A 41,831-nucleotide genomic window follows, 5' to 3' on the forward strand; every position below is an offset into this window, starting at 1 on the left:
GCCGTCCGCGCGGCCGGCGACCTCGACGCGATCCCCCTGGTCTCCAGTGTCCCGGGCGCCGGGCTGATCGCCAGGGCGGCCAGGCTCGTGGCGCGGGACCGGCACCACCGGCCGGAGGTTCCCCGGCTGGTGGCCCCGCGCACCACGTTCAACGGCCCGGTCAGCGCCGAGCGGCGCGTGTCGTTCGGCTCGGTCCCGCTCAAGGACGTCAAGAGCGTCGCCAAGGCCAACGGCATCAGCGTCAACGACGTCGTCATGACCCTGTGCGCCTCGGCCCTGCGCGCGTGGCTGGTGGAGCGGGACGCGCTGCCCGCGGAGCCGCTGGTCGCCGCCGTCCCCGTCGCGGTCCGTACGGGGGGCGCCCGGCAGCTCGTCGGCAACCAGATCTCGGCGATGGTCGCCCCCCTCCCCACGCACGTCGCCGGCGCCCGTGACCGGCTGCGTGAGACGGGGGCCGCGATGCGGGCGGCCAAGCGCCGGTTCGCCGAGGCGCCGGCCTCCTGGCCCGCGGACCTGTGCTCGCTGCTGCCCGCTCCGCTCACGAGCCTGGCGACGCCGGCGCTCTTCCGGCTGGCGTCGGTGGCGTTCCCGCCCATCAACATCATCATCAGCAACGTGCCCGGCCCGCAGTTCCCGTTGTACCTGTGCGGGGGGCGGGTGCTGTCGTACTACCCGCTGTCGGTGGTGTCCGACGTGAGCGGCGGCCTCAACATCACGTGCTTCTCGTACGACGGCATGCTGGACTTCGGCGTCGTCGCCTGCCCGGAGCGCGCGGACGACGTGTGGGGCATGCTCGACCATCTGCGCGCGGCGCTCGACGAGCTGCTGGCGCTCGACGCCTAGTGACCCCACGGCCCGGCACCGCACCGCGACCCGGCACCCCGCCCCGGGCCAGGCAGGGGCCGGGCCAGGGCCGGGTCAGGCCAGCGAATGGGCGATGAGCTCGGCCACGGCGTCCGGGTCGAGCTGGTGGCCGGTGAGCTGACAGAGCGTCTCCTGGTAGAGCAGGACGGCGGCGAACGTGGCCGCCGCCACCTCCAGCCGCGCCGCGTCGCCGCGCGCGCCCGGCAGCGCCAGCTCCAGCGCGAACCTGGCGCGCCGGATCAGCTCCCCGTTCAGGCGGCCGAGCCGCTCCCGTACGGAGCCGTGGGTGTCGGCCTCGCGGAACAGGATGCGCCGCATCGCCGGTGAGGCCCGCAGCGGCAGCCCGCGCGCCAGCCGGGACAGCGTGCCGGCCGGGTCGCCGGGGACCGCGTCGACGTCGCGCCCCTCCTCGACGATCGTCCGCTCGTCCACCAGCGCGACCAGCACGTCGATCTTGCGCGGGAAGTAATGGAAGACCAGTCCCTTCGGCACCTGGGCCAGCCGGGCGATGACGGAGGTCGGGGTGGCCTCGTAGCCGCCTCCGGCGAACAGCTCCTCCGCCGCGTCCAGGATGCGCTTGCGCGCGTCACCGCTCACCACAGCCGCACCTTAAGCCTCCGCCCGCTCGCCCCGCCATCCCGCCGGAGGGAGACCCTTGTCCTGATCGCCGAGGCCGCCGGGCACTGACCCGGGGCGGGGCGGCGGCGGGGGGCTGCCACCGGCCGCCGCGGAGGCGGACGGGATACTGGGGCGATGCGAGTGATAGGCGACACGGACCTGTCCGTTTTCCCGATATCCCTGGGCACCAACGTCTTCGGCTGGACCGCCGGCAAGGAGGACGCGTTCGCGGTCCTCGACGCCTACGTGGAGGGCGGCGGCAACTTCATCGACACCGCCGACGTCTACCCGTACTGGGCCACCGGCGAGCCGACCTCCGAGATCATGATCGGCGAGTGGCTGGAGGCGCGCGGCAACCGCGAGTCCGTCGTGCTGGCGACCAAGGTCGGCATGCTGGAGGGCGTCAAGGGTCTGGCCCCGGACACCATCCGGACCGCGGTCGAGGGGTCGCTGCGCCGGCTGCGCACCGACTACATCGACCTCTACTGGGCGCACGTGGACGACCGGGACACGCCGCTCGCCGAGACGCTCGGCGCGTTCGACGCGCTGGTCCGCGAGGGCAAGGTCCGGCACGTCGGCGCCTCCAACTACCAGGCCGACCGGCTGGCCGCGGCGCTGAAGGTGTCCGACGACGAGGGCCTGACCCGTTACGTGGCGCTCCAGCAGCAGTACAACCTGGTGGAGCGCGACTACGAGGGCGAGCTGCGTGACGTGGTGGCCCGGGAGGGGCTGTCCAGCACGCCGTGGTCGTCGCTGGCGCGCGGCTTCCTGACCGGCAAGTACCGCCCCGGGGTCACCGTCGACAGCCCCCGGGCGAAGGGGGCCGGCGAGTACCTGAGCACGGAGCGGGGGCCGCGCACCGTCGAGGCGCTCGTCCGGGTGGCCTCGGCGCGCGGGGTCGAGCCCGCGTCGGTGGCGCTGGCCTGGCTGGCCGCGCAGCCCACGGTCGCGGCGCCGATCGCCAGCGCCCGCAATGTGGCGCAGCTCCGGCCGCTGCTGGAGGCCGCCGCGCTCAAGCTGGACGCCGACGAGCTGCGCGTGCTGGACGAGGCCTCCCGTCCCTGAGCCGGCGACCCCGGCCGCGCCGAGCGCCCATGCGCGAACCGGCGGGCGGCGGCGCCGTCGTTATCTCATCTTGATCAAAAAGCATGATCATGTGATACTTGACGCGCCCCGTTGCCGAAGTCAGAGACAGCGCTTCTCAGCGCAGGATGCTCGAGCACGCAGCCGCAGATCAGGATCGACGTAGGGAACGCCCTCATGCCGCTTGCCACGGACCCCACCGTGTCCAAGCCACGAGTCCTTCCGTTCTACCGTGTGGTCCCGCGGCTCCTCAGGGACCCCGTCACCGAGCTGACCCGCATGGGCGTGGAAGCCGAGGGCGGGGTCGTCCGGCTCGACATCGGCCCGTTCCGGCCCTACCTGGTCTCCCATCCTGACCACGTCCGGCAGGTGCTGGAGACGCGGGCGGCCGGCTTCGCGCGCGAGGGCGTGTTCTGGCGCCCGCTGCCCGGCGGCGCCGGGCGGGGCGTCCTCGGGGACGGCGACGGCTGGGCGTCCGGCCGGGAGATCCTCCAGCCGCTGCTCACCGCCTCCGGGGTCGCGTCGCCGGCCGAGGACATCGCCGGCGTCGTCGCCGGGCGCGTCACCGCGCTGGACGAGGACGCGCGCGGCGGCCGGCTGGTCGACGCCGCTCACCTGATGGCCACGATCACCGACCACGTCCTCGTCAGGGTGCTGTTCGGCGGACACGTCCCGCCGCGGGCGGGCGAGCGGGAGGCGGGCGAGCGGCTGCTGCCGGATCTCGCCGTCTGCGCCACGGCCGCCGGGGTCCGCCTGCCGTTCCCGTTCGTGCCGTACGCGATGCGGGCGCCCGGCGACAGCACCTTCCTGGACGCCGCGCGCAGGATCGACGACGTCGTACGCCCGCTGATCGAGGATGCCCGCGCGGCGGAGCACCGGGGCGGCGACGCCCCCGGGCGGCCGGACGCGGTGGTCACGAGCCTGATCAGGGCCAGGATCAGCGAGGACGGCGCGGGCGGCGCGGACCTCCCGGGGCGGGTGCGCGACGACCTGGTCGGCGTCTACGGAGCCGCCGCCGAGACCACGGCGACCGCGCTGACCTGGCTGTGGACGTTGCTGCACGACCATCCCGAGGTGAACGCGCGGCTGCGTGACGAGATCGAGTGGGTCGTGGGCGACGGCCCGGTACGGCCCGGCCACGTCCAGGAGCTGACGTACCTCCGGATGGTGCTCCAGGAGCTGCTGCGCGTCCATCCGCCGGCGTGGATCATCCCGCGGCAGGCGGTGAGGGACACGGAGATCGGCGGCGTCCCGATCGCGGAGGGCTCGCAGGTGCTCGTCAGTCCGTACACGACGCACCGGCTGGAGGCGTTCTGGGAGCGGCCGGCGGAGTTCGACCCGGAGCGCTGGGCGCCCGAGCGCCACGAGCGGCGGCACCCCTACGCCTACGTCCCGTTCGGCGCGGGGTCGCACGGGTGCCCGGGGCAGGACCTGTTCCACCTGCAGGCGGCGCTCGTGGTGGCCGCGCTGGTCGGCAGGTACCAGCCGGAGCTGGCCAACCCGCAGCGCTTCACGCCCGTTCCGGGAGCCGTCGTACGGCCCAGGGAGGCGCCGCTGCTGCGGCTGCTCCCGGGCGGGCGGGACGAGGAGTCCCGGAACGGCGCCTGGCCGTCGGCCGTCCCGCTGCCCGCCATCGGCGGAGGGCCGGCGCACGACTGGACGTGGCCGATGGGCGGGGGCGCGTGAGCGCAGCCCGGCGGACGCCCGGGGGTCCGTGCCGGTGAGGCCGCGAAACCCGGCCTCTCGCAAGGAGAATTGACTAAAAGTCGCGACAAGAACGGATATGTTGGTTCAAATCACCTTGGTAACTTGAGCCATGATCAGGCCCTTGCTAAGGTCCCGAGGATGTCAGCGCTGGTATGCCACGGCATGTCCTGGTCGTCAGCCATTCACATGGACTTCGCAGGGTAGGTACTATGCGCCCCCGCAATTCACGTCTGCGGACCAAGGTCACGGCGTTGCTCCTTTCCCTGACGGCGCTGTGGGTCTTCGCGGCCTGGGTCACGCTGCGTGACGGGGTCAACCTGCTCTGGGTGTCGCAGATCGACACCAGCGTCATCGACCCGAGCCAGCCGCTGCTGGTGGAGCTGCAGCGCGAGCGCCGGATGACGATGATCCGGCTCGGCGACCCCTCCCCGCGCACCCGCCAGGACCTCAAGGCCCAGCGCGAGGCGGCCGACCGCGCGCGGACCACCTTCACGGCCGCCGCCCAGGAGTGGATCGTCGACTGGGCCCTGGACGACGAGGGCAGCACCCGCCTGAGCCAGACGTTCAAGCGCCTGGAGGGTCTCGACACCATCCGCCAGACCGTGGACGCCGGTCAGCTCACCCGCTCCCAGGCCGCCACCACGTACGACGAGATCATCGACTCCTTCTACAGCATGCACAGCCTCATCGGCACCGTGGACGACCAGACGATCGCCAAGGACATCCGCACGCTGGGGACGCTCAGCAAGGCCCGCGAGATGCTCTCCCGCGAGGACGCGCTGCTGGCCGGCGCGATCGCCGAGGGCCGGCTGACCGTCGAGGAGAAGACCAAGTTCACCGAGACGGTCGGCGCCTGGCACATCATGACCGAGCAGGCCGCCATCGACCTGCCCGCCAACGAGCGGCCCGCGTACGATGCCCTCACGATCAGCAACGGCATCGTCCGCCTGCACAACCTGGAGACCCTGGTCGCCGAGTACGGCGGGGGCCGCGAGGGCATCCCGTTCGGCGCCGACCAGTGGGCCTCGGCCACGGAGCGCGGGCTGGCCGAGTTCAACGCGTTCGTCGTCGGCGCCGGTGACCGGCTGGTGGAGCGCACCACGCCCGTCAGCATCGGCGTCATCATCCGGCTGGCGCTGGCCGGCGGCCTGGGCCTCATCGCGGTCATCGCGTCGATCGCCCTGTCGATCTCCACCACCCGGCAGCTCCTCGCCCAGCTGCAGAAGCTGCGCGACGCGGCGCACGAGCTGGCCGACGAGCGGCTGCCCGCCGTCGTGGACCGGATCGGCCGCGGCGAGAGCGTCAACGTGGACGTCGAGGCCCCGGCCCTGCGGTTCGGCGACGACGAGGTCGGGCAGGTGGGCCAGGCGTTCAACTCGGTGCAGCAGACCGCGCTGCGGGTCGCCGCCGAGCAGGCCGAGCTGCGCCGCAGCATCCGCGACATCCTGCTCAGCCTGGCGCGCCGCACGCAGGGCCTGGTCCACCGGCAGCTCACCGTCCTCGACGTGATGGAGCGCCGCGAGGCCGACCCGGAGGAGCTGAAGGAGCTCTTCCGGCTGGACCACCTGGCGATCCGCATGCGGCGCAACGCCGAGAACCTCATCGTCCTGTCCGGCTCCTCCCCCGCCCGCACGTGGCGGCGCTCGGTGCCGATGGTGGACGTGGTCCGCGGCGCGCTGGCCGAGGTCGAGGACTACACCCGCGTCACCATCACCCCGATGGGCGACGTGGTGCTCGTCGGCCGGGCCGTCGGCGACGTCATCCACCTGCTCGCCGAGGTGATCGAGAACGCGGTGTCGTTCTCGCCGCCGTACACGACGGTGCAGGTCAGCGGGCAGCTCGTGGCCAACGGTTACGTGATCGAGGTCGAGGACCGCGGCCTGGGCATGAAGCCGGAGGACCTGGCCGCCGCCAACGAGCGCATCGCCGAGCCGCCCGAGTTCCGCATCACCGGCACCGCCCGGCTCGGCCTGTACGTGGTCAGCCGTCTCGCGGAGCGTCACGGCATCCAGGTGGTGCTGAAGGCGTCCCCGTACGGCGGGACGACGGTCGTGGTCCTGCTGCCGCAGGAGCTCGTCCAGATGGACGACGCGCCGAAGCCGCACGAGGACCTGCCGACGTCGCTGCCGCGCAGGCAGACGGGCCTGGCGACCGCGCCGAGGCCGGTGAACGGGGAGAACGTCCGCACGCTGAAGGTGGCCTCGAACCGCAGGGCGCTGGCGCTGGAGCCGGACGAGCTGACAGACCTCCCCGAGCCGAGAGAGCCGGCCGATCTCGGCCGTCCACGCAGGGTTCCGAGCCATCGGAGGCCGGAGATGGAGCAGCCGCACAGAGAGCCGGCCCGTAGAGAGCCGGCCCACGGAGAGCCGGCCCGCGGAGAGCCGGCGGGGACGGCGCCGGAGCCCTCGGCGGTGGAGCGGCCCGCGGCGGCGTTCACGCCCGGCGGTCTGCCGCTGCGGGTGCCCCAGGCCAGCCTGGCGCCCGCCCTGAAGGAGGAGCCGCCGCCCGTGGGGGCGGCGGCCGAGGAAGACGATGACGAGCGCTCCCCGGAGGAGATCCGGGCGATGATGGGATCGCTGCAGTCGGGCACCCGGCTGGGCAGGACCGACGCGGCCCGGCTCATGGGCGAGCGGCGACCGGGAGGCGACGCGTGACACCGAGTTCCGGCACGGATCTCAACTGGCTTCTCGACGATCTGATCGGGCGCATCCCCGAGGCCCGGCACGCCATCGTGCTCTCCTCCGACGGGCTGCTGATGGCCTCCTCGGCGGGGCTGGAGCGGACCGACGGCGAGCATCTGTCCGCGGTGGCGTCCGGGCTGCAGAGCCTGGCCAAGGGCGTCTCCGAGCGGGTGGAGGGCGGCCCGATCAGGCAGACGGTGGTCGAGTGGAGGTCGCAGTTCCTCATCGTGACCAACGCGGGCGAGCGGGCCTGCCTGGCGGTCCTGTGCGCGCAGAACGCCGACATCGGCCTCGTGGCGTACGAGATGGCGATGCTGGTGGCGCGGGTCGGCCAGTACCTGACCTCGGCGGCGCGCACCGGCGAGGCCGTCGCCGGGAGCGAACGGTGATGACGACCGGGGACCCGGGAGAGGAGCACTGGGTCGACCCGGAGATCATCCGTCCCTACGTCGTCACGCGAGGGCGCACCCGGCCCGCGCACGGCCGGTTCGACCTCATCTCGATGGCGCTGGCGGTGGGCCCGCCGCCGGGCCCGGACGCGGGACTCGACCCGGAGCATCTCCGGATTCTCCAGCTCTGCCGCGAACCCAAATCGGTGGCGGAGATCGCCGCTCACCTCAACCTGCCCGCGGGAACGATCCGCGTGCTGCTCGGCGACCTGTTCGACAGGGAGCTCGTCTCGGCCCAGGAACCGCAATCCGAGGTGGACATGCGTGACATGAGGATGTACAGGGCGGTGCTCGATGGTCTTCGGTCGCTCTGAGCGCCCGCGCCTGCCCACGGCGATCAAGATTCTGATCGCCGGGGGCTTCGGTGCCGGCAAGACGACGATGGTCGGCGCGGTCTCGGAGACCAGGCCGCTGCGGACCGAGGAGGTCCTCACCGACCGGGGCGTCGGCGTCGACGACATCTCCTCGGTGGAGGCCAAGCGGACCACGACCGTGGCCATGGACTTCGGCCGCATCACGCTGTCCAACGACTACGTCCTGTACCTGTTCGGCACGCCCGGTCAGGAGCGGTTCTGGTTCGTCTGGGACGAGCTGGCCGAGGGGTCGCTGGGCGCGGTGATCCTGGCCGACACCCGGCGCCTGGCCGACTGCTTCCCCTCGGTCGACTACTTCGAGCGGCGGGGCACGCCGTTCGTGGTGGCGGTCAACTGCTTCGACGGGTCGCCGACGTTCGAGCTGGACGAGGTGCGGATGGCGTTGCAGCTCGACCCGGCGATCCCGATCGTGATGTGCGACGCGCGCAAGCGCGACTCCAGCCGGGAGGTGCTCATCACGCTGGTGAAGCACTCGGCCCGGCTGCGCGCCGAGCCCGTCAGCACGTAACGTCGCCCGTACGCGCGAGGAGGGCCCGGCCGGGTGGCCGGGCCCTCCTGCCGTGCCGGGAGGCGCGTCAGTGCTGGCTGGCCTTCTCGGCGCCGACGCCGGTGAGCGAGCGGACCTCGATCTCGGCGTACTTGCCCTCGTTGCGCTCCTTGCTGAGCACGGTTCCCAGCCACCCGCACAGGAAGCCGAGCGGGATGGAGACGATGCCGGGGTTGCTGAGCGGGAACCAGGCGAAGTCGGCGTCCTTGAACAGCGCGGTCGGCGACCCGGACACCACCGGCGAGAAGATCACCAGGATGAGCGCGGACACCAGGCCGCCGTAGATGGCGCTGACCGCGCCGGCCGTGTTGAACCTCTTCCAGAACAGGCTGTAGAGGATGGCCGGCAGGTTGCCGGAGGCGGCGACGGCGAAGGCCAGCGCCACCAGGAACGCGACGTTCTGCCCCTGCGCCAGGATGCCGAGGCCGATCGAGACGGCGCCGATGACGAACGCGGAGATGCGGGCCACCAGCACCTCCTCCCGGTCGGTGACGTTGCCGCGCTTGAAGACGTGCGCGTACAGGTCGTGGGCGAAGCTGGAGGAGGAGGCGAGCGTGAGGCCCGCGACGACGGCGAGGATCGTGGCGAAGGCGACGGCGCCGATGAGCGCCAGCAGGATGGTGCCGCCCACGTCGCCGAGGAACGTCTCACCGATGGCCTTGGCGAGCAGCGGCGCCGCCGTGTTGCCCGCCTTGTCGGCGGCCGCGATGGCCTTGCCTCCGACCAGGGCGGCGGCGCCGAAGCCGAGGACGAGCGTGAGCAGGTAGAACACGCCGATGATGCCGATGCCCCACAGGACGGACTTGCGGGCGTCCTTGGCGGTCGGCACGGTGTAGAAGCGGATGAGGATGTGCGGCAGACCGGCCGTGCCGAGGACGAGCGCGAGGCCGAGGCTGATCAGGTCGATCTTGCCGGCCAGGCCCTGCGCCTCGGTGCCGTACTTCAGGCCGGGGATGAGGAAGCTGTCGCCCTTGCCGCTCTGCGTGGCGGCGTCGCCGAGCAGCGACGACAGGTTGAAGCCGTAGTGGGCGAGGACGAGGATCGTGATCAGGGCGGCGCCGGTCATGAGCAGGACGGCCTTGACGATCTGCACCCAGGTGGTGCCCTTCATGCCGCCGAAGACGACGTACACGATCATGAGGGCGCCGACGCCGACGATCGTCCACGCCTTGCCGGACGGCGAGGTGATGCCGAGCAGCAGGCCGACGAGGGCGCCCGCGCCGACCATCTGGGCCAGCAGGTAGAAGATGCTGACCGTGATCGTGGAGACGCCGGCGGCGGTGCGGACCGGGCGCGGGCTCATGCGGAAGGCCAGCACGTCGGCCATGGTGAACTTGCCGGAGTTGCGCATCAGCTCGGCGACGAGCAGCAGCGCGACCAGCCAGGCCACGAGGAAGCCGATGGAGTACAGGAACCCGTCGTAGCCGGACAGGGCGATGATGCCGGCGATGCCGAGGAACGAGGCGGCCGACATGTAGTCGCCGCCGATGGCCAGGCCGTTCTGGGCGCCGCTGAAGGACCGGCCGCCGGCGTAGTAGTCGGCGGCCGTCTTGGTCTGGCGGCTGGCCCAGAACGTGATCCCCAGCGTCAGCGCGACGAAGAGGAGGAAGAGCGTGGTCGCGAGGGTCGTCGAACTCACAGGGCCTTCTCCTCGACCTCGTTGCGGAGCTTATCGGCGATGGGGTCGAGCTTCTTCTCGGCGTGCCGCGCGTACGCCCAGGCGATCCAGAACGTCGACACGAACTGGAGCAGGCCGAAGACCAGGGCGACGTTCACGTTGCCGAACAGCTTGATGCCCATGAAGTCACGGGCGAAGCCGGACAGGATGACGTAGAGCAGGTACCACGTCAGGAACGCGACCGTCATCGGGAACGTCCAGCGGCGGAAGCGCCGCTTCAGGTCCTGGAACTCGGTGCTCTCCTGGACCTGCTCATAAACGGATGCGTCATGTTCTTGAGTCGTCACGAGACCTCCACTGTGATGCGGATCACGCCCAACGTAGGAGCGCAACCTATCCGTAGTGGAGGCCTCACAGGGGGTCGTTCGGCGAGCCGCCACGGCATTGAGGCCAACCGTGCGGCGCTTGCGATGAAAGGTCCCATTCGCGCGACGAACGGTCGGCCCCGCCGGCGTCGGTCAGGGCGGTGTCCAGGGGGCCTGCCCGGCCGGCGGCCGGCACGTCGCGCGCCTCCGGGACGCGCGCGCTCATCGGGCCGGCCCTTCCAGCGAGAGGGCGAACAGGTGGAGCTGCGGGCGGGTGAGCGCCGGCAGCGTGAGCGAGCGCAGCTCCTTGGCCGGGTCCAGCTCCGCCCGCGTCTCGAACAGGCCGACCTTGAGCGTGTTGGAGCCGCTGCGGCCGTGCCGGTGGGTGCAGCGCAGCACCTCGGTGGTCGGCGAGGCCCCCGCGCCGCCCCAGTCGGGCATCGTGAACGGCACCTGGGCGGTGGAGCCGTCGGCGTAGGTGGCGGTCAGCGTGCCCGTGAGCGCCCCGGAGGTGGCCGCGCCCAGCAGCCGCGCCCTGGTGTACCTACCGGCCGGCACGGCGATGGTCTGGCCCTGCCCGGTCACGTTGTTCCTGGCGCCGTCGCCGTACGCGGGGAAGGTGAAGGTCAGGCCCTCGTGGACGAGCGGGCCGGCGGGCGGCAGCTCCTCGGCCGGGTAGGTGTAGCCGGAGCCGTCGGCGTCGCCGTCGGTCATGGCCTCGTGGGAGGACACCGCGTCGTTGTCGAAGTGCGCCGACAGGCTCACCGGGGTGGTCGGTCCCGGCGGGGGGATCGGCGGCAGGCCCCACGGGTCGGCGGGCTTGGCCGTCGCCACGGGCGCGACGACCACGTCCGGCCGCGCGCCGGTGTGGACCAGGACCTCCCGGCCCTTGGGCAGGGTGATCTCCACGACGCCGCCGCCCAGGTCCTTGACCGTGGCCGCGGCGCCGTCCTCCAGCACCGCGGTGATCTTGCCGGTCAGGCCGTGCCTGAGCCGCAACGGCTCGCCGGCCAGGCTCCTGACCCGGATGAAGCGGGTCACGCCGGCCCGCCGTACGGCGGAGACGAGGAACGCGCCCTGGGTGCGGAAGTCGTGCAGCGTGACGTCCTGCCAGGCGGCCGGGACGGCCGGGAAGACCCGGACGACGCCGCCCCAGCTCTGGCAGAGCATGTCGTGGATCGACTGGGCGGCCGACAGCGGCGTCTCGATGACCGGGCCGCCCTCGGCGTAGTGGGTGTTGGCGCGGCAGGGGAAGCGGCTGGCCGGGTCGAAGAACTTGTCCAGGTACGACAGGGCGGTGTCGCCGCGGCCCATCATCGCGTACAGGGAGGCGGCTCCGGTGTAGCTGTAGCCGCGGTGCGCGCCGGTGAGCGACTGCCAGCGGACGACCGACTTCTCGATGATCTCCCGATGCTCCGGCTGGTCCCAGTTGACCTGGTACAGCGGGTACACCATGAGCAGGTGCGAGTAGTGGCGGTGGGACTGGTCGTACGGGGTCTCGGCGCCGATCATGAAGCCGTTGGCGTCCGCCGGGTAGTCCACCAGGGTGTCGAGCACCTCCTGCCAGCGGGCCTTGAGCGGGTCGTCCACGCGCAGGCGCGCGGCCGAGTCGAGCAGCGTCCGGCACCCCCAGCGGATGAGCGCCAGGTCGTAGTTGGTGTCGCGCGGCGGCGTGACGGGGTACTCCGGCGACAGCGTGCTCGGCAGGTGCAGCTTCCCGTCGGCGCCGGGGGCCAGGAAGTGCAGGTAGTAGTTGACGGCCCGGCGCAGCAGCGGGAAGACCGTGTCCCGCAGCAGCCCGTCGTCCATGGTGTGCCGGTAGGACAGCCAGACGTTGTGCAACGCCCAGGTGAGGTCGCCGACCTCGGCGCCGGAGCCGGGAGTGCCGACGCCGCGGGTGGCGAACATGTCGGAGCTGCGGCCCACGCCCGCGGAGTCGGCCCGGTAGGCGGCGGGGACGTTGGCGACGAGCTGGTCCCGGTTGCGGTCCAGGGTGGAGGTGAGCGAGTCGAGCTCCAGGTGGTTGGAGCCGTGGATGAGCCAGTACTCCAGCTGCACGTTGAGGTTCCACCACACGGCGGGCCACGGGGTCGGCTCCAGCCAGGGGCCGGTCGTCGCCATGACGGGCCCGCCGGCGCGGCTGGCCGAGGCCGTCTTGTAGAGCTGGATCCAGTAGAAGCTCTGCAGCCGCTCGTCGGGCAGGGAGATGAAGCTCTTGCCGTAGAAGTCGTGCCACCAGTCGCGGTGCCGCTGCCTGAGCGTGCCGTACGGCTCGGCGCCCTTGATCCGGGCCACGGCGGTGGCCTGGGCGTCGGCGGCGGGGAAGCTGTGGGCGACGGTCAGCATGAGCGTGTCGCCGCGCACCCGGTAGGCGGTCGCGGTCTGGCCGCCGCCGGTCAGCGGCTGGATCACCTGCGCGATGCCGCCGGAGGACGCCGTGGTCCAGGCGGGGTTGGGGGTGTAGCCGGACGGCGGGGCCTCACTGGCGCCGCGGGGGCTGGCGGCCTCCTCGGGGTGGAAGGTCCAGCGCACCTGCTCGCCGCCGGCGGCCGCGGCCCTGGCCACGAGGATCTCGTCCCGGATGAACGCCGAGCAGGTCAGCGTGCCCTTGTCGGTGGTGACGGTGCCGGTGAACTCGGCGTTCCAGAGGTCGAGCCGCCAGTCCACCGCGGTGATCGCGCCGAGGGGGTCGAGGGTGAGGTGGCCGACGGGCAGCCGGCAGGTGCCCCAGCCGCTGCCGAACTCGGGCCGGTGGTCCTGAACGCGGCCGTGCTGGACGGTGAAGCGGATCTTGTTCTGGCCGGGCTCCTGGTAGATCATGCTGCCCAGCAGCCCGTCCCCGAGGAACGGGCCCTCGTGCCAGGCCTTGGGCATCCGGCCCCACCGCAGGTCCTGGTCCTTCATGAAGTCCTGCCAGGTGATCCGTTGCTGGAGCCGCCAGGCGGGAGCGGCCGCCCCGCCGGCGGACGCTCCGGTGGCGGACGTGCCCGCCCGGGCGGGGCCGGCGGTGGCGGCGGTGGTGAGCAGGGCGAGGGCGAGGGCGAGGCCGCCCGCGGAGCCGATGACAGCTCGGCGCGAGGCCATACCTCCGAGGACTTCCGGCGTTAAGGGCGAATTTTCGGACATGAAAGGCTCCAGCGCAGGGATTGGGGGGCGAGACCGCTGATGAATGAGAAGATCCATCCGATGTCTGCCTCTGTCAAGCCCCCCTCACCCCTTGACTGCGCCCGCGGTGAGCCCCTCCACGATGTAGCGCCTGATGGCGGCGAAGAGCACCAGGGTCGGGATCACCGACACCACGGTCGCCGCGGCCATGGAGCCCCAGTCGATGTCGTACTGGGTGATGAAGGAGTTCATCGCCACCGGGATCGTCTTGGCGTCCTCGCTGTCGATGAACGTGATCGCCAGGAACAGCTCGTTCCAGCACTGCACGAACGCGAAGATGAACGTCGCCGCGATGCCCGGCAGCATCACCGGGATCACCACGCGGACCATCGCCGCGAGCCGGGAGGCCCCGTCCACCTGCGCCGCCTCCTCCAGCGCCACCGGGATCCGCTCGTAGAACCCCCGCATGATGATCGTGGAGAACGGCACCAGCATCGCCACGTACACGAGCATGAGCCCGGCGAGATGGTTGAGCAGGTCGAGGTCGGACATCAGCAGGTACAGCGGCCCGAGCGCGATGAACAGCGGGATCATCTGCGTGACCAGGAACGCCAGCATCAGCGCGCCCCTGCCGGGGAAGGAGAAGCGCGCCAGCGTGTAGCCGCCGAGCACCCCGATCACGGTGACGGCCGCCGCCGCGACCAGCGAGACGAGCAGGCTGTTGAGCAGGTACGCGCCGAAGTCGGCGAACGAGAACAGGTCCGCGTAGTGCTCGAAGGTCACCTCGCCCGGCCAGTACCTCAGCGGCATCGAGAAGATCTCCGCCTTGGGCTTGAGCGAGGTGACGGCGATCCAGTACAGCGGGAACAGCGTGATCACCAGCCAGACCGCGAGCACGGCCCCCTTGGCCGGGCGTCTCATCGGGACCTCTCGAATCGGGTGGCGTTCAGGTAGAAGACGCTGAAGGCGAGCAGCAGGCCCAGGATGAGCATCCCGACCGCGCCGGCCCGGCCGTAGTCGCCGCCGATGACCTGCTGGATGAGGAACGTCGTGATGATGTCGGTGCTCCCCGCCGGCCCGCCGCCGGTCATGGCGTAGATGAGGTCGGGGAAGTTGAGGATCCAGATGATCCGCAGCAGCACGATCAGGGCCAGCGTCGGGCGGATGTGCGGCAGCGTCACGTGCCAGAACTGCCGCAGCCGGGAGGCGCCGTCCACCGACGCCGCCTCGTACAGCTCCGCCGGCACCGACTGGAGCGCCGCCATGATCATGATGGCGAAGAACGTCACGCCGTACCAGACGTTGGCCACGATCACCGAGGTCATCGCCCAGCCCGGCGAGGCCAGGAACCCGATCCGCCCGTCGATGATCCCCGCTTTCAGCAGCAGGTCGTTGACCACGCCGAACTGCCCGTTGAACATCCACCGCCACAGCAGCCCGATGAGGAAGCCCGACATGGCCCACGGGAAGAACACCCACGCCTGGTAGAGGCCGCGGCCCCGGAAGTGCCGGCGCAGCAGCAGCGCCAGCCCGAACCCGAGGAAGAACTGGAAGAACAGCGACACCGCCACCCACGTGCCGGTGTTGCGCAGCGCGGTCCAGAACCGGTCCTCCGCCAGCACCGCCCGGAAGTTCTCCAGCCCGACGAACGGCGTCGAGGTCAGGTCGAACAGGTTGTAGCGCTGGAAGGCGATGACCGCGCCGCGGATCATCGGGTAGTACGTGAACACCAGCACGAACACCACGCCGGGCAGCAGGCACAGCGCGACGAACCTGGCCCTGCGCCCCGTGAACGCGGGACGGGCGACCTGGCTCACGAGACCTTCTTCGCCTGGTCCGCCCAGAACGCGTCCCAGGACGTGAGCACCTCGGCGACGGTCTTCCTGCCGGTGATCAGCGCCTGCACGTCACGGTCGGAGTCGGCGATGAACTGGCTCCAGCCCGGGTAGTCGACCGGCCGGACCGTGATGACCTGCTTCGGGTCCTGCTGCGCCTCCAGGTACGCCTTCCACGCGCCCTGCGAGAACTGCGGGTCGTTCTGCGCCTGCCGGGAGATCGGGATGAGCGAGTTGCCCTTGGCGAAGGCGATGCTCTGCTTGGCCTCCGACAGGTACTGCACCAGCTTGACCGCCTCCTTCTGGTGCTCGCTGAAGGCGGTGACGCCCCAGCCCGCGTAGCCGACCGGCTGGAAGGCGTAGCCGGACGGGCCCTTCGGGATCGGCGCCGTCGACCACGCCTTGACCCCGCTCTCCTCGACGGTCTTGATGACCTCGGGGTCCTGGATGAGCATGCCGGTGACGCCGGAGGTGAAGCCCTGCACCATCTCCGGGTAGCCCCAGGAGACCGAGTCGGGCGGCGACGCCTCCTTGAAGATCTTCACGTACAGGTCGAGGGCCTGCGCGGCCTCGGGCGTCGAGAAGATCGTCCGCTTGTCCTTGAGGTAGAAGGACTTCTGCGGATCGAGGGCCTCGCCGTTGTACGCGCTGATCATCTGGACCGCGTAGTCGGCGCCGCCCTTGCCGCCCCGGAAGGAGTAGCCGAACCGGTCGCCGGAGGTCATCTTCTTGCCCGCCTCGTACAGCTCCTGCCAGGTCTGCGGCGGCTGTGCCAGGCCCCAGTCGGTGCGGTAGAACAGCGTGCGCTGGTAGAAGCCGTACGGGATGAGGTACGCCTTGCCGCCGATCTCGACGGCCTTCTTCTGGGCCAGCTCGGTCAGGTCGGACCAGCCGGCCCACTGGGTGGTGGGCAGCTCGGCCAGCCAGCCGTTGTTGGAGAAGGACTTGGCCGTGTGGTCGCGGACCTCCAGCACGTCCAGGTCCTTCTTCGTCTGCAGGATCTGGGTGATCTTCTGGTCGGCGCTGTCCAGCGGGGGCGAGACGAGCTCCACCTCCACGCCCGGGTTCGCCTTCTCGAAGCCCTCGATCAGGGTCTTGAGCAGCTTGGTCCGTTCGGGGCTGGTCAGGCTCTCGATCATGCGTAGCTTGACCTCACCCGAGGACGAGCCGGAGCCGCAGCCGGCGAGGACGAGCGTCGCGGCCATCGCTGCTGCTGAGGCCGACAGAAGGGGGGTTCGCATAGGTGCCTCCGCACGAGTAAGACAGCACTGGGAGTCCGCCGTCGGGCCGGCGGCGGGGACCGCCGGCCGCACTGCCGGATGACACGGCAGACAGCGCTGTCAGTCACGCTAGGCGACCAACCCCCTCCAGCGCCAGACCCAGGTCCTTGATCAACGTGTCGGCCGGCTCCAGCCCCACCGACAGCCTGACGAGGCCGACGGGGATGCCCATGGTGGCCCGCACACTCTCCTCGGTGGACAGGGCGGGGGCGTTGACCAGGCTCTCGAAGCCGCCCCACGACACCCCGACGCGGAAGTGCCGCAGCAGGTCGATGAAGCCCGCCACCTCCTCCCGCGACTCCGTGTCGAGCTCCAGGCTGAACAGGCTGGAGAAGCCGGACATCTGGCCGGCGGCCAGCGCGTGACCCGGGTGGGAGGGCAGCCCCGGGTGGTTGACGCGCCGGACGGCCGGGTGCTCGTCCAGGAACTGCGCCACCGCCAGGCCGCGCTCCTGGTGGGCCGCCATCCGCACGGGCAGCGTGCGCAGCCCCTTGATCACCTTGGCCGCGTCGTGCGGCGACATGGCGGCGCCGTAGAGCTGGTACTCGGTCAGCGCGAGCGGCCGGATCAGCCGCGACGGACCGGCCACCACGCCGCCGACCAGGTCGCTGTGCCCGCCCACGTACTTCGACAGCGAGTGGACCACCAGGTCGACGCCCATGGTGAGCGGCTTCTGGAAGAGCGGGGTGGACCAGGTGTTGTCCATGACCGTGACCAGGCCGCGCTCCGCGGCCCACGCCGTGACGGCGGGGATGTCGAAGACCTCATACCGCATGTAGGAGGGCGACTCGAAGTACAGTAGACGCGTGCTCTCCCTGATAGCGCTGTCACAGCTGACGAGATCGTCGACGTGCGTATGCGTGACGCCGAACTTCTCGAGGTAACGCAGGAACTGGGTGGTCGGCCCGTAGACCGCGCCCAGCACCAGCACATGGTCGCCGGCCGACACCAGCGACGAGATCGTCGCCGAGATGGCGCCCATCCCGGAGGCGAAGCACTTGGCCCGCTCGGCCCGCTCCAGCGCCGCCAGCTTGCGCTGGACGAGGTCCACGGTCGGGTTCGTGCCGCGCCAGTAGACGTACCGCTCGTCCTCGTTCCTGATCGCCTCGCCGAGCTCACCGGCCGTGGCGAAGGTGAACACCGAGTTCTCGAACACCGGTGGGTTGACCGCGCCGAGCATCCACGGTTCGTCCTCGCCCAGCCGGCCACAGATCCATTCATCGTCCATGGGGGCACAGTATGACAGCGCGCCGCAAACCCACTATGGCCGACGTGGCCCGTCAGGCGGGTGTCAGCCTCAAGACCGTGTCGCGGGTGGTGAACCAGGAGCCGCACGTCAGCCCCGTCCTCCAGCGGAGGGTGCAGGAGGCGATCGGCGTGCTCGGCTTCCGCCGCAACGAGGCGGCCGCCCGGCTGGCCCGCGGCGCCACCATGCTGACGATCGGGCTGATCATGGAGAACATCTCCAACGAGTTCTACTCCCGGCTGGCCAAGGCGGCCGAGGCGGCGGCGGCCGACCACGCGGCGCTCGTGGTCTTCGGCTCGTACGAGGAACGGCCGGAGCGGGAGCGGATGCTCGTGGAGTCGATGTACGCGCGGGGCGTCGACTCGCTGATCATCGTGCCGTCCGCCGCCGACCACGGCTGGCTCGCCGAGCACGGCGGCCTGACCACGGTGTTCGTGGACCGGGTCCCGCACGGCCTGGAGCGGGCCGACGTGGTGCTGCTGGACGACGTCCGGGGCGGCCGGATGGCGACGGAGCACCTGCTGGCCCGCGGGCACCGGCGCATCGGGCTGATCTCCGACGACGAGGCGTTCAGCTCGGTCCACGACCGCGCCTGCGGCTACCGCGCGGCGCTGGGGGAAGCGGGCGTGGCCGTGGACGAGTCGCTGGTGGTGCGGGGTGTCTTCGACCCGTGGCGGGCCGGGCACGAGGTGGCGCGGCTGCTGTCCCTGGACGACCCGCCCACGGCCTTCTTCGCCACCAACAACCGGGCGGCGATCGGCATCCTCCAGGCGCTACGCGAACGGCCCGAACATCCGGCGTACGTGGGCTTCGACGACTTCGCGCTGGCGGACGTGTTCAACCCCGGGGTGACGGTGGTGCGCTACGACGTGACCCGGCTCGGGCGCAGCGCGGTGGACCTGCTCCTGGACCCTTCGGACACGCCGCGTCGCGTCAAGGTCCCGGTCGAGCTGGTCGCCCGCGGCTCCGGCGAGCTCCCCCCGCCCTCCCGGTAGCTGATCCGGTCGCGGCCTGCCACGTGCTCGGGGTCCGGGGAAGGCGGCGGGCTGCGGGCTGCGGGGAGAGATGCGGCACGGCATGATAGGGCGCGATGAATGGGCATCTATCCCCCGACGCGACCAGCGCGCAGCGGCGCACCATCGGCCCGTACGTCCTGGACCGCAGGCTCGGCGAGGGCGGCATGGGCATCGTGTACCTGGCGCGCGACGGCTCCGGGCGGCACGTGGCGCTCAAGGTCATGCGGCCGGAGCTGGCCGCGCGCGAGGAGTTCCAGCGGCGCTTCCGCGCGGAGGCGGAGGCCGCCCGGCAGGTCGCCCGGTTCTGCACCGCGGCCGTGCTGGACGTCGGCCTGGACACGGGCGGCCCCAACACGGTTGGTCCGAACACGGGGGGCCTGGACACGGGGGGCCTGGACACGGGCGCCGGCGGGGCGCAGGCGTACATCGCGACCGAGTACATCGACGGCCCCGACCTGTCAGCCGTGGTGGAGGCGCAGGGCCCGATGAGCGGGTCCACGCTGGAGGCCCTCGCCGTCGGGGTGGCCACGGCGTTGTCGGCCATCCACGGGGCGGGCGTGGTGCACCGCGACCTCAAGCCGTCGAACATCCTGCTCAGCCCCGTGGGACCGCGGGTCATCGACTTCGGCATCGCCCAGCTCGCCGACACCCTCGCCGGGCAGGGCGACACCGGCGTGGTGGTCGGCACGCTGCCGTACATGTCGCCCGAGCAGGGCCGCGGCGAGCGGGTGACCGCGGCGGCGGACGTGTTCGCGTGGGGGTGCGTGGTCACCTACGCCGCCACGGGTCGCCCGCCGTTCCCCGGCCGGAGTGACGCCGAGATCCTCTACCGGGTCGCCCACCACGTGCCGCGCCTGGACGGCCTCGACGAGCGGCTGCGCCCCCTGGTCGAGCAGGCCCTGGACAAGGACCCGGCGCGCCGCCCCACCGCCCAGCAGCTCCTCGACCGGCTGCTCGGCCGCGAGAGGGTGACGGCGGAGGCCGCGACCCGGCTGGTGTCCGCCGGCTGGGACGTGAGCGTGCCCGTCCCGCGTCCCGTGACGGACCGGCCGCCCCGCCGGTGGCTGGTGCCGCTGCTGGTCGCGGTGACCGCCGTGGCCGTCTCGGCGGCCGTGCTGGCCCTCACGCTGTACGGCGGCCGGGAACGGCCCGGCGGCGGCGCACCCACGGCGGGCCGCGATCTCCAGGTCGACGGGGTCAAGCTGCACGTCGAGGTCGCCTCGCTCACCCGTGAGGGCCGTACCGTCACCCTCCAGTGGTCGGTGCGGAACGCCGGCGACAAGGCCTGGAACCCGTGGACCGCCTTCGGCACGGAGCCGGGCAGCAAATGGCAGTACAACAGCACCGCCGGGGTGATGCTGGTGGCCCCGGCGACCGGCAGGAAGTACGGGCCGGTGACCGAGGGCGACACCTGCTCCTGCAGTCCCACCGGCAACCCCCTGCGGCCCGGCGACACCGCGCCCTACTACTCGCTGTTCACCGGTGTTCCCGAGGACGCCGACCGGGTCGGCGTGCAGATCCCCAGCGTCGGCTACTTCGACGACGTCCCCATCGAGTGAGCGGCACAGGGGTCAGGACGAGCGGGGACGCCAGTCGCCGCGGTCCAGGTTGAGGTCCTCGGGGGTGTGCAGGCGGACCATGGTCCTGGCCACGCCCGGCGGCACCCGGTGCGGCGTGAGGAACGAGACGGCCACCATCACCACGAACGCGATCGGCACCGTCCACGCCGCCGGCTGGGCCAGCAGCGCGTTCGCCGGCCCCTCGTACGGACCGCCGACGATCGTGACGAGCACCGCCGCGCAGGCCAGCCCGCCGCCCACGAACAGGCCCGCCAGCGCGCCCGTGGTGCTGAGCCGCCGCCACCAGATGCCGAGCACCAGCAGCGGGCAGAACGAGGAGGCGGCCACCGCGAACGCCAGCCCCACCACGTCCGCCACCGGCAGCGCCCTGGCCTGGAGCGCCAGTGCGAGCGGCACGGCCACCGCCATCAGCGTCGCGATGCGGAACGAGCGCACCCCGCCCTTGAGCAGGTCCTGCGCGATCACCCCCGCCACCGACACGGTCAGGCCCGAGGACGTCGACAGGAACGCGGCGAACGCCCCGGCCGTGACCAGCGCCGTCAGCAGGTCGCCGAGCGTGCCGCCGACCATCCGGCCGGGCAGGGTGAGGACGACGGCGTCGGTGCGGACGAGGTCGGGCGCGTACAGCCGGCCGAGCCAGCCGTACAGGGCGGGCAGCAGGTAGAAGGCGCCGAGCAGCGACAGCACGACGAGCGTGGTGCGGCGGGCGGCCCGCCCGTCGGGGTTGGTGTAGAAGCGCACGAGCACGTGCGGCAGCCCCATGGTGCCGAGGAACGTGGCCAGGATCAGCGAGTACGTCGAGTACAGCGCGTACTCCTTGCCGCCGGCCAGCGGCACCTGCCAGGTGGCGGCGTCCTGCGGGCTCAGCGGCGGCGCGCCGCCCGCCCGCCACGCCATGAGCAGGAACACCAGCGGCACGGCCAGCGCCGTCAGCTTCAGCCAGTACTGGAACGCCTGCACGAACGTGATCGACCGCATGCCACCGGACAGCACGTTCACCGCGACGACCGCCGCCACGAGCAGCCCGCCCGCCCACCGCGGCGCCCCCGTGATCTCCCGCAGCACCAGGCCGGCGCTCTGGAACTGCGGCATCAGGTACAGCCAGCCGATGAGGACGACGAGCACGCTCGCGGCGCGGCGCACGGCCATCGACTCCAGCCGCGCCTCGGCGAAGTCCGGCAGCGTGTACGCCCCCGAGCGGCGCAGCGGCGCGGACACGAGCACGAGCAGCACCAGGTAGCCGCCCGTCCAGCCGACGGGCAGCCAGAGCATGTCGGCGCCGAAGGACAGGATCAGCCCGGCCACGCCCAGGAACGAGGCGGCCGACAGGTACTCGCCGCCGATGGCGGAGGCGTTCCAGAGGGGGCTGACGGTGCGGGAGGCGACATAGAAGTCGGAGGTGGTGCGGGAGACGCGGATGCCGAACGCGCCGATGAGCACGGCCGCCACGACGACGACGAGGACGGCGGCGAGGCTCACGGGCGTTCGACCAGGTCCGCGAAGTGGCGCTCGTTGCGTTCGGCCTGCCGCACGTACAGCCAGGCCCCGATGACGAAGGCCGGGTAGATGAGGCCGGCGAGCACCGCCCAGGGCAGCGGGACGCCGAGCAGCTCCGCCTCGCGCAGCCGCGGGATGAGCAGGAACAGCAGCGGCAGGCCGCACACCACGCAGCCCAGGACCGTGCAGACGAACAGCGCCAGCCGGAACTGGGTGCGCAGCAGGGAGCGCATGTACACCTCGCCGAGGTGGGTCTGCTCGTCGATCTCCCGGGTCGCCGGGTAGCGGGGCCGGCGCGCGGCGGCGGTCCGCGGGCTGGTCACGGCCACCCGGCGTGGCTGCTCGCCGCGCCGGGCCGGACGCGGGGTCTCGGGGTCGCGGCCCGTTCGGCGGGCCCCCTGCGGGCGCGGGGTCTCGGGGTCGCGGCTCATTCGGCGCGTCCTCTGCGGGCGCGGCGGACGAGCAGGTCGCGCAGCTCGCGGGTGTGGCGGCGGCTGACCGGGATCTCCGTGTCCCCCACCCTGACCGTGCAGCGCCCGGAGTCGATGTGCAGCTCCTCGATGTGCTTGACCGCCACCAGGTGGCTGCGGTGCACCCGGACGAACCCGGCCGAGGCCCAGCGCTCCTCCAGCACGGCCAGCGGGATGCGCACCAGGTGGCTGCCGGTGGACGTGTGCAGGCGGGCGTAGTCGCCGTGCGCCTCCACGTAGACCACGTCGGTGCTGGAGACGAACCGGGTGACCCCGCCCAGCTCGACCGGGATGGTGTCGGACTCGCCGCCCTCGGCGGGCACGTCCGCCGAGACCGCGACCCGCCGGATCGCCTCGGCCAGCCGCTCGGGGCGCACCGGTTTGAGCAGGTAGTCCTCCGCCTTGATCTCGAACGCCTCGATGGCGTGCTCCTCGTACGCGGTGACGAACACCACGCGGGGCGGATTGGCGAAGCGCGACAGCAGCCGGCCCAGCACGACGCCGTCCAGGCCGCGCATCCTGATGTCGAGGAACACCGCGTCGATCGGCCGGCCCGCGGCGATGGCCCGGTCCAGCAGGCGCAGGGCCGCGGCGCCGTCACGGGCGGTCGCGACCTCCCCGATGCGCGGGTCGGCGCGCAGCAGGTATGACAGGTCCTCCAGCGCGGGCAGCTCGTCGTCGACCGCGAGAACCCTGAGTTGCGCCATAGACAGTGATAAAACCGACAACTACCGACGCGGTCAACGGGCCGAGACGCCGGGGTGATACTTCGGCAACCTGACGTTGACCTTCGTGCCGGCGCCCGCCCCCGTCTCGACGACGAGCCCGTACTCGTCCCCGTAGACCTGGCGCAGCCGTTCGTCCACGTTGGCCAGCCCGACGCCGCCCGCCGGCGCGACCTCGCCGGCCAGGATGCGGCGCAGCCGCTCGGGGTCCATGCCGAGGCCGTCGTCCTCGACGCTGATGCGGCACTCCGCGCCGCCGTCCTCGGCGATGATCGCGATGCGGCCGACGCCGTTGCGGCTCTCCAGGCCGTGGCGTACGGCGTTCTCGACGAGCGGCTGCAGGCACAGGAACGGCACGGCGACGGGCAGCACCTCGGGGGCGATGCGCAGGGTCACCTGGAGCTGGTCGCCGAAGCGGGCGCGTTCGAGGGTGAGGTAGCGGTCGATCGAGCGCAGCTCCTCGGCCAGCGTGGTGAACTCGCCATGCCGGCGGAAGGAGTAGCGGGTGAAGTCGGCGAACTCCAGCAGCAGCTCGCGGGCCCGTTCGGGGTCGGTGCGGACGAACGAGGCGATGGTGGTGAGCGAGTTGTAGATGAAGTGCGGTGAGATCTGCGCGCGCAGCGCCCGCACCTCGGCCTCCATGAGCAGCGTGCGGGAGCGGTCCAGCTCGGCCAGCTCCAGCTGCGAGTCGACCCAGCCCGCGACCTCCTGGGCGGCCTTGACGAGCCCTGCCGAGGCTTGGGGGCCGTAGGCGGCGAGCGCGCCGACGACCCGGTCGTCGGTGGTGAGCGGTACGACCACGGCATGCCGGATCGGGCACTCCAGCAGGTCGCAGTCGACGGCCAGCACCTGGGTCCGGCCGTCCTTGAGCGTGGCCCGCGCGTGCTCGAACGCCTCCCCGGCGTGGTGCTCCCCCGCGCCGTCGTACACCAGCAGCCGCTCCCCGTCGGTGACGGCCACGGCGGAGGAGCCGAGCAGCGCGCGCAGGTGCCGAGAGGCCCGCTCGGCGCCGTCGGCGGTCAGCCCGGCGCGCAGCGGCGGGCCGGCGAGGGAGGCGGTGTGCAGCGTCTCGAACGTGGCCCGCTCGGCCGGGCTGGTGCCGAGCTCCCGGCGGCCGCGCATGACGCGCCACAGGACGAGCCCCGGCACGCCCACGAGTGCCGCCGCCACGGCGACGCCGACGAGGTACTCCACACCGCGCGAGCCTACTCGGGAGACCCCCAGGGCCCGCCCCGGCCCTGGGCGAGCGCCTTGGCGACGGCGTCGGCGTACGAGCGGGCCTCCTCGTCGGAGTCGTACCTGGTGCGCGGCCAGAAGAAGCCGCGCAGGCCGTCCTTGCGGTTGCGCGGCACCACGTGGACGTGCAGGTGGGGGACGCTCTGGCTGACGTGGTTGTTCATCGCGACGAACGTGCCGGCGGCGTCCATGGCCTCCTCCACGGCGCGGGCCACGGCCTGGACCCGCTCGAAGAACGGCCCCACGTCGGGCAGCGGCAGGTCGGCGAGCGTCTCGGCGTGCCGCCGGGGCACCACGAGCACGTGGCCCTTGAACAGGGGCCTGGCGTCGAGGAAGGAGACGGCCACCTCGTCGGCGCGCACGACGAACGCGGGCCGCTCCCCCGCGACGATCTCGCAGAACAGGTCGGTGCTCACCGGCCGACCCTACCCGCCGGCCACCTCGGCGGTCCCGGCCGCGCCCCGCAGGTGGTCGCGGAAGTCGGTCCAGCTCGTCATGTTCGGCGCCGACCACGCCTCCGGGGCGCGCAGGAAGCGCTCGCCGGCGAAGCGGGCCAGCCGTCCGGGCACCTCGGTGACCTTGCCGCCCCGGCAGTGGTAGACGAGCGCCCCCTCGCGCTGCCCCATCGCCATCCACGGCAGCCACGGCGACACCCGGCACCACGAGAACACGCAGGGGACGTCCGCCACGCCCGAGTCCAGGTCGGCGGCGCGGGCGAAGAACTGGAACAGCTCCATCGCCCGGTAGGTGTCGCCCGCCGAGTGCTCGGGGAAGTCGGCGACCGGGAGCGGCGACGGGTAGGCCAGGCGCACGTCCACGTTGTAGACGACCTGGTCGCCGACGCGGGTGAACGGCACCGCGCGGTCGCCGAGCGGCTGGTTGACGGGGTCGTTGAAGACGTGCCGCACCTCGACGCTCTCGCCGGTGAACGGGTTGTCCCAGGTGGACAGGACGTCCCGGGTGACAGGGTCGAGGTAGGCGGCGGCCTCGCGGGTCAGCAGCCGCCAGCCGGCGTCGCCGCGTTCGGCGCGGGCCACGTTGAGGCCCTCGAAGCCGAACAGGTGGTGCGGGCCGTCGTCGCGCCGCCAGCCGTACACGTCGCCGGTCCACCAGGAGATCGTCTCGGCGCCGTCCGCGGCGGCGCGCACCCGTACGAAGTCCCTGCCGTAGTCGCTGCCGTTGTCCATGCCCGCAGCCTCCCCGACCCGCGCCTCCGGATCAAGGACACGGGCGCCCCGCACGGGTCAGCGGGGGGTGACGGTGAGGTCGAAGACCGCCTCGCCGGAGCGCAGGCGGCTCTCCTCGGTGGGGGGCGACGTCGCGCCGCCGCAGCGCCAGCAGTCGTACAGCCTGACGCTCGTCGTGCCGGGCCGCTTGGTGTTGAACACGAAGTAGGCGGTCCCCGGGGAGCCGTCGCGCCGGCGCTCCTTGCTGATGTACGAGGCGACCCGGGCGTCGGGCACCGCCTCCAGGGTCCAGCTGTCGCCCGCCGCCGGGTCGTCGGGCACCGCCAGCGAGAACCGCTGCCCCGAATGCAGCTCCACCGGGACGGTCGCGCCCTTGGCACCCTTGAAGATCACGCCGAGGTCGCTGACCGCCGCGCCGCCGCCGCATCCCGCGACGACGGCGGCGGTCAGCACCACGAGCAGGGCTGAGGCCGGCCGACGCTTCACTCAGGCAGCGTATCGGGCTGGGGCGCGTCCCGGGGCTCGGCGTACGGCTCCCGCTCCACGGGGCTGCCCTCGGCGATGGCGCGCTCCCTGATCAGCTCGGCGTCGAACTCGGCGCCGAACAGCAACGCCATGTTCGACAGCCACAGCCAGATGAGGAACACCACGACCGCCGCGAGCGTGCCGTACGTCTTGTTGTAGGAGCCGAAGTGGCTCGCGTAGAGCGCGAACCCGGCCGAGACCATCACCCAGAGAACGACCGCGAGCAGCCCTCCGGGGCTGATCCAGCGCACCCCCGGCTGGCGCACGTTGGGCGCCGCCCAGTAGAGCACCATGATGAGGCCGGCCGCGATCAGGGCGAGGACCGGCCACTTGACGATGTTCCAGGTGGTCACCACCGCTCCGCCCAGTCCCAGCGCGCGCCCCGCCAGGTCGGCGAGCCGGCCGGTGAGGGTGACCGCGATCGCCCCGACCGCGAGCAGCACGGTCACCAGGACGGTGAGGCCGATCCGCAGCGGGGTGGTCTTCCAGAACGGCCGGCCCTCCCCGATGTCGTAGATCGCGTTGCAGGCCCGGATGAAGGCCGCGATGTAGCCGGAGGCCGACCACAGGGCCACGGCCAGGCCGACGAGAGCGAACACGCTCGCCGACCCGACCCGCTGGACGCCCGCCACGCCCTGCGTGAGCAGGTCGCGCACCTCGGCGGGCGCCACCACGGCCAGGTTGCCCACGATCACCGCGGTGTCGTCGCGGCCGAGCAGGCCGAACAGCGACACCAGCACGATCATCGCCGGGAAGATCGACAGCACCGCGTAGTAGGTGAGCGCGGCGGCGAGGTCCTGAACGTTGTCGTCCTTGAACTCGATGAACGTGCGCTTCAGCACGCTCCACCAGGCTCTGCGCGGGAAGTCGGTGGGACGTTCGGGAGCGCTCACCTGTGCCGGTCGCGCCTCATGACGCGGCGCAGCACGAACACGGCGATGGCGCCCGCCGCGACCACCAGCAGCGCGGGCCGCCTGCGGGCCTGCGCGGTGACCTTGTCGGCCGCGTCCTTCACCTGGTCGGGCGTGACCTCGCGGACCTTGGTCGTGACCGTCCCCGCGACCTCACCGGCCTTCCCCGTGACCGTCCCCGCGACCTCGCCGGCCTTGGCCGTGACCGTCCCGGCCATCTCACTGGCCTTGCCGGTGACCGTGCCCGCCATCTCGCCCGCCTTGGCCTTGGCGGTCTCGGCCGCGTCACCGGCGCGGTGCTTCACGTCCGCCTTGTGCGCCAGCTCGGCCACGGTGTGGCCCAGCTGCCCGCGGGTCTCCTCGATGCGCTTACGCACTCGTCCCTCCTCGTCGTCGTCCTCGCCGTCGCGGCCGTCCCGGCCGCGACGTCCCGTCGTCGTCTCGCGCGCCTGCCCTGAGCTGGCGCCCGTGCCCGTACCGGAGCCGTGCCTGGCTTCCGGTGTCACCTGCTGCGGGCCCTGGGAGCGGGCTTCCCCCTCGCGGCCCTCGATGGCGTCCGTGCGCTCGTCACGCACCAGCGGCTCGGGGTCGAACGTCTCGTGCCCCGCCCGGTCCTCCTCGGCCTTGAGGGCGTTCTCCGCCGCGCCGGCCCGGGTCTGGGGCACGTTGATCGACTCCTCGTCGGTCGGCATGCCCACGGTCGTCCTGTGGGCGCCGACGTCCCCGGCGTGCTGGCCGCTGCTGTATCCGGGATCCGTCTCGCTCATCGCCGCACCTTCTCCTTGACCACGTCGATGTCGGCCTTCACGCTCTCGATGGCCTCGCTCGGCATCGGAGGCTTGGCCCGTTCCACCTGCTTCTTGCCGACCAGCCCCACCACGGCCGCGATGACGAACAGCGCGCCCGCCACCACCGCGGTGGCCGCCCACGCGGGCATGACCAGTGCCAGGAGCAGCGCGACGGCGGCGACCAGCGCGGCGCCGCCGTAGAACGCGAGCATCCCCGCCGCACCGAACAGGCCCGCGCCGAACCCGGCGTGCCTGCCCTTCTCGGCCAGCTCCAGCCGCGCCAGCCGCAGCTCGTCCTTGACGAGCCGGGTGACCTGCTCGGACAGATCATTGACCAGTTTGTGGGTCTCGTTCACGTCCTCGCCTCCTCTGACGAGGAAGGCGCCTACCCACCGGATCGCCCTTCTATCACGGGCGTTCGGCCACGCCCTGGAGCGCGGCGCAGCGGATCGCGGGGCCGCGTGCTGCGTGACGGCGGCCCCGTCGGCTCAGCGGCCCCTCAGCGCCTGGCGGCGGCCTTCAGGAGGTGGCCGATGACGGAGACGATCGGCGACTTGATCGGCGACCTGGGGACGTCGCACCAGTCGGCCGGGCGCTCCGGCTTGCTCCACGGGGACGGGAGCTCGCACGAGGGAGCCTGCGGCTCGGGCCGCTCACACCACGATCCGGGAGGGTTCATACGTTCACTGTACAACCGGCCAATGATCATGCCCCGTCTTGACCGTACGACCGTCCACAAACCGTACGATCGTCCACTTATCATGGGACGACGAGATCGGGCACGGCGATCGGGAGGAGCGGGGATGGCGGGCACACGCGTCGACAGGCGCGTCGAGCGGGGCAACGAGAGCCGCCGGCTGGTCCTGGGCCACGCGGCGAAGGTGGCTTCGGTGGAGGGCCTGGAGGGCCTGTCGCTCGGCCGGCTCGCCGGGGAGCTCGGCCTCAGCAAGAGCGGGGTCTTCGCGCTCTTCGGCGCCAAGGAGGAGCTCCAGCTCGCGACGGTCCGCGCGGCCGCCGAGGTGTACGTCGAGCACGTCGTCCGCCCGGCCCTGCGGGCGCCGGCCGGGCTGGGCAGGGTGTGGCGGCTGTGCCAGAGCTGGCTGGCCTACTCCGAGCAGCGCGTCTTCCCTGGGGGCTGCTTCTTCTACGCCGTCGCCGCCGAGTTCGACGCCCGCGAGGGCGCGGTGCGCGACGCGATCGCGCGGGCCCAGGCCGACTGGGTCCGCTTCGTCGAGCAGACGATCACCGAGGCGCTGGACCTCGGCGAGGCGAAGCGGGACACCGACGTGCCCCAGCTCGCCTTCGAGGTCATCGCCCTGCTCGAAGCGGCCAACGGCCTGTCGCTGCTGCACGGCGACCCGGACTGCTACCGCCGCGCCGCCACGGCCGTGCTGAGCCGGCTGCGGGCCGTCGCCACCGACCCCTCCGCGCTGCCCGCCGTCCCCTGACCCGAGCGACTCCGGCCCAGCTCACCGGCCGATCTCAGTGGGCGGCCTCACCGGGCTGGCTCACTGGGCGGGCTCACCGGGCGGGCTCACCGGGCGGGCCGGCGGTCGCTCTCGGGGGCCACGAAGTCCAGCACCGTCCGGACCACCTCGGGGTCGCCGAGCATGCGGCGGTGGCCGAGCCCCCGCGTGGTGATCAGCCGGGCCTGCTCCCCGAACGCGGCGACCACGCGGCTCGCCTCGGTCGGCGTGACCATGTCGTCGTCCTCGTCGTGGAGGACCAGGATCGGGACGCGCAGCTCCTCGGGCCGGTCCAGCACCGAGAAGCGGGTCCAGATGGCCGGCTCACCGGGGAAGAGGTCCCGCTCGATCCGGCCGCGCAGCTCCTCCTTCACCGGCTCGGACAGCCCGAGCCTGGCGCAGAACGCGTCGAGGAGGTACGCGAAGTCCACGACGCCGCCGAGGGCGACCACCCGCTCGGCCCGGACTCCGTGCCGCAGCGCGAAGAACGAGGCCAGCACGCCCAAGGAGTGCGCGACGACGGCGTCGAAGTCGCCGTAGCGGTCGTGCAGCCGGGTGATGATGTCGCGGTATTCGAGGATGGTGGTGGTCCGGCCGGTGGCCTCCCCGTGGCCGGGCGCGTCGAAGGCGACGACGCTGTGCCCGCGCCGCAGGAGGCCGGGGATGAGATCGGCGCAGCGGCTGCCCCGCGACTGCCAGCCGTGCGCGAACAGCACCGGCCGCGTGCCGTCGCCCCAGAGGTAGGTGACGGCGGTCTTGCCGTTGACCTCCAGCGAGCCGGTGCGCGCGGCGGCGACCGTCTCCCGCTCGCCGGGCCGCAGTCTGCCGCGCGCGAGCGGCGCCCGGAACAGCGCGAAGGCCCCCGCCCCGGCCAGCCGGGCCGAGACCCTGGACACACCGTTGAGCGCGGCCCCGACGACCGCGACACTGGATCCCATGCCGACTCCCCTGTCCCGTTGGCTGATGGCGAGATATTAGCACGACCGTGCGTGCTCTTTTATGCCCACCGGCCGAGTCTGCGCCGGCCGTCCGCACGCGCATGTCCGCGTCCCGGTGATGCGCCAGAATGAATGATCATCATTCGGACAGAGGAATCCCCCCGTGAAGCACATCATCGCCGGCGTGAGCACCGTGGCCATGACCGCCACCCTCCTCAGCGCCGCGTCCCCTCCCGCGCACGCCGCCGCGGCGGCCGACCCCGTCAAGGCTCTGCAGCGTCAGATGGTGGGCGGGAAGGGCGTGCGGTTCACCGACGTCACGTCCTACGTGGCGTTCGACGGCAAGACGCCCTACCTCCGGCGCACCGGCACGCTCCAGTTCGGCAGGACCGGGATCGTCGCTTCGGACATCACCGCGAAGCCTCTCGAAGCACCCGACGTCCCAGGAGGCCTGACGGCTCTCGCCGAGCCGGAACGGACGATCACCGTCGGCAGGAAGAGCTACAACACCGCCGCTCCCATCTACGGCGACCTGCCCAAGGGCAAGACCTGGTTCATCCCCAGGAAGACGGTGACCAACGGCATGAGCGGGAGGTACGGCCAGCTCGTGAATCCCGCCGAGCCGGCCACACTGAAAGCGCTGATCAGTGGCGGCAGGCGGGCGGGGCTCACCTACTCCGGCCACATCACCCTCGCCAGGCTGTGGAAGATCTCCCCCTGGTACCGGACCACCGTGCTGGTGGAGGAGAAGGGCGACGACGCACTGGAGTACAAGCTCACGCTGGGATCCGGCGGCCTGCCCGACCGGCTCGTCACGTCGTACCCGGCCACGGCCTTCCTCGTCCCCGCCGTGGCGGGAGAGGACAGCATCGCCGTCGAGACCCGCTACACGGGGTGGGGCAGCCGCGTGCGCATCACTCCGCCCCCGGCCGCCAATGTGTACATCGCTCCCTCCCGCGGCGACCACCGTAAGTGAGCACGGCCCGGCGGGGCGCTGGACCCGCAGACGGCCGGCGAGAACTTCAGCGAGATCCCGAAGGCGTTCGGCGTGCCGTTCACCTACTGGGGCATCGGCTGCGTGGATCCGGCCGCCTACGAGGCCGCGGCCCGCAGGGGCACCCTGGCCACCGACACCCCGTCAACCACAGCGCCGCCTTCGCACCCGTCATCCGGCCCACCCTGGACACCGGCGTCCAGGCCGCGTGGCCGCCGCCCTCGCCTACCTCGGCACCGAACAGGAGTGACGTTCGAGGAGCCGACCAAGAACGGTCCCGGGTGCCGGCCGCGCCCCATCTGGAACGGTGAGCCGGCCGCCTGACCGACCCGGTCCCGCGCGGGTCAGCGGTCCTCGAAGGAGGCGGGGACCATGACGCGGACGCCGTTGGGGACCACGCGGAGGCGGATCGGGGTGCGCAGCCGTACCTCGCCGTCCACGTCCGCCGCCATCGGCGGATCGGTCTCCAGCAGCATCTCGCGGCCAACGACGAAGGGACCGCCGGCGAGGCTGCGCCAGCGGCCCGTCGTGGCGCGGGCCAGCGTCTCGCCGAGCAGCCGCAGCTTCTTGCCGGACCCGAGCTGGTAGGCCACGAGCATGCCGTTGTCGATGCTGATGTCCTTGGCGACCTGCCAGCCGCCGTGGAAGCGGCCGTTGGCGATGTTGAGCTGGTGGGTGAGCAGCTCGTGCCGCTGGTCGTCGACCGTGATGTAGGCCCGGAACGGCCGGTGCCCCGGCAGGACCGTGAGGGCGGTGAGCGGGTAGGCGGGGCGGCCGAGGATGCGCTTGAGCCACGGCTTGACCTTGCCGGCCACCTCGACCGACACCCCGAAGCTGGCCAGGTTGGCGAACGGCCGGTCGTCGGCCATGCCCAGGTCGATGTCGGCGACCTTGCCCGTGTCGAACACCCGGATCGCGCCCTGCAGGTCGAGCGGCAGGCCGAGGCTGCGGGCGAAGTTGTTGGTGGTGCCGAGCGGCAGTACGCCGAGGGCGACGTCGCGGTGGGCGACGTGGCGGACGGCGGAGGAGAGCGTGCCGTCGCCGCCGCCGACGATGAGCAGATCGGGGCGGGTGGCGAGCGCGGTGTCGAGCAGCTCGCGCAGCCGCTTGGGGTTGTAGACGCCGATCTCGGCCAGCGGCTCGAACCCGAGGTCGTGGAGCTGCTCGATCACCTCGACGTAGTGGCGCCGGCCACGGCGCGAGCGAGTGTTGATCACCACCGCCACGCGACGGTCCTTGCGGATCGCCTCTGTGTGCTCGGCCTTGGTGCGCAGTTCGCTCATGGTGTCCCATCGTAGGGCCGCCGGTCGCCCCGGCGGCCCTACGGACAGGGCCTGCAGATCCGGCCTACAGGGACAGGCCGGGATTCACTTCTTCGGCGGGATCACCTGGACGACGGCGCCCAGGTTGCCCGGCAGCGGGGAGACCAGCTTGAACTGGACGCCCAGGGCCTTACCCTCGTCGCCGGGGTTGCCGGTGCCGAGCTTGTGGCCGTTGCCGAGGTCCGTGCCGTACAGCTCGGTGGCGGGGGTGCCGTCGAGGTGCACGACGCGGGTGCTGTACTGCTGGTCGCCCTTGGACGGCACCACCGTGGAGGCGTCGAAGTCGCGGTAGTACAGGCTGCCGTTCTGCACCTCGAAGCCCGGGTACCAGGTCTTGGCGTCGGTGAAGGCCGGCACGCCCTTCAGCGCGGGGACGTCCGTGCAGTACTCGCTGAACGGCTCGTCCGCGGCCTCCAGGCACTCCTTGAACGGGTACGTCTTGCCGAAGGAGAAGGCGGCGTTGGACGACTGCGAGCGGCCCTCCATGTTCTTGTGCCGGGTCGGGTCCTTGGCCGCCGCCGTGCCGGTGCGGCGCAGCGGGTCGTAGTGGGAGTCGACCACGAGGAGGCTGCCCTTGGAGCCGATGCTCGGCGACAGCTCCAGGTTGTTGGCGATCGAGTTGTTGGTGAACGTGGAGTCGCGGTACCAGATCAGCAGGCCGGGGGCGTTGTACTTGACCTTCTGGACCTTCCACGCGCCGTCACGCGAGTACGTGCTGTCGTAGGCGAACTGCAGGCCCTTGTCGAACCCGTCGAAGTTGCGCCACTCGGCGAGGTAGAAGCGGGAGACCTCGCGGGAGCCGTTGTTGATGGTCCAGCCCTGGCCGCTGGTGTTGGTGAAGGTGCCGCCGGTGGCCTTCCACCCGTTGTCGCCGCTCTCGACGTCGTCGCTCCACACGGCGGTGCCGCCGTTGGTGAGCTGGAAGTCGTCGGCGTGCCAGCCGCGCGGGGTGAACGCCGCGTCGCTGTTGTACGTCAGGCGGAGCTTGACGCTCTTGCCCGCGAACGGCGTCAGGTTGACGTAGTCGTGCCGCCAGCCGTTGGTGTTGCCGGTGAGGCCGTACTTCTTGTTGCCGAACGTCTTGAGGTTCTTGTTCGGGTCCGGGTAGTCCTCGGCGGTGGTGACCTCGTTGCCCGCCTCGTCGTACACCTTCTGCTGCGTCCAGGTCTGGCCGCCGTCGGTGGACACCTCGACGAAGCCGAAGTCCCAGTCCTCCTCGATCTCGTAGTTGTTCCACATCCAGAAGCGGACGTCGGTGCCGGCGGGGACGGGCACGTCACGGGTGAGGTGGACGTTGGCCCATTCCTGGTCCATGCCGGACCACCACGCGTTGGCGCCGCTGTGCGGGTCGATCATCTTCAGCGGCGTGGACGCGAGGTTGACGCGGACGCCGTCCTGGGTGAGCTTCGGCGTGCGCGACGACTGGCCGACGGTCACGAGCTTGGCGGCGTCGCCCGGCTCGAACACCTTCGGGTTGGCCCAGCCGAGCACCCACTTGTCCCAGAGGCCCATGTGGGTGGGCATCGACTGGAAGATCGGCCCGGAGTGGGAGCCGCTGGACATGAGGTCCCAGAAGTCCACGGCCGAGCTGGCGGCGCCGCTGGTGTCGTACAGGTCGGGCAGGCCGAGGTCGTGGCCGTACTCGTGGGCGAAGACGCCGACGCCGGAGTCCTCGGGCTGCACGATGTAGTTGGAGATCTTCTTGTCGGTGCCGGGGACCTGGTAGCCGCCGGCGACCGCGCTGGAGTGCGCCCAGATGGCGTACGTGCCCTCGGCGCCGCCGTCGGAGGACTTGTCCTTGCCGGCGTGGACGAGCACGAGGTGGTCGATCACGCCGTCGGGCTCGGCGTAGTTGCCGTCGCCGTCGGCGTCGGAGACGTCCTCGACGTCGTAGTCGGCCCAGGGGAAGCTCGGCTGGGTCTGGGAGAGGACGTTGACCGCGTCGATGGCGAGCTGGCCGGCCCCGGTCGGGTTGTCGGGGTGGCCGGACATGTCCTGGGGCGCGCCGCCGCAGGCCGCCGCGCCGTACCACGCCTCGGAGTGCGGCGCCTTGATCCAGCCGACGGCGGAGCCGGTGACGGAGTAGGCGCCCTTGGACATCTCCTCGTACATCTTCTTCATCGTGAAGCCGGAGATGTCGATGCCGGGCTTGCCGTCGCGCGGGTCCTTCAGGTCGGGGCGGACGCGCTCGGTGATGCCCTTGTCGGTGTAGAGCATCTTGTTGAAGTGCTCGGTGCTGAAGTCCTTGACCCAGAACGAGTTGTTGTCCTGGTGCGGCAGCGTGGCCGGGTCCGGGATCTTGTTGTGCAGCGGGCCGTTCTTCAGGGTGCCGGGCGGCTCGACGACGCAGTCGTCGGGGGCGCTGTCCGGGGTGGCCAGCCGGTTGAAGCCGGAGAAGTCGTCGTTGGCGTTCTCGTTGAACTCGACGAGCAGCGTGAGGAGCTTGGCGGTCTTTGACTGCTTCGCGTTTTTGAAGATGAATTCAGCGGGGTTTCGGCCCGTCTTGATGGCCTGCTGCTCGCGCGCCGCGAGGACGCGGGCGGCGGCGGGATTGCCCTCGATGTACTTCCGGTCGGCCTTCTGCGCCGGCGACTGGGCGCGGGCGCGCCTGCTGTTCGGGGACGGCGGGTCGCCCGGCTCGGGCTCGTCGCGCGGCGGCGCGTAGTTGATGTAGTAGTCGGCCGCGGTCGGCTCGTACACGGCCGCCGACGCTGCGGCCTGGGAGGTTGCCGCGGGGACTGTGAGCGCGGCAGCGAGCAGGGCCGCCGCCGGCATGGCTGTTAACAGGCGCTTCGTGCTGGGCACCAGGAACCCTCTCTGCCCGGGATCGCCGGGCGCATGGCCTTGGGGTGTGCAATGCCGGACGTTAGAGGGTGAGTAAAGCGGACGTAAAGGGCGTTGTTGAAATGTGATGTATTTAGGACAATTCAGAATAAGGGTCCGTGACCGCCCTAGCCCTGCTCTCCCTGAGGAGACCTGTGCGGGTAGTGCAGGTCGAAGGCGGGACGCTCCGATCGGATCGGCGGCATGAAGGTGAAGTTGTGCCGCGGCGGCGGGCACGAGGTGGCCCATTCGAGCGAGTTGCCGAAGCCCCACGGGTCGTCCACGGTCACGCGCGGCGCGGTGCGGGCGGTCTTCCAGACGTTGTGGAGGAACGGCAGCGTGGACAGCCCCAGCAGGAACGCGCCGAGTGACGAGATCTGGTTCAGCGTGGTGAAGCCGTCGGCGGCGCCGTAGTCGGCGTAGCGGCGGGGCATGCCGAGCACGCCCAGCCAGTGCTGGACGAGGAAGGTCGTGTGGAAGCCGACGAACAGGGTCCAGAAGTGCACCTTGCCGAGCCGGTCGTTCAGCATGCGGCCGGTCATCTTGGGCCACCAGAAGTAGAAGCCCGCGAACATCGCGAACACCACCGTGCCGAACACCACGTAGTGGAAGTGCGCCACCACGAAGTAGGTGTCACTGATGTGGAAGTCCAGCGGCGGCGAGGCGAGGATGACGCCGGTCAGCCCGCCGAGCAGGAACGTGACGAGGAAGCCGATCGCGAACAGCATCGGCGTCTGGAAACTGATGTGACCGCGCCACATGGTGCCGATCCAGTTGAAGAACTTCACCCCGGTCGGCACGGCGATGAGGAAGGTCATGAACGAGAAGAACGGCAGCAGCACCTGGCCGGTGGGGAACATGTGGTGCGCCCACACGGTCATCGACAGGCCCGCGATGGCGATCGTCGCCCCCACCAGGCCCATGTAGCCGAACAGCGGCTTGCGGCTGAAGACGGGGATGACCTCGGTGACGATGCCGAAGAACGGCAGCGCGATGATGTAGACCTCGGGATGACCGAAGAACCAGAACAGGTGCTGCCAGATCATGGGGCCGCCGTTCGCCCCGTCGAACACGTGCGTGCCGAGCTTGCGGTCCGACTCCAGCACGAGCAGCGCGGCGGCCAGCACGGGGAACGCCATGAGCACGAGCATGCTGGTCAGCAGGACGTTCCAGGTGAAGATCGGCATGCGGAACATCGTCATGCCCGGGGCGCGCATCCCGATGATCGTGGTGATGAAGTTGACCGACCCGAGGATCGTGCCCAGGCCCGACAGCGCGAGCCCCATGATCCACAGGTCGCCGCCCATGGTCGGCGAGTACGTCGCCGTGGACAGCGGCGTGTAGGCGAACCACCCGAAGTCGGCCGCGCCTCCCGGCGTGAAGAACCCGGCCACGGCGATCAGGCTGCCGAACAGGAACAGCCAGTACGCCACCGCGTTCAGTCGCGGGAACGCCACGTCCGGCGCGCCGATCTGCAAGGGCATCACCACGTTGGCGAACCCGGCGAACAGCGGCGTGGCGAACATGAGCAGCATCGCGGTGCCGTGCATCGTGAAGAGCTGGTTGTACTGGTGCTGGCTGACGAGCTGCATGCCCGGCTGGGCCAGCTCGGCCCTGATCACCATGGCCATGACCCCGGCCACCAGGAAGAAGGCGAACGACGTGATCAGATAGAGGTAGCCGATGACCTTGTGGTCGGTCGTGGTCAGCCAGGAGACGATCACGGTGCCGGTACGGCGCCGCCTGACCTGGGCGATCGAGGTCTCGCGAACAGTCGTCACGACTGCTCCCTCCTCTGCGGAGTGGTGCCCTGCCTTGCCGGTCCCCCGGTGCCCCCCGATGCCCCTCCATTGCACGCCACCGATCGCTCCGCGTGAAGCCGTTCGCGCTGATTGGTCGCGGGCGGGCCGTCCACATGCCGAAACCGATTCCTGCTCCCGGAACCGCGTCTTCTATCCTTCGTATCCGACCCATCCGGAGGAGAAGATCTCGTGAACGCTCAGCGCGACTACGCCGAACTCGTCCAGCGTGGCCTCTCGCTCGACCTCACCCGCGGCAAGCCGTCCCCGCGCCAGCTGGATCTCTCCAACGACATGCTCCGCCTGCCGACGTCCTACCGCGCGGCCGACGGGACCGACGGCCGCAACTACGGCGGCCTCCAGGGCCTGCCCGAGCTGCGCGAGCTGTTCGCGCCGCTGATCCAGGTGCCCGCCGGCCAGCTCGTCGTCGGGGGCAACTCCAGCCTGGCCCTGATGCACGACACGGTCGCGTTCGCGCTGCTCGACGCGGTGCCGGGCGCCACGCGCCGCTGGGTGGAGGAGCCGAAGGTCACGTTCCTGTGCCCCGTGCCCGGATACGACCGGCACTTCACGATCACCGAGCGGTTCGGCATCACGATGGTGCCCGTCCCGATGAACGCCGACGGCCCCGACATGGACGTGGTCGAGCGCCTGGTGGCCACCGACGCGAGCGTCAAGGGCATGTGGTGCGTGCCGAAGTACAGCAACCCGTCCGGCGCCACCTACAGCGACGAGACGGTGCGCAGGCTGGCCGCCATGCCGGCCGCCGCGCCCGACTTCCGGATCTTCTGGGACAACGCGTACGCGGTGCACCACCTCACCGACACCCCGGCGGAGCTGGCCGACCTGCTGGCGCTGGCCGCCGAGCACGGCAACGCCGACCGCGTCTTCGTCTACGCCTCCACCTCCAAGGTGACGCTGGCGGGCAGCGGCGTGTCCTTCTTCGGCTCCAGCCCGGCGAACGTCGAGTGGTTCCTGCACAACACCGGCAAGCAGTCCATCGGCCCCGACAAGCTCAACCAGCTGCGTCACGTCGAGTTCCTGCGCGACGCCGAGGGCGTGGCCGCGCACATGCGGCGTCACGCCGAGCTGGTGTGGCCGAAGTTCGAGCTGGTCGACCGGGTGCTGACCAAGGAGCTGGGCGGCCTGGCCACCTGGACCAGCCCGACCGGCGGCTACTTCGTCAGCCTGGAGGTGCCGCACGCCGCCGAGGTGGTGGCCAAGGCCAAGGCGGCGGGCATCGCGCTCACCCCGGCCGGCGCCACCCACCCGTACGGCCAGGACCCCGACGACCGCGTGATCCGCATCGCGCCCACCTTCCCGGGGCTGGACGAGCTGGAGCAGGCCATCACCGGCCTCGCGGTGTGCGCGCGGCTCGTCGCCGACGAGCACGGCGCCTGACCCCCGGGCCCGCCCGGCCGGCGGGCTTCAGGCGCGACCGCCGCGTCTGAAGCCGAAGATGTAGTCGCGGGTCTCGCTCGGGTGCACCGAGACGCCGACGCCGGGCTCGAAGACCACGTTGTCGCGGGAGCAGTAACGCAGGCGCTCCCACACCTGCAGCGCCTGCTCGCGGGCGGGCGCCTCGGCCTCGTCCCGCCTGCGGGCCCCGTACGAGCCGAGCACCTGGAGCAGGCCGAACCCCCAGAACAGGCCAGTCAGGCAGAACGGGGCGAGCAGCACCTCGCCCCAGTTCGAGTCCTTGCCCATCGCGATCACCAGCGACACCACCAGGTGCACGAGGGCGGCCACGCCGAGCAGGATGTAGCCCTGGTTGCGCACCCAGGGCGCGTACTGGCGGCTGGGGAACGACATCCACACCGCGAGCTGCGTACGGCTCATCAGGTGCTTCGTGGCGCCCAGCGACACGGCGGCCGGCAGGTCGGCGATCTCACGCTCCCCGGGAAGGCGGACGCGCCCGATCCGGTACGTGGTCCCCGCCGCCACCGCTCCCGGTACTGCGATGACCTGGTCAACCTGGGAACACACCGGACACGTCACTTCCACCCGGGCAGTCTGGCCTCAAGCCTCGATCCACGCAAACCGTAAGGTTCTTCATGTGAGACCCATAGACGCCTTGGTGAACGCGCTGCCCGCCGGCCGAGTCGTGACCGATCCCGACGTGGCCGCCTCCTACGCCCGTGACCGCACGTTCGTCGAGCCCGGCAAGCCCGTCGGCGTGGTGCTCGCCGCCTCCCGCGACGACGTCGTCGCGACGCTGCGCTGGGCCGGCGAGCACCGCGTCCCGGTCGTCCCGCGCGGCGCCGGCTCGGGCCTCGCCGGGGCGGCCACGGCCACCGAGGGCGCGCTCGTCCTGTCGCTGGCGCGCATGACGGCCATCAGGGAGTTGTCCCCCGCCGACGAGATCGCCGTCGTGGAGCCCGGCGTGATCACCGCCGACCTGGACAGGGCGGCCCGGGAGCACGGGCTCATGTACGCGCCGGACCCGTCGTCGTACGAGATCTCCACGATCGGCGGGAACCTGGCGACCAACGCGGGCGGGCTGCGCTGCGTCAAGTACGGCGTGACGCGCGACTCCGCGCTGGGCCTGGAGGTGGTGCTGGCCGACGGCCGCATCCTCCACACCGGCCGCCGCACGATGAAGGGCGTCACGGGCTACGACCTGACCGGGCTGTTCGTCGGCTCGGAGGGCACGCTCGGCGTCATCACCTCGGCCACGGTACGGCTGCGCCGCGCGCCCGCGGCCCCGCCGGCGACGTTCGCCGCGGAGTTCGGGTCGCTGCGCGCGGCGGGCGCGGCCGTGTCGGCCATCATGGCGGCCGGTTGCCAGCCGTCCCTGATGGAGCTGCTGGACCGGGCGACGCTGGAGGCGATCGACGACTGGCGCCACATCGGCCTGGAGCCCGGGGTGAACGCCATGCTCATCGGCCAGTCCGACGCCTCCGACGGCCAGGCCGCCGTCGAGCGGATGGAGCGGCTGTGCGTGCAGAACGGGGCGTCGTTCGTGGCCGTGTCCTCCAGCCCGCAGGAGACCGAGGAGCTGATCGGCGTGCGCCGCATGGCCTACGAGGCCAAGGAGCGGCTCGGGGCGTGCCTGGTGGAGGACGTGTGCGTGCCCCGCTCGGTGCTGCCCGAGATGATCGGCGCGATCGAGGCGGCCGCGGCCCGGCACGACGTGCGGATCTGCACGGTCGCGCACGCCGGCGACGGCAACCTGCACCCGGTGTTCATCTTCGAGCACGGCCTGGCCGAGCCGCCGGCGAGCGTGTGGGCGGCGGCCGACGAGGTCTTCACCCGGGCGCTGGAGCTCGGTGGCACGCTCACCGGCGAGCACGGGGTCGGCCTGCTCAAGCGCCGGTGGCTGGCGCTGGAGGCGGGGCCGGTCACGCGGGAGGTGCAGCACGGCATCAAGGCGGTGTTCGACCCGCTGGGCATCCTCAACCCGGGCAAGGCGATCTGAGCCGTTCCTCCGGTTTCCGGGCATGACGACGGGCGTGGTCCTGGCCACAATCCGTACACAAACGCTGACATGAGCCGACAAATCGTGAAAGAAAACACAAGGCCGGGCCACGCACCAAGCACCACGCTGGTAGCGTTCTGCCCCAGTTGTTGATAAATCATGCGTGGTCATGGGGGTTCAACGTGGATCAGTACCAGCCGTTGGCGGCGGACGACCCGCGACGGCTGGGGGCCTACGACCTCCTGGGCCGTCTCGGCGAGGGGGGCCAGGGAGTCGTCTATCTCGGCCGTAGCGACTCCGGCGAGCAGGTGGCGGTCAAGCTGCTGCACCACGCGGCGGTCGCCGACCCCGACGCCCGCACCCGCTTCCTGCGGGAGGTGGCCGTGGCCCAGCGGGTCGCCCGGTTCTGCACCGCCCCCGTGCTCCACGCCGACCTGGAGGGCAGCCGGCCGTACATCGTCAGCGAGTTCGTGCCGGGGCCGTCGCTGCGTGAGCTCGTCATCAACGAGGGGCCGCGCCGGGGGGCCGCCCTGGAGCGGCTGGCGATCAGCACCGCGACCGCGCTGGCGGCCATCCACCGGGCCGGGATCCTGCATCGCGACCTGAAGCCGGCCAACGTGCTCATGGGCCCCGAGGGCCCGGTCGTGATCGACTTCGGCATCGCGCGGGCGCTCGACTCGCCGGGCGCGACGGCCACCGGCATGGCCATGGGCACGCCGTCGTACCTCGCGCCGGAGCAGCTCAGCGGCGCCGCGGTGTCGGAGGCCGCGGACGTGTTCGCGTGGGGCGTCACCATGGTGTACGCCGCGACGGGCACGCCGGCGTTCGGCTCCGACTCCATTCCCGTGGTGATGAACCGCATCCTGCACGAGGAGCCGCAGCTCGGCGGGATGGACGGGACGCTCGGCGAGCTGGTGGCCCTGTGCCTGTCCAAGGACCCGGCGCTGCGGCCGAGCGCGGACGAGCTGATCGTGCGGCTCACCGGGCAGCCGGCGCCCAGGGCGGCGGTCGAGCCGGTCACGGGCGGCCAGGCCGTTCCGGGGAGCCAGGCCGTTCCCGGCGGGCCTCAGGCCGCCGGCCCGCACCAGACGGGCGCCCAACTCCCCCACGTGCCGCAGCAGCCCGCGGGCCCGCACCCGAGCGGCCCGCACACCGGCGCTCCTCAGCACGGCAGTCCTCAGCACGGTGCTCCTCACCAGGGCGGTCCCCAGGCGGCGGGTGGCCCTCAGCCCGGTGGTCCCCAGCCCGGTGGTCAGCACCCCGGCGCCCCGTACCCCGCCGGAGCTCAGCAGGCGGGCGCGCAGCACCCGCCGCCAGGCCGGTCGGCCTGGCCGTCCGCGGGCAGGAATTCCGGGCGCCCCTGA

38 protein-coding genes are annotated in these 41,831 nt (G+C 71.7%); 14 read left to right on the forward strand and 24 right to left on the reverse strand.

Annotated elements, in window-relative coordinates; translation table 11 throughout:
- Positions 1-843: WS/DGAT domain-containing protein (locus tag ABZS51_RS32405; RefSeq protein ID WP_355449038.1), on the forward strand; the 843-nt coding region annotated here is incomplete at its 5' end.
- 75 nt (positions 844-918) lie between these two features.
- On the opposite strand, the gene ABZS51_RS32410 is transcribed toward ABZS51_RS32405, so the two are convergent.
- On the reverse strand, positions 919-1,461 hold the full coding sequence (locus ABZS51_RS32410; RefSeq protein WP_310711148.1) for a TetR/AcrR family transcriptional regulator: 543 nt from the start codon (positions 1,459-1,461) through the stop codon (positions 919-921).
- Positions 1,462-1,617: 156 nt separating this feature from the next.
- Here ABZS51_RS32410 and ABZS51_RS32415 point away from each other — a divergent pair, with 156 nt between their 5' ends.
- From ABZS51_RS32415 to ABZS51_RS32440, 6 genes are all read left to right on the forward strand, one after another.
- Positions 1,618-2,547, forward strand: coding sequence for an aldo/keto reductase (locus ABZS51_RS32415; RefSeq protein ID WP_310711151.1), 930 nt, complete (start codon positions 1,618-1,620; stop codon positions 2,545-2,547).
- 195 nt (positions 2,548-2,742) lie between these two features.
- A complete protein-coding gene (locus tag ABZS51_RS32420) occupies positions 2,743-4,251 on the forward strand; it encodes a cytochrome P450 (RefSeq protein ID WP_355449041.1) in 1,509 nt (502 codons plus the stop codon).
- A 272-nt stretch (positions 4,252-4,523) separates the two neighbouring features.
- The gene (locus ABZS51_RS32425; RefSeq protein WP_355449044.1) at positions 4,524-6,926 is read left to right on the forward strand and encodes a nitrate- and nitrite sensing domain-containing protein; all 2,403 of its coding nucleotides are present in this window, start codon (positions 4,524-4,526) and stop codon (positions 6,924-6,926) included.
- Positions 6,923-7,342 (forward strand): roadblock/LC7 domain-containing protein, encoded by a 420-nt coding sequence (locus ABZS51_RS32430; protein WP_355449047.1) that lies wholly within the window; start codon positions 6,923-6,925, stop codon positions 7,340-7,342. Before ABZS51_RS32425 ends, ABZS51_RS32430 begins: the two co-directional genes overlap by 4 nt.
- Positions 7,342-7,716, forward strand: a complete 375-nt coding sequence (locus ABZS51_RS32435; protein ID WP_355449050.1) for a DUF742 domain-containing protein — start codon at positions 7,342-7,344, stop codon at positions 7,714-7,716. Before ABZS51_RS32430 ends, ABZS51_RS32435 begins: the two co-directional genes overlap by 1 nt.
- Complete coding sequence (locus tag ABZS51_RS32440) at positions 7,697-8,284, forward strand: ATP/GTP-binding protein (RefSeq protein WP_310711156.1); 588 nt, start codon at positions 7,697-7,699, stop codon at positions 8,282-8,284. The genes ABZS51_RS32435 and ABZS51_RS32440 overlap by 20 nt, the downstream gene beginning before the upstream one ends.
- Before the next feature lie 67 nt (positions 8,285-8,351).
- Here the strand turns inward: ABZS51_RS32440 and ABZS51_RS32445 are convergent, their stop codons facing one another.
- The 7 genes from ABZS51_RS32445 to ABZS51_RS32475 form a co-directional block, all read right to left on the reverse strand.
- Positions 8,352-9,962, reverse strand: a complete 1,611-nt coding sequence (locus tag ABZS51_RS32445) for a cation acetate symporter (protein ID WP_355449053.1) — start codon at positions 9,960-9,962, stop codon at positions 8,352-8,354.
- Positions 9,959-10,288, reverse strand: a complete 330-nt coding sequence (locus tag ABZS51_RS32450; protein WP_355449056.1) for a DUF485 domain-containing protein — start codon at positions 10,286-10,288, stop codon at positions 9,959-9,961. The genes ABZS51_RS32445 and ABZS51_RS32450 overlap by 4 nt, the downstream gene beginning before the upstream one ends.
- Before the next feature lie 240 nt (positions 10,289-10,528).
- A complete protein-coding gene (locus ABZS51_RS32455) occupies positions 10,529-13,390 on the reverse strand; it encodes a Tat pathway signal sequence domain protein (protein WP_355449059.1) in 2,862 nt (953 codons plus the stop codon).
- 126 nt (positions 13,391-13,516) lie between these two features.
- Positions 13,517-14,332, reverse strand: a complete 816-nt coding sequence (locus ABZS51_RS32460; protein WP_355449062.1) for a carbohydrate ABC transporter permease — start codon at positions 14,330-14,332, stop codon at positions 13,517-13,519.
- Complete coding sequence (locus ABZS51_RS32465) at positions 14,329-15,228, reverse strand: sugar ABC transporter permease (RefSeq protein WP_310711161.1); 900 nt, start codon at positions 15,226-15,228, stop codon at positions 14,329-14,331. Before ABZS51_RS32465 ends, ABZS51_RS32460 begins: the two co-directional genes overlap by 4 nt.
- Positions 15,225-16,487, reverse strand: coding sequence for a sugar ABC transporter substrate-binding protein (locus ABZS51_RS32470; RefSeq protein WP_355449065.1), 1,263 nt, complete (start codon positions 16,485-16,487; stop codon positions 15,225-15,227). The genes ABZS51_RS32465 and ABZS51_RS32470 overlap by 4 nt, the downstream gene beginning before the upstream one ends.
- A 103-nt stretch (positions 16,488-16,590) precedes the next feature.
- On the reverse strand, positions 16,591-17,754 hold the full coding sequence (locus tag ABZS51_RS32475) for a PLP-dependent aspartate aminotransferase family protein (RefSeq protein WP_355449068.1): 1,164 nt from the start codon (positions 17,752-17,754) through the stop codon (positions 16,591-16,593).
- 44 nt (positions 17,755-17,798) lie between these two features.
- Here ABZS51_RS32475 and ABZS51_RS32480 point away from each other — a divergent pair, with 44 nt between their 5' ends.
- Together ABZS51_RS32480 and ABZS51_RS32485 are read left to right on the forward strand one after the other, a co-directional pair.
- Positions 17,799-18,767 (forward strand): LacI family DNA-binding transcriptional regulator, encoded by a 969-nt coding sequence (locus ABZS51_RS32480; protein WP_355449071.1) that lies wholly within the window; start codon positions 17,799-17,801, stop codon positions 18,765-18,767.
- Positions 18,768-18,862: 95 nt separating this feature from the next.
- Positions 18,863-20,347, forward strand: coding sequence for a serine/threonine-protein kinase (locus ABZS51_RS32485; RefSeq protein ID WP_355449074.1), 1,485 nt, complete (start codon positions 18,863-18,865; stop codon positions 20,345-20,347).
- Between the two features lie 12 nt (positions 20,348-20,359).
- On the opposite strand, the gene ABZS51_RS32490 is transcribed toward ABZS51_RS32485, so the two are convergent.
- From ABZS51_RS32490 to ABZS51_RS32540, 11 genes are all read right to left on the reverse strand, one after another.
- Positions 20,360-21,847 carry a cation acetate symporter gene (locus ABZS51_RS32490; protein WP_355449077.1) on the reverse strand — a complete coding sequence of 496 codons (1,488 nt, stop codon included), beginning with the start codon at positions 21,845-21,847 and terminating at the stop codon, positions 20,360-20,362.
- The gene (locus ABZS51_RS32495) at positions 21,844-22,296 is read right to left on the reverse strand and encodes a hypothetical protein (RefSeq protein WP_310711166.1); all 453 of its coding nucleotides are present in this window, start codon (positions 22,294-22,296) and stop codon (positions 21,844-21,846) included. Before ABZS51_RS32495 ends, ABZS51_RS32490 begins: the two co-directional genes overlap by 4 nt.
- Positions 22,293-23,042 carry a LytTR family DNA-binding domain-containing protein gene (locus ABZS51_RS32500; RefSeq protein ID WP_355449080.1) on the reverse strand — a complete coding sequence of 250 codons (750 nt, stop codon included), beginning with the start codon at positions 23,040-23,042 and terminating at the stop codon, positions 22,293-22,295. Before ABZS51_RS32500 ends, ABZS51_RS32495 begins: the two co-directional genes overlap by 4 nt.
- 33 nt (positions 23,043-23,075) lie before the next feature.
- A complete protein-coding gene (locus tag ABZS51_RS32505; protein WP_310711169.1) occupies positions 23,076-24,254 on the reverse strand; it encodes a histidine kinase in 1,179 nt (392 codons plus the stop codon).
- A gap of 11 nt (positions 24,255-24,265) precedes the next feature.
- Complete coding sequence (locus ABZS51_RS32510; protein WP_355449084.1) at positions 24,266-24,712, reverse strand: HIT family protein; 447 nt, start codon at positions 24,710-24,712, stop codon at positions 24,266-24,268.
- Positions 24,713-24,721: 9 nt separating this feature from the next.
- Positions 24,722-25,483 carry a DUF1838 family protein gene (locus tag ABZS51_RS32515; protein ID WP_355449087.1) on the reverse strand — a complete coding sequence of 254 codons (762 nt, stop codon included), beginning with the start codon at positions 25,481-25,483 and terminating at the stop codon, positions 24,722-24,724.
- A gap of 57 nt (positions 25,484-25,540) precedes the next feature.
- Positions 25,541-25,969 carry a protease inhibitor I42 family protein gene (locus ABZS51_RS32520; protein ID WP_310711172.1) on the reverse strand — a complete coding sequence of 143 codons (429 nt, stop codon included), beginning with the start codon at positions 25,967-25,969 and terminating at the stop codon, positions 25,541-25,543.
- Positions 25,966-26,850: a YihY/virulence factor BrkB family protein gene (locus ABZS51_RS32525; protein ID WP_355449090.1), complete on the reverse strand. Its 885-nt coding sequence runs from the start codon at positions 26,848-26,850 to the stop codon at positions 25,966-25,968. Before ABZS51_RS32525 ends, ABZS51_RS32520 begins: the two co-directional genes overlap by 4 nt.
- Positions 26,851-26,897: 47 nt before the next feature.
- Positions 26,898-27,686, reverse strand: a complete 789-nt coding sequence (locus ABZS51_RS32530; protein ID WP_355449093.1) for a DUF3618 domain-containing protein — start codon at positions 27,684-27,686, stop codon at positions 26,898-26,900.
- Positions 27,683-28,063: a phage holin family protein gene (locus tag ABZS51_RS32535; protein ID WP_355449096.1), complete on the reverse strand. Its 381-nt coding sequence runs from the start codon at positions 28,061-28,063 to the stop codon at positions 27,683-27,685. Before ABZS51_RS32535 ends, ABZS51_RS32530 begins: the two co-directional genes overlap by 4 nt.
- A 143-nt stretch (positions 28,064-28,206) precedes the next feature.
- Positions 28,207-28,386, reverse strand: a complete 180-nt coding sequence (locus tag ABZS51_RS32540) for a hypothetical protein (protein WP_355449098.1) — start codon at positions 28,384-28,386, stop codon at positions 28,207-28,209.
- Positions 28,387-28,510: 124 nt separating this feature from the next.
- Here ABZS51_RS32540 and ABZS51_RS32545 point away from each other — a divergent pair, with 124 nt between their 5' ends.
- On the forward strand, positions 28,511-29,155 hold the full coding sequence (locus tag ABZS51_RS32545; protein WP_355449105.1) for a TetR/AcrR family transcriptional regulator: 645 nt from the start codon (positions 28,511-28,513) through the stop codon (positions 29,153-29,155).
- 86 nt (positions 29,156-29,241) lie between these two features.
- Here the strand turns inward: ABZS51_RS32545 and ABZS51_RS32550 are convergent, their stop codons facing one another.
- Positions 29,242-30,111, reverse strand: a complete 870-nt coding sequence (locus ABZS51_RS32550) for an alpha/beta hydrolase (RefSeq protein ID WP_355449108.1) — start codon at positions 30,109-30,111, stop codon at positions 29,242-29,244.
- Positions 30,112-30,274: 163 nt separating this feature from the next.
- Between ABZS51_RS32550 and ABZS51_RS32555 the strand changes: the two genes are divergently transcribed.
- Positions 30,275-31,087: a hypothetical protein gene (locus tag ABZS51_RS32555; protein WP_355449111.1), complete on the forward strand. Its 813-nt coding sequence runs from the start codon at positions 30,275-30,277 to the stop codon at positions 31,085-31,087.
- 362 nt (positions 31,088-31,449) lie between these two features.
- Here ABZS51_RS32555 and ABZS51_RS32560 read toward each other — a convergent pair whose 3' ends face one another.
- The 3 genes from ABZS51_RS32560 to ctaD all read right to left on the reverse strand — a co-directional run bounded on the left by ABZS51_RS32560 (position 31,450) and on the right by ctaD (position 37,031).
- Complete coding sequence (locus ABZS51_RS32560; protein ID WP_310711187.1) at positions 31,450-32,388, reverse strand: diacylglycerol kinase family protein; 939 nt, start codon at positions 32,386-32,388, stop codon at positions 31,450-31,452.
- Positions 32,389-32,472: 84 nt separating this feature from the next.
- Complete coding sequence (locus tag ABZS51_RS32565) at positions 32,473-35,127, reverse strand: immune inhibitor A domain-containing protein (protein WP_355449114.1); 2,655 nt, start codon at positions 35,125-35,127, stop codon at positions 32,473-32,475.
- A gap of 251 nt (positions 35,128-35,378) precedes the next feature.
- Positions 35,379-37,031, reverse strand: coding sequence for a cytochrome c oxidase subunit I (ctaD, locus tag ABZS51_RS32570; protein WP_355449117.1), 1,653 nt, complete (start codon positions 37,029-37,031; stop codon positions 35,379-35,381).
- Positions 37,032-37,241: 210 nt separating this feature from the next.
- On the opposite strand from ctaD, the gene ABZS51_RS32575 reads away from it, so the two are divergent.
- Positions 37,242-38,450: an aminotransferase class I/II-fold pyridoxal phosphate-dependent enzyme gene (locus ABZS51_RS32575; RefSeq protein WP_355449120.1), complete on the forward strand. Its 1,209-nt coding sequence runs from the start codon at positions 37,242-37,244 to the stop codon at positions 38,448-38,450.
- A 27-nt stretch (positions 38,451-38,477) separates the two neighbouring features.
- Here ABZS51_RS32575 and ABZS51_RS32580 read toward each other — a convergent pair whose 3' ends face one another.
- A complete protein-coding gene (locus ABZS51_RS32580; protein WP_310711191.1) occupies positions 38,478-39,035 on the reverse strand; it encodes a hypothetical protein in 558 nt (185 codons plus the stop codon).
- A gap of 70 nt (positions 39,036-39,105) precedes the next feature.
- On the opposite strand from ABZS51_RS32580, the gene ABZS51_RS32585 reads away from it, so the two are divergent.
- Both ABZS51_RS32585 and ABZS51_RS32590 read left to right on the forward strand, forming a co-directional pair.
- A complete protein-coding gene (locus ABZS51_RS32585) occupies positions 39,106-40,467 on the forward strand; it encodes an FAD-linked oxidase C-terminal domain-containing protein (RefSeq protein WP_355449124.1) in 1,362 nt (453 codons plus the stop codon).
- Positions 40,468-40,649: 182 nt separating this feature from the next.
- On the forward strand, positions 40,650-41,831 hold the full coding sequence (locus tag ABZS51_RS32590; RefSeq protein WP_355449127.1) for a serine/threonine-protein kinase: 1,182 nt from the start codon (positions 40,650-40,652) through the stop codon (positions 41,829-41,831).

The sequence above is a fragment of the Nonomuraea sp. NPDC005501 genome, from assembly GCF_040605905.1.
Classification (GTDB): domain Bacteria; phylum Actinomycetota; class Actinomycetes; order Streptosporangiales; family Streptosporangiaceae; genus Nonomuraea.

Bases quoted from the DNA above. Each gene is read 5' to 3' on its own strand.
- ABZS51_RS32415 (WP_310711151.1), top strand. From the start codon at position 1,618: ATGCGAGTGATAGGCGACACGGACCTGTCCGTTTTCCCGATATCCCTG.
- ABZS51_RS32420 (WP_355449041.1), top strand. From the start codon at position 2,743: ATGCCGCTTGCCACGGACCCCACCGTGTCCAAGCCACGAGTCCTTCCG.
- ABZS51_RS32435 (WP_355449050.1), top strand. From the start codon at position 7,342: ATGACGACCGGGGACCCGGGAGAGGAGCACTGGGTCGACCCGGAGATC.
- ABZS51_RS32440 (WP_310711156.1), top strand. From the start codon at position 7,697: ATGGTCTTCGGTCGCTCTGAGCGCCCGCGCCTGCCCACGGCGATCAAG.
- ABZS51_RS32455 (WP_355449059.1), bottom strand. From the start codon at position 13,390: ATGGCCTCGCGCCGAGCTGTCATCGGCTCCGCGGGCGGCCTCGCCCTC.
- ABZS51_RS32460 (WP_355449062.1), bottom strand. From the start codon at position 14,332: ATGAGACGCCCGGCCAAGGGGGCCGTGCTCGCGGTCTGGCTGGTGATC.
- ABZS51_RS32470 (WP_355449065.1), bottom strand. From the start codon at position 16,487: ATGCGAACCCCCCTTCTGTCGGCCTCAGCAGCAGCGATGGCCGCGACG.
- ABZS51_RS32475 (WP_355449068.1), bottom strand. From the start codon at position 17,754: ATGGACGATGAATGGATCTGTGGCCGGCTGGGCGAGGACGAACCGTGG.
- ABZS51_RS32485 (WP_355449074.1), top strand. From the start codon at position 18,863: ATGAATGGGCATCTATCCCCCGACGCGACCAGCGCGCAGCGGCGCACC.
- ABZS51_RS32495 (WP_310711166.1), bottom strand. From the start codon at position 22,296: ATGAGCCGCGACCCCGAGACCCCGCGCCCGCAGGGGGCCCGCCGAACG.
- ABZS51_RS32500 (WP_355449080.1), bottom strand. From the start codon at position 23,042: ATGGCGCAACTCAGGGTTCTCGCGGTCGACGACGAGCTGCCCGCGCTG.
- ABZS51_RS32515 (WP_355449087.1), bottom strand. From the start codon at position 25,483: ATGGACAACGGCAGCGACTACGGCAGGGACTTCGTACGGGTGCGCGCC.
- ABZS51_RS32530 (WP_355449093.1), bottom strand. From the start codon at position 27,686: ATGAGCGAGACGGATCCCGGATACAGCAGCGGCCAGCACGCCGGGGAC.
- ABZS51_RS32540 (WP_355449098.1), bottom strand. From the start codon at position 28,386: ATGAACCCTCCCGGATCGTGGTGTGAGCGGCCCGAGCCGCAGGCTCCC.
- ABZS51_RS32545 (WP_355449105.1), top strand. From the start codon at position 28,511: ATGGCGGGCACACGCGTCGACAGGCGCGTCGAGCGGGGCAACGAGAGC.
- ABZS51_RS32550 (WP_355449108.1), bottom strand. From the start codon at position 30,111: ATGGGATCCAGTGTCGCGGTCGTCGGGGCCGCGCTCAACGGTGTGTCC.
- ABZS51_RS32560 (WP_310711187.1), bottom strand. From the start codon at position 32,388: ATGAGCGAACTGCGCACCAAGGCCGAGCACACAGAGGCGATCCGCAAG.